Source organism: Lachnoanaerobaculum sp. Marseille-Q4761 (assembly GCF_017565785.1).
In the GTDB taxonomy this organism is placed as follows: Bacteria; Bacillota; Clostridia; order Lachnospirales; family Lachnospiraceae; genus Lachnoanaerobaculum.
This window is the reverse complement of sequence record NZ_JAGEKB010000001.1, coordinates 1,378,180-1,435,850: the sequence shown is the minus strand read 5'-3', so window position 1 is coordinate 1,435,850 and position 57,671 is coordinate 1,378,180. Positions and strand designations below refer to the sequence as shown.

At 37.0% G+C, this 57,671-nt stretch carries 53 protein-coding genes (2 of these 53 only partly in view); 13 read left to right on the top strand and 40 right to left on the bottom strand.

Annotated features, from left to right (window positions below):
• Together J4O15_RS16150 and J4O15_RS06605 are read right to left on the bottom strand one after the other, a co-directional pair.
• A protein-coding gene (locus J4O15_RS16150) for an InlB B-repeat-containing protein (protein WP_208100133.1) crosses the window boundary here: on the bottom strand, positions 1-1,162 show its 5' portion. Its footprint begins 5,120 nt before the window's first position; the window shows 1,162 of its 6,282 coding nt (coding positions 1-1,162); it begins with the start codon at positions 1,160-1,162; its stop codon lies off the left edge, out of view.
• Positions 1,163-1,182: 20 nt separating this feature from the next.
• Entirely contained in the window at positions 1,183-2,838 is a 1,656-nt protein-coding gene (locus tag J4O15_RS06605; RefSeq protein ID WP_208100132.1) for a cell surface protein, read from the bottom strand.
• A 500-nt stretch (positions 2,839-3,338) separates the two neighbouring features.
• On the opposite strand from J4O15_RS06605, the gene J4O15_RS06600 reads away from it, so the two are divergent.
• A complete protein-coding gene (locus tag J4O15_RS06600; RefSeq protein ID WP_208099440.1) occupies positions 3,339-4,655 on the top strand; it encodes an IS110 family transposase in 1,317 nt (438 codons plus the stop codon).
• A 399-nt stretch (positions 4,656-5,054) separates the two neighbouring features.
• On the opposite strand, the gene J4O15_RS06595 is transcribed toward J4O15_RS06600, so the two are convergent.
• From J4O15_RS06595 to rpsF, 8 genes are all read right to left on the bottom strand, one after another.
• Positions 5,055-6,731 (bottom strand): IS66 family transposase, encoded by a 1,677-nt coding sequence (locus J4O15_RS06595; protein WP_208099434.1) that lies wholly within the window; start codon positions 6,729-6,731, stop codon positions 5,055-5,057.
• On the bottom strand, positions 6,731-6,913 hold the full coding sequence (locus tag J4O15_RS06590; RefSeq protein WP_208099433.1) for a hypothetical protein: 183 nt from the start codon (positions 6,911-6,913) through the stop codon (positions 6,731-6,733). Before J4O15_RS06590 ends, J4O15_RS06595 begins: the two co-directional genes overlap by 1 nt.
• 607 nt (positions 6,914-7,520) lie before the next feature.
• Positions 7,521-8,138 (bottom strand): rhomboid family intramembrane serine protease, encoded by a 618-nt coding sequence (locus tag J4O15_RS06585; protein WP_208100131.1) that lies wholly within the window; start codon positions 8,136-8,138, stop codon positions 7,521-7,523.
• On the bottom strand, positions 8,138-8,548 hold the full coding sequence (locus J4O15_RS06580; RefSeq protein ID WP_208100130.1) for an HIT family protein: 411 nt from the start codon (positions 8,546-8,548) through the stop codon (positions 8,138-8,140). Before J4O15_RS06580 ends, J4O15_RS06585 begins: the two co-directional genes overlap by 1 nt.
• Before the next feature lie 12 nt (positions 8,549-8,560).
• Positions 8,561-9,904: an N-acetylmuramoyl-L-alanine amidase family protein gene (locus J4O15_RS06575; RefSeq protein WP_208100129.1), complete on the bottom strand. Its 1,344-nt coding sequence runs from the start codon at positions 9,902-9,904 to the stop codon at positions 8,561-8,563.
• 202 nt (positions 9,905-10,106) lie between these two features.
• Entirely contained in the window at positions 10,107-10,376 is a 270-nt protein-coding gene (rpsR, locus tag J4O15_RS06570; RefSeq protein ID WP_009220068.1) for a 30S ribosomal protein S18, read from the bottom strand.
• Between the two features lie 26 nt (positions 10,377-10,402).
• The gene (locus J4O15_RS06565) at positions 10,403-10,852 is read right to left on the bottom strand and encodes a single-stranded DNA-binding protein (RefSeq protein ID WP_009220067.1); all 450 of its coding nucleotides are present in this window, start codon (positions 10,850-10,852) and stop codon (positions 10,403-10,405) included.
• A 23-nt stretch (positions 10,853-10,875) separates the two neighbouring features.
• Entirely contained in the window at positions 10,876-11,163 is a 288-nt protein-coding gene (gene rpsF, locus J4O15_RS06560; RefSeq protein ID WP_009220066.1) for a 30S ribosomal protein S6, read from the bottom strand.
• 394 nt (positions 11,164-11,557) lie between these two features.
• On the opposite strand from rpsF, the gene J4O15_RS06555 reads away from it, so the two are divergent.
• The 3 genes from J4O15_RS06555 to J4O15_RS06545 all read left to right on the top strand — a co-directional run bounded on the left by J4O15_RS06555 (position 11,558) and on the right by J4O15_RS06545 (position 14,038).
• Complete coding sequence (locus J4O15_RS06555; protein WP_208100128.1) at positions 11,558-12,742, top strand: AAA family ATPase; 1,185 nt, start codon at positions 11,558-11,560, stop codon at positions 12,740-12,742.
• Complete coding sequence (locus tag J4O15_RS06550) at positions 12,743-13,408, top strand: RloB family protein (RefSeq protein WP_208100127.1); 666 nt, start codon at positions 12,743-12,745, stop codon at positions 13,406-13,408.
• Positions 13,409-13,495: 87 nt separating this feature from the next.
• Complete coding sequence (locus J4O15_RS06545; protein WP_208100126.1) at positions 13,496-14,038, top strand: hypothetical protein; 543 nt, start codon at positions 13,496-13,498, stop codon at positions 14,036-14,038.
• Positions 14,039-14,077: 39 nt separating this feature from the next.
• Here the strand turns inward: J4O15_RS06545 and prfB are convergent.
• A protein-coding gene (gene prfB / locus J4O15_RS06540; RefSeq protein ID WP_208100125.1) for a peptide chain release factor 2 occupies positions 14,078-15,212 on the bottom strand; the annotation gives its coding sequence in 2 pieces (ribosomal slippage) (positions 14,078-15,136 and positions 15,138-15,212; 1,134 coding nt in all).
• Between the two features lie 266 nt (positions 15,213-15,478).
• On the opposite strand from prfB, the gene J4O15_RS06535 reads away from it, so the two are divergent.
• Complete coding sequence (locus J4O15_RS06535) at positions 15,479-15,694, top strand: BrnA antitoxin family protein (protein ID WP_208100124.1); 216 nt, start codon at positions 15,479-15,481, stop codon at positions 15,692-15,694.
• Between the two features lie 96 nt (positions 15,695-15,790).
• Here the strand turns inward: J4O15_RS06535 and J4O15_RS06530 are convergent, their stop codons facing one another.
• The 6 genes from J4O15_RS06530 to J4O15_RS06505 form a co-directional block, all read right to left on the bottom strand.
• Positions 15,791-17,527 carry an ABC transporter ATP-binding protein gene (locus J4O15_RS06530; RefSeq protein ID WP_208100123.1) on the bottom strand — a complete coding sequence of 579 codons (1,737 nt, stop codon included), beginning with the start codon at positions 17,525-17,527 and terminating at the stop codon, positions 15,791-15,793.
• A gap of 9 nt (positions 17,528-17,536) precedes the next feature.
• The gene (locus J4O15_RS06525; protein WP_208100122.1) at positions 17,537-19,273 is read right to left on the bottom strand and encodes an ABC transporter ATP-binding protein; all 1,737 of its coding nucleotides are present in this window, start codon (positions 19,271-19,273) and stop codon (positions 17,537-17,539) included.
• Between the two features lie 2 nt (positions 19,274-19,275).
• Positions 19,276-19,905, bottom strand: a complete 630-nt coding sequence (locus J4O15_RS06520) for a TetR/AcrR family transcriptional regulator (protein WP_009220058.1) — start codon at positions 19,903-19,905, stop codon at positions 19,276-19,278.
• 233 nt (positions 19,906-20,138) lie between these two features.
• The gene (ftsH, locus tag J4O15_RS06515) at positions 20,139-21,950 is read right to left on the bottom strand and encodes an ATP-dependent zinc metalloprotease FtsH (protein ID WP_208100121.1); all 1,812 of its coding nucleotides are present in this window, start codon (positions 21,948-21,950) and stop codon (positions 20,139-20,141) included.
• A gap of 149 nt (positions 21,951-22,099) precedes the next feature.
• Complete coding sequence (locus J4O15_RS06510) at positions 22,100-24,394, bottom strand: sensor histidine kinase (protein WP_208100279.1); 2,295 nt, start codon at positions 24,392-24,394, stop codon at positions 22,100-22,102.
• A gap of 1 nt (position 24,395) precedes the next feature.
• On the bottom strand, positions 24,396-25,091 hold the full coding sequence (locus J4O15_RS06505; RefSeq protein WP_009220055.1) for a response regulator transcription factor: 696 nt from the start codon (positions 25,089-25,091) through the stop codon (positions 24,396-24,398).
• A gap of 173 nt (positions 25,092-25,264) precedes the next feature.
• Between J4O15_RS06505 and tadA the strand changes: the two genes are divergently transcribed.
• Positions 25,265-25,732, top strand: coding sequence for a tRNA adenosine(34) deaminase TadA (gene tadA, locus J4O15_RS06500; RefSeq protein ID WP_208100120.1), 468 nt, complete (start codon positions 25,265-25,267; stop codon positions 25,730-25,732).
• A 68-nt stretch (positions 25,733-25,800) separates the two neighbouring features.
• Here tadA and J4O15_RS06495 read toward each other — a convergent pair whose 3' ends face one another.
• Entirely contained in the window at positions 25,801-26,322 is a 522-nt protein-coding gene (locus J4O15_RS06495) for a hypothetical protein (protein ID WP_208100119.1), read from the bottom strand.
• A gap of 305 nt (positions 26,323-26,627) precedes the next feature.
• Here J4O15_RS06495 and J4O15_RS06490 point away from each other — a divergent pair, with 305 nt between their 5' ends.
• The 6 genes from J4O15_RS06490 to J4O15_RS06465 all read left to right on the top strand — a co-directional run bounded on the left by J4O15_RS06490 (position 26,628) and on the right by J4O15_RS06465 (position 33,633).
• Complete coding sequence (locus J4O15_RS06490; protein WP_208100118.1) at positions 26,628-27,290, top strand: helix-turn-helix transcriptional regulator; 663 nt, start codon at positions 26,628-26,630, stop codon at positions 27,288-27,290.
• Positions 27,291-27,327: 37 nt separating this feature from the next.
• Positions 27,328-28,521, top strand: coding sequence for a diaminopropionate ammonia-lyase (gene dpaL, locus J4O15_RS06485; RefSeq protein WP_208100117.1), 1,194 nt, complete (start codon positions 27,328-27,330; stop codon positions 28,519-28,521).
• Between the two features lie 35 nt (positions 28,522-28,556).
• The gene (locus tag J4O15_RS06480) at positions 28,557-29,885 is read left to right on the top strand and encodes a YgeY family selenium metabolism-linked hydrolase (RefSeq protein ID WP_208100116.1); all 1,329 of its coding nucleotides are present in this window, start codon (positions 28,557-28,559) and stop codon (positions 29,883-29,885) included.
• Between the two features lie 122 nt (positions 29,886-30,007).
• Entirely contained in the window at positions 30,008-31,207 is a 1,200-nt protein-coding gene (ygeW, locus tag J4O15_RS06475) for a knotted carbamoyltransferase YgeW (RefSeq protein ID WP_208100115.1), read from the top strand.
• Between the two features lie 121 nt (positions 31,208-31,328).
• A complete protein-coding gene (gene arcC / locus J4O15_RS06470) occupies positions 31,329-32,270 on the top strand; it encodes a carbamate kinase (RefSeq protein WP_208100114.1) in 942 nt (313 codons plus the stop codon).
• A 19-nt stretch (positions 32,271-32,289) separates the two neighbouring features.
• On the top strand, positions 32,290-33,633 hold the full coding sequence (locus J4O15_RS06465; RefSeq protein ID WP_009220047.1) for a uracil-xanthine permease family protein: 1,344 nt from the start codon (positions 32,290-32,292) through the stop codon (positions 33,631-33,633).
• Positions 33,634-33,747: 114 nt separating this feature from the next.
• Here J4O15_RS06465 and J4O15_RS06460 read toward each other — a convergent pair whose 3' ends face one another.
• From J4O15_RS06460 to J4O15_RS06440, 5 genes are all read right to left on the bottom strand, one after another.
• Positions 33,748-34,854 carry a Gfo/Idh/MocA family protein gene (locus J4O15_RS06460; protein ID WP_208100113.1) on the bottom strand — a complete coding sequence of 369 codons (1,107 nt, stop codon included), beginning with the start codon at positions 34,852-34,854 and terminating at the stop codon, positions 33,748-33,750.
• A gap of 16 nt (positions 34,855-34,870) precedes the next feature.
• On the bottom strand, positions 34,871-35,704 hold the full coding sequence (locus J4O15_RS06455; protein WP_009220045.1) for a carbohydrate ABC transporter permease: 834 nt from the start codon (positions 35,702-35,704) through the stop codon (positions 34,871-34,873).
• Positions 35,705-35,706: 2 nt separating this feature from the next.
• Complete coding sequence (locus tag J4O15_RS06450; RefSeq protein ID WP_009220044.1) at positions 35,707-36,594, bottom strand: carbohydrate ABC transporter permease; 888 nt, start codon at positions 36,592-36,594, stop codon at positions 35,707-35,709.
• A 55-nt stretch (positions 36,595-36,649) separates the two neighbouring features.
• The gene (locus J4O15_RS06445) at positions 36,650-37,999 is read right to left on the bottom strand and encodes an ABC transporter substrate-binding protein (protein WP_208100112.1); all 1,350 of its coding nucleotides are present in this window, start codon (positions 37,997-37,999) and stop codon (positions 36,650-36,652) included.
• 298 nt (positions 38,000-38,297) lie between these two features.
• Complete coding sequence (locus tag J4O15_RS06440) at positions 38,298-39,155, bottom strand: AraC family transcriptional regulator (protein WP_009220042.1); 858 nt, start codon at positions 39,153-39,155, stop codon at positions 38,298-38,300.
• Between the two features lie 275 nt (positions 39,156-39,430).
• On the opposite strand from J4O15_RS06440, the gene J4O15_RS06435 reads away from it, so the two are divergent.
• Positions 39,431-40,795, top strand: a complete 1,365-nt coding sequence (locus tag J4O15_RS06435; protein ID WP_208100111.1) for a TrpB-like pyridoxal phosphate-dependent enzyme — start codon at positions 39,431-39,433, stop codon at positions 40,793-40,795.
• Positions 40,796-40,916: 121 nt separating this feature from the next.
• Here J4O15_RS06435 and J4O15_RS06430 read toward each other — a convergent pair whose 3' ends face one another.
• From J4O15_RS06430 to J4O15_RS06355, 17 genes are all read right to left on the bottom strand, one after another.
• Positions 40,917-41,867: an ROK family protein gene (locus J4O15_RS06430; RefSeq protein ID WP_208100110.1), complete on the bottom strand. Its 951-nt coding sequence runs from the start codon at positions 41,865-41,867 to the stop codon at positions 40,917-40,919.
• A complete protein-coding gene (locus J4O15_RS06425) occupies positions 41,864-42,778 on the bottom strand; it encodes a dihydrodipicolinate synthase family protein (protein WP_208100109.1) in 915 nt (304 codons plus the stop codon). The genes J4O15_RS06430 and J4O15_RS06425 overlap by 4 nt, the downstream gene beginning before the upstream one ends.
• Positions 42,779-42,981: 203 nt before the next feature.
• Positions 42,982-45,207, bottom strand: coding sequence for a glycoside hydrolase family 3 protein (locus J4O15_RS06420; protein WP_208100108.1), 2,226 nt, complete (start codon positions 45,205-45,207; stop codon positions 42,982-42,984).
• The gene (locus tag J4O15_RS06415; RefSeq protein ID WP_208100107.1) at positions 45,198-45,548 is read right to left on the bottom strand and encodes an arsenate reductase family protein; all 351 of its coding nucleotides are present in this window, start codon (positions 45,546-45,548) and stop codon (positions 45,198-45,200) included. Before J4O15_RS06415 ends, J4O15_RS06420 begins: the two co-directional genes overlap by 10 nt.
• A 134-nt stretch (positions 45,549-45,682) precedes the next feature.
• Positions 45,683-46,060 carry a protein-export chaperone SecB gene (locus J4O15_RS06410; protein ID WP_208100106.1) on the bottom strand — a complete coding sequence of 126 codons (378 nt, stop codon included), beginning with the start codon at positions 46,058-46,060 and terminating at the stop codon, positions 45,683-45,685.
• 10 nt (positions 46,061-46,070) lie between these two features.
• Entirely contained in the window at positions 46,071-46,325 is a 255-nt protein-coding gene (locus tag J4O15_RS06405; protein WP_330638646.1) for a hypothetical protein, read from the bottom strand.
• 1 nt (position 46,326) lies between these two features.
• Entirely contained in the window at positions 46,327-46,587 is a 261-nt protein-coding gene (locus tag J4O15_RS15900; RefSeq protein ID WP_243761971.1) for a hypothetical protein, read from the bottom strand.
• A gap of 29 nt (positions 46,588-46,616) precedes the next feature.
• On the bottom strand, positions 46,617-46,745 hold the full coding sequence (locus J4O15_RS16145) for a hypothetical protein (protein ID WP_279545552.1): 129 nt from the start codon (positions 46,743-46,745) through the stop codon (positions 46,617-46,619).
• 100 nt (positions 46,746-46,845) lie between these two features.
• Entirely contained in the window at positions 46,846-49,245 is a 2,400-nt protein-coding gene (locus J4O15_RS06395) for a glycoside hydrolase family 31 protein (RefSeq protein WP_208100105.1), read from the bottom strand.
• A gap of 106 nt (positions 49,246-49,351) precedes the next feature.
• Entirely contained in the window at positions 49,352-49,996 is a 645-nt protein-coding gene (gene pgmB / locus J4O15_RS06390; RefSeq protein ID WP_208100104.1) for a beta-phosphoglucomutase, read from the bottom strand.
• A gap of 22 nt (positions 49,997-50,018) precedes the next feature.
• Positions 50,019-52,307 (bottom strand): glycoside hydrolase family 65 protein, encoded by a 2,289-nt coding sequence (locus J4O15_RS06385; RefSeq protein WP_208100103.1) that lies wholly within the window; start codon positions 52,305-52,307, stop codon positions 50,019-50,021.
• Between the two features lie 11 nt (positions 52,308-52,318).
• Positions 52,319-53,158, bottom strand: coding sequence for a carbohydrate ABC transporter permease (locus tag J4O15_RS06380; protein ID WP_208100102.1), 840 nt, complete (start codon positions 53,156-53,158; stop codon positions 52,319-52,321).
• 11 nt (positions 53,159-53,169) lie between these two features.
• Positions 53,170-54,069 carry a carbohydrate ABC transporter permease gene (locus J4O15_RS06375; RefSeq protein WP_208100101.1) on the bottom strand — a complete coding sequence of 300 codons (900 nt, stop codon included), beginning with the start codon at positions 54,067-54,069 and terminating at the stop codon, positions 53,170-53,172.
• A gap of 124 nt (positions 54,070-54,193) precedes the next feature.
• Positions 54,194-55,591: an ABC transporter substrate-binding protein gene (locus J4O15_RS06370; RefSeq protein ID WP_208100100.1), complete on the bottom strand. Its 1,398-nt coding sequence runs from the start codon at positions 55,589-55,591 to the stop codon at positions 54,194-54,196.
• A gap of 24 nt (positions 55,592-55,615) precedes the next feature.
• Positions 55,616-56,617, bottom strand: coding sequence for a LacI family DNA-binding transcriptional regulator (locus J4O15_RS06365; protein ID WP_208100099.1), 1,002 nt, complete (start codon positions 56,615-56,617; stop codon positions 55,616-55,618).
• Positions 56,618-56,887: 270 nt separating this feature from the next.
• Positions 56,888-57,520: a hypothetical protein gene (locus J4O15_RS06360; protein WP_208100098.1), complete on the bottom strand. Its 633-nt coding sequence runs from the start codon at positions 57,518-57,520 to the stop codon at positions 56,888-56,890.
• Positions 57,507-57,671: the final stretch of an AAA family ATPase gene (locus J4O15_RS06355; protein WP_243761970.1), read on the bottom strand. The gene runs 1,155 nt beyond the window's last position; the window shows 165 of its 1,320 coding nt (coding positions 1,156-1,320); its start codon lies off the right edge, out of view; the stop codon is at positions 57,507-57,509. The genes J4O15_RS06360 and J4O15_RS06355 overlap by 14 nt, the downstream gene beginning before the upstream one ends.

Below are 57,671 nucleotides of genomic sequence, written 5' to 3'. Positions count from 1 at the left end.
CAATTGTAGCCGATACCGGATCATAATCCTGTACAAATATTGTAGCAACCCTACCGTTTGCCTTTGTAAATGCCGCCTCAATCGTCTTTAAAGGCTGATTGTAAATACCGCTGTTACCGTCATTTCCATGTGCCGATGACACATAGATTGCCGCCTCTGAATAAGTGTAGGCAACTCTTCTATGTACAGTCTCATATGGACGAAGCATAATATCCCATGAGAATACAGTGGAGTAGTCCGAGTTGCTAAGGTTACGTCCTACCAAATCGTTAATATTTGTAGCGGAATAATCACTGTCAACACCATTTCTGAATGATGAAGGAATTCTGCTTCCAAAGTTTCCAATCCACTTTGTACTTGCCTGATTTGTTCCTATAGAAGGATCACCGAGGATAACATTTATTGTAGATAACTGACCTGTTTTTCTTAAATAAAATCCTCTGTCTGTAATTACAACATCCTTTTGTAATGAACCGTTTACCTGGAAGTCATATGCCATTGAGATAAGAAATCTTTGACCTCCTGCCGGAATATTTTCTCTTCCGTAAAAGTAATAGTCTGCATATATATACTTCTCATCCGCAGTGGTTGTAACCATGGTCTCAATGGTTCTTTCATCAGGACTTGAACCGAACTTTGTGGTTTCCACGGAACCATTCCAAGTAGTTCCAGATAATGAAACCGCCTGATTGCTTCCGTTTACTGCATTACCACTGCCAAGTTCCGCCTGCCTTTGTCCCATCTTCGCCATATAATAGCGGCTGCTCATAAGTGCTTCCGGATTATAAACGGTACTGTTTGGAGGAATAAGAAAGCTTCCATCTTGGGCACCGTTATCACTGTTATTTTTAGGCATAACAATATATAAAGGCACACCGTACTGACCGTATGTTACATCACCTGTACTACCGTCTCCGTTCTTGGACTCAAAATTGTATCTGTAGGAAACAGCTCCATTTTCTCCCCAGTCACCTGAAGTCTTCCAAGAATATTTCATATTGTCATTTTCACCGTTTGACGGAATATTAGGATTTTGTAACTCGGTCGCCGCATAAGTTTTTATGGGCAATGCTCCTGAAAAGAGTGTGGTTACCATGGCTGTTGACAGCAACCATGCCGCACCCTTTTTCAGAGTCTTTTTTAATAAACCTTCATTTTTCATATTTACACTCCCGACTAACATTAAAAGTTCAGCCTTGCATCATCCGGAAGATCTGAAAATTCCGGATTTTCTACCGCTTTACCGGCTAAACCACGTGCATATTTATCGGACTCTTTTTTATCATAATGATAGAATCCGGTTCCCTCTGTTCCTGTTCTGTATACAGGCTTATACTCATCCTCGGTATATCCCACAACACAGTTATTAAGAAGCATATAGTAACCGCCTTCGGAGTCCCTTACTACCTTTTTATTGCCTTTTATTACCTTTCCTGATGCATTTACCAGTTTATAACGATGCTCTCCTGATGGAAGAGTCACTTTTACAACACCATATCCGAGATCTTCGGGTGCATCAAGCCTTAGACCGTTTATATAATATGAGTCGTTCCAAAGTTTCATTTTATTCCTTCCGCCTATAGCCTTACCGTTGCTGCCAAAGCCGAAAGCGAATGTACCGTCTTCGATATTTATATATATCTCATGTCCGGTTTTCATTCTTCCATCATTAAGTTCGTCATTTGAAAAGAAGTATAAATCGGATCTCTCCACTCCATAGATATTTCCCTCTATAAAGTCTTCCTTCTTCCATGCGTCCACATCATACTGAGCAACAAACTCATGTCTTCCGTCAAAAAGTACAAATCCCGACTGCATTCTTCCAAGACCGTCAAAGGCATAGTACTCATCATTTACCCTTCTTATGGAATTGGTAACAACTCTTCCGGTATCATCTGTTCTCCACCAGCTTGCCTCAATACTTTGTGCGTCCTCAATACTCATTTCATCTGAAGGATACATCCAAAGCCACTCATTCTTTGAAAGAGAACCGTTGGTACTTCCGTTAAAGTACTTTGTACCTTCTCTTTTACCATCCTTATTAAGTGTCGTAGGATTACTTCTGTTAGCATTGCTGACAGTGGCTATATTTCCCCACCATGGATTTAAAACACCGTTTTCATCAAACTGATAGGTGCCTCCATTGATATCCCTTTGCTTCGGGTTATCAGTGGTCGACTTGAGTTTTTTGCTCTTCGCATCAAAATAGAACCACATACTGTCATAATCTTTGTAGTTTCTTTGTGTCAACAAGCTGTCTGCATTTGAGCCACCGGCATTGTTCTCGTAGTAGTCAAGCCATGCGTCTGTAAGCATTGCACCGTCATCATAGCTGAAATACATACCCTCCTTAAACGGATCTTCATCTGAAACAGGATTTCCTGTCGCATCGATCCATCCGGTAAGCATCACACCGTTCTCATCGAATATGTATCTCTTACCGTCAATATTGTGGACAACAATACCGTTTTTCCTTCTGTAGGCACTTCCGTCATTACCGAAATACCTCCAACCGGGTTCCTCACCCTCAGAAATAAATGCCCACTCATCCTTCGCCATCTTTCCATCCTCTTTTACATAGTAGTCATCCCCCTTCCATGTAAAAAAGGCGTCCTTAAGGATTTTCCCGGACTCGTCAAGATAATACATGTAGCCCTTGGACTCTCTCCACACATCTGTAAGAGGAGTTCCGTCATCTGCTAGGTACATCCACTCTTCACCGGATCTGGTCCATCCGGGCACTGCCGCAGAACTGCTTATCGTTCCGACAGTCCCCATGCTGAGGATGAGTGCAAGCACTCCGACAGAAGCCAAAAGTGTCTTATCTTTTTTCTTCATATTCACCCTTTCTTTAATTTATTTTGTATTAACAGGATTTATTTTTTTGTTAACACAATGAAAAATATAAGTTTTTTTATATTATAAGCATCTCAAATATAGTTGCAAAAACTTACATTCTTATTAACATTATATTATCTCCTAGTATAATAATGATGTAGTCAATCAAGACTACTTGGTTAATAAGTTTCTATAAATCAGATAACAAAAGAAGGGATTCTTCCTTCATCAGATGTTATCCATAATAATTATCATGTCTGACGGTTCCTGATAGACACCAGATAAAACATAAGGTATTATCTCTTAGGATAGGACAAAGAATGTTTACCTCCTTGGAAGGTCACTTCTGTGACTTATACCTGCAAGAAAGTCAATTAGTCCATTCGACAGGGTTTTATGTTTTAGCTGGTTGGGAACCTGAAGGCCATACCCGAATAACACGCTAGGTTGTGTACCTGCCGGATTGGAAATGGATTCCTATCAGAAAGGGGCTATTGCTCATGTCAAACAAAGTTATTTTTAATCTTGATGAACTATTCATCTCTGTTGGTATTGATGTCGGTGCTGACTTCTCTTGGATGTCTATAGCACTTCCAAACCAACAATTCGTAGGAAAACCTTACAAAATCCTACATAACAGTATTGATTCCCTTACAACCGCTGTTTCTAAAATAAAAGAAGCAGAAGAGTTGTATTCTTTGGAAAGTCGCATTTTCCTCGAATCCACGGGAATTTATCATTACCCACTCTTCTGCTATCTTCGTGATAAGGGTTTTAACTGCTCGGTTATTAATCCTATCATCACTAAGAATAGCACAAACATCAACATACGAAAAGTACATAATGATCGTTTTGATTCTAAAAAAGCTGCTTTAGTTGGCTTGAAATCTGATTTAAAGGTTTCACTTATGCCATCAGACCTTGCTCTAAACTGCCGTAATCTGTGCCGTGAATACTACGATTTAATGGATAATCGCAGTGCCTATGTGAATAAACTTCAAGGTGAATTACGCATGGCGTTTCCTCAGTATCTTGGCATCTTTTCCAAGGTTACTATCAACACTTCTCTTACATTGTTGGAAACTTATACATCTCCATCAGCTTTTCTTGAAGCAGACAAGCAAGAGATTATTGATATCATCAAATCAACAGCTCGATTTGGGCTTACATATGCTCAAAATAAGTATAATGCCATAATTCAGGCGGCAACTGATGCAAATCAGTTTGGATACATTATAGACAGCAACATCAAGCGTATTCGCCTTTATATCAGCTTCATACGTAAATATGATGAAGAAATCAACAGCATTCTTGAATCACTCCACGAGCTTGTTGATGCTAATGAAGATGCTGACTTTGTCAAGCAGATTCATTTGATTGAAACATTCAAAGGTGCTGGTTTCTTGTCTGCTGTATCCATCATGGGTGAAATTGGTGACTTTTCAGCATTTTCAAAACCAAAACAACTTTTCGCTTATTTCGGTCTTGATCCGGCAGTAAAACAATCCGGAAAATTTGAAGGTACCAAGGTTCAAATGTCTAAGCGTGGTTCTGCCATAGCTAGACGTGTTATTCACATGTTAACCTTACAAAGCATCAGTATCTTCCGTAATGGAGAAGCTAAAAATCCAGTTCTTCGTGAATACTACCTCAAGAAATGTGACTCAAAACCAAAGCTCGTAGCAATGGGGGCTGTTTCACATAAAGTATGCAACATGATATTTGCAATACTCAGAGACAACAAACCATTTAAAATCATTGCTCCTCAGGAGCATATCAAACAATACAATGCTGCTAAATGCGACATAGCTGCATAAAATACTATGACCCCAATGAATCAATATCTTTCAAAAAACGATATTTTCACCAAGGGGAAAGTCCGCCCTTTTTTAGTCAGAAAACAAAATAAATTTTATCTCATTTAACTATTGACATTTATTAGCTGGACTTTCTTTAATTTATTTTGTGTTAACAGGATTTATTTTTTTGTTAATACAATAAAAAATATAAGTTTTTTATATTAAAAGCATCTCAAATATAGTTGCAAAAACTTATATTCTTATTAACATTATATTATCTAAAGAAAGAAAAAGCAAATCATTTAATTTTAATAGACAATAACTTATTAATATTTAGTTACTGTACACGGGTAAGCTTGTCTTCTACATCTTAATCTATTAAACTTATGGAGTCTAACACGCCGTTCAGGCTCCATATTATCTATTAAAGATTTCCTTGACAGCAGTGTAAAGGTTTGGATTATTTTTCCGTACTCCAAGCAGCACACCCTTGCTCTGACATAATTCTTCGATGCTTTCAAAGCTTCGAAATGTCATTGCAAAAGTCTGCTTCCTCTTATAATCTCTTAAACAGCGTTCTGCTGTATTGTTTGTAGTTGGCACCCTCATATCATGCAGGAAGAGTAGATGTTGCGCTTTATATTTCTGCATCCGGCGATACAGATTGTATCCATCACGATAATAAGGACTTGGCTCATGAAGTATGTACTCTTCCCCAGCTTTTTCAAGGATTTCTTGGTACTTTCCTTCAAAGTCAGATACGATCTTGGGATCTAAATGTGCATCATCTGCATGCTCATTTCTGTAATGTACCATTTCCCGGATTAGTTCTCTCATCTTGCGGTGCCAGGTCAAAGATGGCTCATTTTCCATGCTGTCTTTCAGATACCGTTGTACATGTGCGAGACATTCCTGATGGGCATTGCCATACTTATAAAAGGTGATTTCGTGGTCGTGTACCAAAATACCTTGGAAATCCTCTGTTACAGTTCCCTTTACACCTTCATGCCCCTTTTTCTCACGGGCGAAGTAAAGAACATTCTGTTCATCCGGTGTTGCACATACATATACATATGCACTTTCTCCGTTTACCCTAGCATTTGTACAGTCTGTATGCATAACCGCAGAAGACAGCAGGTCTGCAAAGATCTTTTTTTGCTCTATTTTTGTTTTTTTTGAGAACTCATGGCAGAGTTTATTTATCATGCCTCCTGATATTTTCAGTTTTCCACCGGTAAGATCTGACAGAAAACGACTGCTTTTGTCAATAGAAACAGCACAGTCTGTGTTTAACAAAAACAAAAGTGCCTTGATGCTGCCATCATAGTTCACATCGTCAACAACACCACTTGGAAAAGCCGCATGGATTCGCTCTCCGGTCGTGGAATTGTAGTATACATCCGCTTGATATTCTGTTACATTCATAATCAACTCAACAGAAACGAGCTGCTTGATAATAGTCTTATTTGTCTTCTTAAAACCCGGATCTTTTGCCACCTCTTTTGGTGCCGGAAGGCAAATGACCTGAGTTGGTATCTGTTTCTTTCTTCCATGGTGGGCATGGCCCGGCTGTGCCCCGGGTTTTCTTCCGGTACACTCACGATTATTTGGAATTTTACTGCGGTTTCTTGATTGTGATGACGGAATGGAGGAATTCTCATAGTCACGGTTTAGCTGTGCTAAAAGTTTTTTATTTCGTCCTTTCTCATCATCAAGCTGAGTTTTTAATTCGCTGTTTTCACGGCAAAGGTCAGTAATCTTAGACAACGCCTGTTCCCTGTCACGTTCTGATAACAACCACTTCTTTTCTTTCTCTTTTAACCCACGTTTCAACTCTTTCATTGATGCATGTAGTTCTTTAAGTGCGTCCTCGTATGCTTCTTCACACCATTTCCATGCATTTTTTACATCCCTATGAAGACCTTCAATAACAAGGTTTAGTTGCTTTATCTGCCTACGATACTCATCGATCAACTTTTGATGTTCCCTTTGAATCTGCTTAAAGCGCTCACCTGATTTAAAATCGGCAACTTCCTTTTTTAGTATTTTGTTTTCCTGTTGTAAAGCACCAATATATTCAAAGGGAATTCTCATTATGATTTCTCCAGTTCCTTGATTATTTTATTCTGATTATTAACAATTCGCTCCAAAAGATATATTTGCTCTTTCTGAGCTTCGATTGTTTCCAAAAGTACCTTGTTTTCCTTTTCGTATTCCTTACATAATGTTTTTTGTAAGGCTAAAAGCTGTTCTATCTTACCGGAAATATGATTCATATACTCACCTCATTTCATGGTAAGATTATATCAGAAATGTTGTATTTATGCGAATTTGACGACAAAGTCCCTTCGTTATTTTGCCATGTTCATAACTCTTAAAAAAAACCATGTTCAAACACAGATTGTGTAGAACTATCCACAAATGATAGTGAAATCATTCTGTATAGGATAGATATAGATAAAATCTGTTGATAACTTAAATACAAAAAATTCGGTTGGCAGAGTTACCAACAAAAACTCTACTAACCGAATCACTCATAATAAAATAAGAAAATAATTTTCGGCATTTTTCACAATGGGAATATACTACCCGTGTACAGTAACAATATTTAGTTCTTATCTTAATTTATTATTATCTTCTATTATTTTTATATTTTTAATAATATTTTTATACTATTTTATTTATCTAAAATCAACAATTGTTGCTTAAATAAGTCTTATATATTTTCATAAGTTATTTTTAACTATAACTTCACTAAATATATCATGTTAAAATTACATTGAATTTTGTTTTTTCCATCAAAAAAGGAAACACCCGTCAAGCAGATATTTCCTTTTTTACATTCTTTTATATCTTTATCAAACATCAACTTACAGTATATATTTACAAAAACTCTATATCTTCATAGCTCTTATCAATTTGTGGACGATACAATAGAAGGCAAAGCAAAAATCCGCTGAGTGCCCCTGCAACATGTGCCACATTGTCCACCCCTGTGGACTTAAATCCTGCATATAACATAAGCACAAGTGAGGCGGCTATCTGATAGAGACTCAAATCCTTTATTCTGCCTCTGTTTATTATCAATGCATAAAGCAATGCTCCGACCACTCCGAAAATTGCTCCGGAAGCTCCTGCGCTGACCGCATAATCACCGCTGTTTGTCTGAAACCAGTCAGATGCTATATTAGCCAGGACTCCTGAAATCATATAAATTATAAAAAATCTTATATGACCGGCTATATCCTCCAGCTTACATCCAAGAATCGCCAAAATAAGCATATTATTGGCTATATGCTCTATTCCGAAATGCATAAACATGGATGTTACAAGTCGGTAATACTCTCCCCCCTGTATATTTACAGGGAATGATGCACCATACTTTAACATTACCATGGTGGATGTGGAGCCTCCATGTGTTTCAAGAAATATAAAATATATAATATTTACTACAATAATACTGATAGCTATATAGTTTTTTTTACCGATTCCAAACTCCATTATCTAAAACACTCTGAAATTTTCTTTGCAGTCTCTTTTTGCACTTCCTTATCAGACTCTCTTGGAGTCCAGCTGACAATACTTGAAGCATCATCATATCTTGGTATAACATGAATATGACAGTGGAACACCGTCTGTCCGGCGCTCTCTCCCGTATTCGCTAACGTATTAAACCCTGTAGCACCCAAAGCACTCATGGATGCCTTTCCAAGTTTTGCCGCCAGTACAAGCGCCTTACCTGCTATATCCTCTTGAAGTTCCGTAATATTTCTGGCATGCGACTTCGGCAAAATAAGCATATGCCCTTTGCTTGCCGGAGATAAATCAAGTATTACTCTAAAATTTTTATCTTCATAAACCGTATCTGACGGAATCTCTCCATTAGCTATTTTACAAAAAATACAATCCATATTTCCCTCACTTTAATCATTATTTGTCCACTCAGGCTCTTGCGGAACCTCAAAAGTTCCCTTTATATTTGTATCTCCGTCTATTGCAACCAATACTCCGGAAGAATTTGTCTTATATTCCACCCTATCCGCATCCTTGACTCTGGCATTTGATGCAATTTTCCCCGAAGGAGCTACCACATAATTTGTGCTTCCTGTTCCGTTTTCATTCGGAACACTGAAAACCTGATACTTTAAAGAAGGATTTGCTTTTACAATTCTACCCTTATAATAAAGTTTTGAATCCTTTGTTCCCGTCCAACCCTTGCCTGTTGAGGTCTGGAAATAATACTCTTCAAGTTGACCTGAACTCTCCTTTATATTCTGCTTTCCTTTTATCAAATAGCATTGAGAGCTTGTACCGAAATAATATGCCGAATAGCTGTTTCCCTGATAAACCTTTTGAATACCGTATACGGGATTTCCGTTTTTATTAAATAAATACTGTTTATCATTTATTTTCAGCAAATCACCTGCATTAAGATTATCGGTCTTTGAGGCATACGGTTCTCCTGTGGTTGAAAAATAAAACCACTCAACAAGATTATTATATCCCCCTGCCAGCTCCTCCGGAGGCTCTATGGAATACCATCCTTTTCTTACGGTTCCGTCCTCATTTATATATTTAAAATTTCTTATAGACGGATTGGAGCCACCCGATATTTGAACCCAGCCGGTTACAAGTTCACCGTTTTCATTAAATGCATATCTTGAACCGTCTATTTTTTTCTCACCGTATTTAATCCCGTTTGTCAGTACAGGTTTAAACTTCTTTCCATTACTTGCAAAGTAAAACCACTTCTCACCCGATGTCTGATTCGGTCCCGGCTTTGACTCCTCACTGTATGGCGGCACAAGCTTATACCATCCGGTCACCATGGTTCCGTCACTTTTTGTATAGTAATCATCATCCAATATCCAGCCGGTAAGCATCTTTCCTTCATCATCAAAATAATAATGCTTATCACCTATATTCTTCCAACTCTCTTTTACAGCCTTGCCTCCGCTTTGGAAATATGCCCAATGATACTCATTTCCAAACTTCAGCTTTTTCCAGCCTTCTACTATAAGTCCCTGATCATCAACATAATAATTACTGTCATCTACCCAACTCTCCGTTGCCATTACACCTTTTTCATTCAGGTAGCGCCACTTATCATCAGCACCCTTTCTCCACTCATTTGTTATCTTATTATTGTTATTATCTAAGTATATCCAGTCGGATCCCGACTTTGACCACCCCTCCGCATAGACTGTTCTCGGTGATACAAAAAGTAAACCAACAGCAAAAAGCGATAAAAATATTTTTTTTCTCATATTTCACTCCATTATGTTTTATATTTAGTTCAAAGTTTTAAAGTTACTGCTATATAATTACTTCTAATATACATTATACACTATGAGTGTGGTTTTTTCCTTACGATTACCTTAACTAATGTAAAAAACCGCCTCTGCCTAAGACAAAAGCGGTTATTTATATTACGGTCATTTGACCTTATTATTTTTATATAAGTATATCTTATTCTACAACATAAGGAAGAAGAGCTATATGTCTAGCCTTCTTGATAGCTACTGTGATTTCTCTCTGATGCTTAGCACAGCTTCCTGAAATTCTTCTTGGAAGTATTTTCCCTCTTTCTGAAATATATTTTCTAAGAGTTGCTACATCTTTATAATCAATAGCCTTTTCCTTATCACCACAGAATGTACAAACTTTCTTTCTCCTGCGTAATCCGTTAGCAGGTCTTCTTCTAGAGCCATCAGCTCTATCAGCCTTGTTAAATGCCATGATAAAGTCCCCTTTCTTATTTTAACCTAGTTAAATGGTAGACCCTCGTCATCAACTCCGTCCGGTATATTCATAAACCCGTCCGTACTTGCCGATGCCGGTGACGGTCTTGTGGAAGTCTGATAGCTACCTGCGCCATCACTTGCTCCCTTACTGTCTGCAAATTCCTGAGTCTCTATAATAACCTCAGTTGTATAAACTTTCTGACCTTCCTTGTTTGTATAGCTTCCTGTCTGAATACGACCTGAAATCAATACTCTCATTCCCTGTCTAAAATATCTCTCTGCAAATTCGCCGGCTTTATCAAATGCAACACATGGTATAAAGTCTGCGGTCTGTTCCGATGAATCTCCTCCACGCTTAAAACCTCTGTCTACTGCAAGAGTATATCTCGCAATTGCCATGGATCTCTCACCACTTGAATATCTTACTTCCGGGTCTCTTGTTAGCCTGCCCATCAATATGGCTTTGTTCATACAATCTCTCCTTTATATTAAGCTTACTGCTTAACGACTAGGTATCTCACAACTGATTCCATGATACGAACATTTGCCTCTAACTCATTAGGGCAGTTATTGTTCTCTGACTGGAACTTAATGAAATAGTAGAATCCCTCTTTTTGCTTGTTAATGTCATAGGCAAATCTTTTCTTGCCCCAATCATCGACATTTACAACGCTTCCACCAAATCTTGTGATGTAGTTTTGAACTTTCTCCAGAGCTTCCGCTCTTGCATCATCTTCAAGCTTACCATTAAGCACTAATGCTAATTCATATGTACTTGTCATTTCTTACCTCCTCTTGGTCTCTGGCCTTTGATATAATCAAAAGCAAGGATTATGTGTCACAGTACTTAATAATATCATGTTTCTTTTTTCATTGCAACTGTATTTTTTTCTTATATTTTATTGTTCACTTTATCTCCATAAGACTTAAAGCGGTTATAGCCGCTACAGATATTGCAATCACTTGCTTTTTCATAAATTTGTTCCTCCAAATATCTAAAACTTATAGAGCGATTATAGCTTTCGATAAAAATAAAAGAAACCTAATAATAGGTCGATATATCCAAAATTCTGAACTTCTTATCCACGGATGGTTCTTTGGGAATTTTTCTGCATTGTTTTATCAGCTGTTTTTCATTATAATAATTTATACGAATAAAGTTTTAGGAGCATTGCTATGTTAATACAGTTTAGTGTCACCAATTTTCGCTCTATAAAGGATAAAGTTACATTATCCATGCTTGCAGGTAATGTAAAAGAGCATCCTGAACATTTAATCTCATATGCAAATGAAAAATATTTGAAATCCGCTGTTATATATGGTGCTAATGCTTCAGGTAAGTCCAATATAATCAGAGCTTTTTCTTTTATGGTTGATTTTGTATTAAATTCTCATAATTTACAACTACATAAAAAGATACCCCGCTATCCGTTTCAGTTTGATAAAGATACCCAATATTTTCCCAGTAAATTCGAAGTTATTTTTATATCAAACGGCATCAGCTATGCCTACGGTTTTTCCATAAACGATGATGAGGTTATAGATGAATATCTTTATCATTATCCAAAAGGAAGACAGGCTATAATATTCGAACGCAGTAATACAAAAGATTTCCGTTTTGTCAAAGATGTATCCAAACAAAATTCCTTTAAAGAACGTACATCTGCAAATAAATTATATCTTTCTGTTGCTGCAAATTGGAATTATTCTGAAGTTATTCCTGCTTTTGAATGGTTTGCGTCATGTCAGTTTTTTACAAAAGATATTAGGACAACTTCTTCAAAATTTGAAAATAATGATTTCAAAAATAGCATTTTATCAATGCTGAAAGTTGCGGATTTTGGAATAAATGATCTACTTTTAAAAGACTCCGGTGATTTAAATGTCATTGATTCCATATTTCCTACAGATAATTTAAAAACTGTGCATATTGTATATAATACTGACGGACAACCATCTTATTATGATTTAAATATTGGGGAAGAATCTGACGGAACAAGGGCATATCTGGAAGTGATTTGTTTTGCCAAAAAGGCTCTGGATGAAGGAACAGTATTTATTGCTGATGAAATAGATGCACATCTGCATCCGTTACTGACAAAGCATCTTATTTCTCTTTTTAACAGTAAAGAGTTTAATACAAAAAATGCACAGTTGATTTTTACTTCCCATAGCACCATATTATTAGATTCCGATATCCTAAGAAGGGATCAAATTTGGTTTACAGAAAAAGAAGAAGAAACTGCCGTTACCAATCTTTTTTCGCTATACGATTTTCCTATAAAAAAGGGAACCGAAATAGAAAAAGGCTATCTGTTAGGCAGATATGGTGCCATTCCATTTATAAAAAGAGGTGAATAAATGCCAAGAATAAAACCTGAAAAAAGAGGGCAAAAGAAGCGAAAAATAAAGCCGGTTATATTGATTATAACAGAGGGTTCAAAAACCGAACCGATGTATTTTGATAACTATCGTACACGGCAAACTAATATAGATGTTCGAATAGTAAGTAATAAAGCTGACGGAGCAAAAACCGATTATACGCATCTTCTGGATAAAGCTATTTCATACAAAAAAGAAGAGCAAATTTCTATTGAATATGGTGATAGTACCTGGATAGTTGCTGACGGTGATGTTGATTATAAGACACAAAATGCATTAAACACAAAAAATCAAAAGCTGTTAGATGCAAGAAAAAGAGCCCATGCTAAGAATATTGAAATCATAATTTCAAACCCCTGCTTTGAGTTTTGGTATTTATTACACTTTATGTATAGTACCAAACATTTTAACGACTATAGGTCAGTCCAAGCGGAGTTAAATAAATATATACCAAACTATGAAAAGTCCAAAGATATATATTCTCAGTTATCATCTTATACCGGTAAAGCAACCGAACATGCAAAGCAAATAGAGAGGAGCCATATTAATAATGGTTATAGTCTTCCATTTGGATTAGATGTATCCCCATACACGGATGTATATAAGCTTATAGAAAAGCTCCCTAATATCTATCCAACAACTTAAATACAATAAAAGTGGTATAATTCATTACTGAATGATTAAATAGTAATGTTGTTAGAAGCAATTTGTGGATTAGTACAGGAGAACTTTATGAATCAATACATTTGTAATTATCGGACTATCGGAGATATATCTACTACAGACAGCAGTTTTTTGCCGTCGGTTTATAACTTTTATAAAAATGATATTATTATGCCAAAAAAATCACCTGATGGTATGATTTTACTGCTTGGAAAAGAATATGGACTGCATAAAGTATTGTATAGTGAGCTTGACAGGATGACAGCAGAATCCGCCATCTCACTGATTAATTATAATAAACCCGAAAATACCCTAAAATTTCCCACTAATGATATTTGGCAACTCCCACAAAATTTGGCGACTTCCCGCTTTTATAAAGATTTTTATGAGAGATTTGTAAAAATCGGAGATTCTCCTAAGATTATATTGGCTTATATACCGGATAAAGATTATCTTATGTCCAATTCATCCTTTTTTGAAACCGCAATTTATGTTTATAGAGGAATAAATGAGGATGATTTTAATAAAAAAGGACCTGAGTATAAACATTATCTCAACAATATGTTTTTATTAAGTGAGGTTCTAAAAGATAAAACACAAAACCGCCTGTGAAAACAAACTCTTTCCACAGACGGTTTCTTTATTTCTTAATTATTCATCCCCTGCATTTCTTGCAGGGCATCCAAGACTTTGCCAGGTAAGGTATGCAATAATGAACTTGTCAATATCTCCATCCATTACCGCAGTTACATTTCCGCTTTCCGCTCCGGTTCTGTGATCCTTTACCATTGTATAGGGCTGCATTACATAGGAACGAATTTGATTTCCCCAGCCTATGTCCTTCACATCACCTCTGATATCCGAAAGCTTCTCAACATTTGCCTGCTGCTTTAAAAGAAAAAGCTTTGCTTTAAGCATCTGCATAGCCTTATCCTTGTTTTGGAACTGACTTCTTTCGTTCTGACATTGTACCACCACACCTGTAGGGATATGTGTGATTCTTATTGCTGAAGAAGTCTTATTGATATGCTGACCTCCGGCACCTGATGAACGATAAGTGTCTATCCTTAAATCATCCGGATTGATATCCACATCAAGGTCTTCTTCAATATCCGGCATAATATCACAGGAAACAAATGAGGTCTGACGCTTTCCTGCCGCATTAAAAGGTGAAATACGCACAAGTCTGTGCACACCATGCTCACTTCTAAGATAGCCATAGGCATTCAAGCCGTTTATCTGCAATGTGACTGATTTTATACCTGCCTCATCACCGTCAAGTATATCAAGCACATCCACAGTGTAGCCTTCTTTTGCCGCCCATCTTGTATACATTCTGTATAACATTGAGCACCAGTCGCAGGATTCCGTACCTCCGGCACCTGCATTTAATTTCATAATAGCATTTGAAGAGTCATATTCCCCTGTAAGAAGAGTCGCTATTTTTAAAGCATCTATTTCCTTTGTAAACTCCTCAAGCATAGCCTCTATTTCAGGTATAAGGCTCTCATCATTTTCCTCATAGCCCATTTCTATAAGGACTCCTATATCTTCGTATTCAGACTTTAACTTATTGTATTTTTCGACAGTATCCTTGAGCTGCTTTGCCTCTCTCACTATTTTGGTACTCTCCTTGGGATCATCCCAAAATGAAGGCTCTTCCATTGCACGGTCAAGCTCAATTATCTTTTTTTCCTTACTGTCTAAGTCAAAGTGAATCCCTCACTTCCAGCAATATTTTTTCGTAGGATTGTAATGTGGTTTTAAAACCATCTAATTCTACCATTTGCTCACCCACTTTCATATTATTCTAAATATCCAAATGAATATCAACGACATTATATTAAAGTTTGTGGATTATGTAAACAGGGTGAGTGTAACCAAACCGCTTTATAATAGATTTTAATATGCACTTATTCGTTAAATAAAAATAATAAGATACTGTTCACTCTTATATATTGACATATAATTATTAAATAATTATAATACAATTATAGAAAGGCGACAAAATCAGAATCAAAAATTTATGAAGAAGGAATTTAGGAGGTTAAGATGAGAGAAGAATATGATATTAAAAACTTAAATCCAAGAAAAAATCCATATACAAAACTTGTCAAAAAACAGGTAACTATAAATCTTGATGAAAATATAATTGTATACTTTAAAGAAAAAGCCGAAAGCACAGGCATACCCTACCAGACATTAATCAATCTTTATTTAAAAGATTGTGTTACCAATAATCGAAACCTTGAAATATCATGGAACTGATATAGCTTGTCCATATTTTTTTTACCGGAATTAGACAAGCAGTCAAAAACATATCAATATAGGCGGACAGTACACTGCCCGCCTATATAATATCCCCTACGCTATCTTCCAGCTTACCGCCAATTCTCTGGCATTTATAAATGTTTTGTAGATTCCTTCCTGCTTTATCAGCTCTTCATGCTTTCCTTCCTGTACTATTTTACCCTCATCTATAACCACTATCTTATCCGCATTTCTGACGGTTTTTAATCTGTGGGCTATCATAATTACCGTCTTTTTTCTTGTCAGTTCCTCTATAGCCTGCACAAGCTCCTTCTCATTCTCCGGATCCACATTTGCGGTGGCTTCATCAAGTATTATAATAGGTGCCGATTTCATCATAGCTCTGGCTATTGAAATTCTTTGCTTCTCTCCACCTGAAAGAGAAGCTCCTCCCTCTCCTATCACAGTATCATAACCCTTGTCAAGCTTCATTATAAAATCATGGCAACATGCTTTCTTTGCCACTTTTATTACCTCATCCATACTTGCATCCGGATTTCCAAATCTTATATTATTTGCAACAGTGTCCTCAAACAGATAAACGCTTTGAAAAACAAAGCTGAAGTTTTTCATCAGAGAGTCCATACTGTAATCACGCACATCCTTGCCTCCAAGCTTTATACTTCCGCTGTTGACATCCCAAAATCTTGCCATTAGCCTGCATAATGTGGTCTTTCCGCTTCCGCTAGGTCCTACTATCGCAGTAGTGGTTCCCTCCTCTATATGTAAAGATATATTATTTATAATCTTTCTTTTATCGTATGAAAAATCAACATCTTCCAAATCTATATTATAGTTTTCAGGAACTATATCATCTCCGTTTATATCCATAGGATCTATTTTCAATATGGAATTAGCCTTTTCTATAGCTATATTTACACTTCTTATAAGAGCCGAAAAACTTCCGGCACTGTCAAGTGCCGAATACATCATAAAGGCACATATAAGCATCATAATACAGTCTTCAAGACTCATGCTGTTATTTATATAAAAATATATGGAAACCGCCAACAGACATACACCGGTAGCCTTTGTAATAATTGTCTGCAATGCCATAAACGGAAGCAGTCTTTTTTCCATTTGAAAGTTTACATTTGAGGCATTTTCTATAGCCTCTGTCAATTTTTTATTTTCTCCTCCATACAGTGAATATGATTTTATCTCAGACATACCCTGCACATACTCCAACACTGAGGAAACCATAGTTCTGTCCGCATTGTCCTTGCTTTCAGATACACTGAGTGCTCTGTACTGCAGATATTTGTTTGTGGCTAAAAATATAAGTAAACCGGTAACGGCTATAAGAGCAAGACGATAATCAAAGGTAAACATCATACATATTATAAGTAAAGTTGTAAGAAGTCCCTGAGTGGTCATCATAACTACCTTTGTCGCAACATCCGCCAAAGCCTCCATGGTATTTGTAGTAACCGAGGTAATATATCCCAAACTGTTTTCATTAAAATATCCCATAGGAATATATCTCATATGTTCCGCAATCTCTATACGCTTATTTGCGCAGGTACCATATCCGGCCTCTGTCTGCAACATTGTGGTTTTTGCTTTTACTATTATGGTAAAAACTATACTTATAAGTAAAATCCCCAAACTTATATAGCCGGTATTTGTATTTACACTTCCCCTTACTATTGCCTTTATCACCACATAGGTTGCAGGTATACGCAAAGCTTCAAGGAAAGCCATCATTACTCCCAGCACTATAGATATATAAAATTTCTTTTTATTTACACTTCCGCAAAAATCAAAAAACTTTTTTAATACTTCTATCATACTCTTCTCCTATGCCCTGTCTTTTACTTCTATATGTGCTTCCCACATATCTTTGTAAAGTTTACTGCTCTTTAATAATTCATCATGAGTATTTGCAGCTTCCACTTTTCCGTCATTTATCACATATATTTTATCCACATCCTTTATAGTACTTAATCTGTGAGCTATCACAATCATTGTTTTATTCTTTGACAGCTTTGCTACAGCTGATTGTATCAATGCCTCATTTTCAGGATCGGTATATGCGGTAGCTTCATCCAGGATTATAAGCTTTGCATCCTTTAACATTGCCCTTGCTATAGAAATTCTTTGCCTTTCACCACCTGATAGATGTCCGCCGGCACCTCCTACAACAGTCTCATATCCGTCACTCAGATTCATTATAAAATCATGACATCCGCTTTTTTTAGCAATCTCTTCCACCTCTTTATCACTTGCTTTCGGATTTCCAAGCCTTATATTCTCTCTTATACTCAAATCAAATAAATAATTGTCCTGTGATACATAGGCTATAAATTTATTTTGCACATCTAAGGGTATTTCCTTTGTATTTACTCCACCTATTAAAATATTTCCCTCAAGGGTATCCCACAGACCTGCTATAAGCTTTGCTATTGTAGACTTTCCGCTTCCGCTTGGACCTACAAGTGCCACAACATTTCCGTCATCTATTTTCATATCGATACCATGCAAAACTTCTTTTTTATGATAGCCGAAGCGAACAGCCCTAAGCTCTACATTAGCATTCACTAACTTGCGTTCGGAATTTTTAGGCCTTTCCATATCTTTTTCTTCCATCACACTGCTGATTTCAGACATAATAGTGCCTACCTTGGCAAGATCCTCTGCAAAAGCCGAACATGTAATAAGCGGTGCTACGATTCCAAAGGACAGTATAATAATAAGTACAAATACAGGACCTAAAAGACTTCCCTTATTATAAAGATATACTCCTATCGGCAAAATTCCTACCAAGGTTGCAGGCAGCAAAGACATTGCCGTAGCCGAATACCGGATACACTCCCTCATCCATTCTATAAAGCAATCAGCTCCCTCCTTGGCAGCCAGCACAAATTTATCGTAGGAACTCTGCGCTTTTCCAAATACCTTTATTACCTCAATACCATTGATATATTCCACGGCGGTATCATTTAGCACCTTTGTTTTTACTATAGTATTATTATATCTTTCATCCATATTTTTAAACATTCCCATATAGGCAATTATGCCCACGGGAACAGTTATAAGGGATGCCAATGCCATTCTCCAATCCAGGAAAAACAAATAAATCACTATACATACAGGTCCTAAAATATTGGCTGTAAGCTCAGGTATCATATGTGCAAGAGTGATTTCCATGCTGTCAACTCTTTCAACTATGATATTTTTTAGTGAGCCTGACGGAATATCCTTTACATAGCCCAATGGAAGTTTATAAAGTTTTTCACAGAGATTTTTTCTTATATCGGCAAGCATTGCAAAAGTTATTTTATGCGAAATAAATGTTGATATATTATGAAATAATATTCTAAAAATCCAGACAATCATTATAACCAGGCATAAATTAAGATATATCGAATAATCCCTTACTCCCTCCAAGAGATTGACCATTATATTACCTATTATAAAATAAGGTGCCATCGCAAAAAATACTCCAAGTATTGCCGCACTTACAGATATAATATACCATCCCCTCTTTTGTTTAATGATATTTTTTAACCATGTAAAATCATATCTTTTCTTCATACTCAATTCTCCTCATCATATTTTAATCCAAGTAATCTGTCCCAGCCGGCTGCATAAAAATCCTGCAGACTGTTTACATATTCTATGGCATCATTCTTGTCAAAATCATGTGCAACGGTCTCAAAGATTCCGTTTAATAAAGAGCTTGCCAGCATATGACACAAATCCACTCTTATATTCCGGACAATGTAGCCCTCTTCCCTAAGCACATCCATAAATTTAATGCTGCTCTCCACCTCCATATCTACAAGATTGTCTACATAATGCTCATAACTTGAACCGAATCCATAGCATACTATCAGCTTAAAGCTGTCAAAGTATTCATATATTATGTCCATTATTTCCTCCATTCCCTGCTCCGAAAAGCTGTGCATGGAGGATATCTGTTCTTTCGGGGATGATTTTCCGAACATATCAAGCTTATTCTTAAAACCGTACAGAAGTTTATCCGCCCCCTCTTTTACCAGAATACTGAAAATCTTATTCTTATCGGCAAATCTGCTATAAAGCATTCCCGTAGTACATCCTGATTTTTCAGCAATAACTCTCATGGAAGCATTCATATATCCTTGCTCCATAAACTCTTTTTTTGCAATTTCAAGTATTTTTAATTCAATATCCGTATCTTTCATAAGTCTCTCCATTTCTTATAACACCGTTATTATAACGCTGTTATGGAAAAATGTAAACTAAAAATAAGCTGCAATTTTAAAATTAATGTGGATTTTTATGATGTATTTTCTTTATAAAATCAAAAAAGAGATATGACTGTTGCCATACCTCTTTCTTATTCAAAAATAATAATTATATAATGCAAAGCAATCTTTTATAAAACCGTTTTCATTGCTTCCCATCTTAATTTATATTATCTGTTTAATATCTCCATAAACTCATCACCTGTGATAGTTTCCTTCTCATACAGGAAACGGGATATTTCCTCAAGCTTTTCTCTGTTCTCCATAAGTATCTGAGCAGCTTTCTCATGCTGTTCCTTTACTAATGCCACTACCTGCCTATCTATTATAGCCGCAGTTTCCGCCGAGGCTGCCAGTGAGGTATCTCCCCCAAGATACCTGTTTGTAACAGTCTCAAGTGCGACCATATCAAAGTCTTTACTCATTCCGTATCTTGTAATCATAGCTCTTGCAAGCTTGGTAGCCTGTTCAATATCATTTGATGCTCCCGTGGAAACATCACCGAATACTACTTCCTCCGCAGCTCTTCCACCTGTGAGTGTGGCTATTTTATTTTCAAGTTCCGATTTTGTCATCAGATAATGATTGCCCTCATCCACCTGCATAGTATATCCAAGTGCACCTGAGGTTCTTGGTATAATAGTTATCTTGGTAACCGGTGCGGAATTTGTCTGTTTTGCCGCAACCAGTGCATGCCCCACCTCATGATAGGATACTCTCCACTTTTCGGCATCAGTTAAAATAGAATTCTTCTTTTGATATCCTGCAATTACCACCTCTATACTCTCTTCCAAATCGGATTGAATAACAAACTTTCTGTTATCCCTGACCGCCCTCAGTGCCGCTTCATTTATAATATTTGCAAGTTCCGCACCTGAAGCACCCGATGCCATCCTTGCAATGATTTTAAAATCCACATCATCTGCCAGCTTTATTTTCTTTGCATGAACCTTGAGTATTTCTTCTCTTCCCTTTAAATCAGGAAGTTCCACAGGTACACGCCTGTCAAATCTTCCCGGTCTTGTAAGTGCGGGATCAAGTGCATCAGGTCTGTTTGTCGCCGCAAGTATTATAACTCCTGAATTTCCCTCAAAGCCGTCCATCTCAGTCAAAAGCTGATTTAGAGTCTGTTCTCTTTCATCATTTCCGCCTATATGACCGTCTCTTTTTTTACCTATAGCGTCTATCTCATCAATAAATACTATGCATGGGGCTTTCTCCTTTGCCTGCTTAAACAAATCTCTTACCTTGGAAGCTCCCATACCTACAAACATCTCAACAAACTCGGAACCCGACATTGAAAAGAATGGTACATTCGCCTCACCTGCAACCGCCTTTGCAAGCATGGTCTTACCTGTTCCCGGAGGGCCTACAAGAAGTATTCCCTTTGGCATTGAAGCTCCGATATCCTTATATTTATTGGGATTATGCAGATAATCCACTATTTCCGTAAGATTCTCCTTTGCCTCGTCTTCACCTGCCACATCATCAAATTTTATACCCTCTGATGATTTTACATAAACCTTTGCTCCCGATTTGCCCATATTTCCAAACATCAATGAGTTTGCACTGTTTTTATCAAACATTCTCTTTGAAATTCTGTTCCATAAAAAATAAAATATTCCAAGCGGGATAATCCAGCTTATAATTGCCGACATAAACGGAGTATCTTTTCTTACTATCTCGCTTGAAAACTCAACATCTGCATTATGCAGTCTGTCTGTAAGCCCGGGATCATCCATCAATCCTGTTTTATACACCACATTATCATTCTTTGATTTAAAAAGTATTTGATTACTCTGTATATCAACTTTTGATATCTCTTTATTCTCAGTCATGGACATAAATGTGTTATAGCCCACTTCCTTTACCTGACCTTCTCTTATAAACGGAAGTACCATAAAATTTATTGCCGTCATTATTATAAATACTACAATATAATAATAAATAAAGGGCTTTCTGTTTTTGGGATCTTCTACCATATTGCCTCCTTTTCCAATATATCTAAATTCATTTCTGAATATGTAGACAAATATCTTTTGCAACTGTTGTTAGCACTATACCATACCGAGTGCTAGCAGTCAAGCAAAATTATAAGGTTAAATTGTATGCAACTTAACCTTATAATCAACTATTCCACTTTTTCAAATTCTATTTGAACCTTAAAAAGATCACCATCAATAATTATATCAAACTTTCCACCCTGCAGCATGGTCAATGACTTTGCTATGGAAAGCCCCAATCCGCTGCCTTCTGTAGTTCTTGATACATCACCTCTTACAAATCTTTCGGTAAGTTCCTCCGGTCTCATATTCAAAGGATTTTCAGAAATATTTTTTATAATAAATGTGGCGATTTTCCCGTCAGCCAGTATATCAATATAGACTCTGGAATTTTTTGCCGCATATTTGAAAGCATTATTATATAAATTCTCCAACACTCTCCACAGATGTCTGCCGTCCGCCCTTATCTTCACTCCGTTTGAGGGGGCATTTGATATAATGCTCAAGCCCTTTTCACTAAATTTTTCTTCAAATTCTCCATTGGTCTGATTTATCATCTCCACCAAATCAATATCCCTTAAATCCACCGAGATATTGCCGCTTGAAACCTTACTTGCTTCCACCAGATCCTCAGTCAGATTTTTTAAATGCTGGGATTTTAAGGATAAGATATCCAAATACTCCTGTATCTTCGCATTTTCCGGTTTTTCCCTCTTTATAAGATCCACATAATTTATAATTGAGGTAAGAGGTGTTTTTATATCATGAGAAACATTTGTGATCAAATCGGCTTTCAGTCTTTCACTCTTTACCTGATCGTTTATAGCGCCCTGAAATCCCTTACTGATATTATTCAGATCCTTTACTACGCTTGCCTCTCTTCCGCTAAACTCATCCTCTTTCAATCTGTATCTTGTATCCCCGTTTGCTATCTCCTTTATCGCCTCGGCAATCTGATCAAATGCAATGGCGGTCTTATATACTCTGTTAAATACAATGAAATTGATAATCAAAAACAATATAAAACAGATAAATATAATCAATCTTCCCAAAAGGCTTTTCTCATTTATCGTTGTGAGCAGGAAAAACGCCATGGCTACGAAATCCACCAAAATCAGTATCAGGAAATTGGAACAGAGTTTTCTCTTAAAGCTCCTTCTAAACATATGAAGTGAAAAGCTTTCTTTAATAATCTTGGTATAAGAATTTTTCCACAGAAGTCCTGCCTTATATTCTCTTAATACAGAGAATGCTATGGGCAGTGATATCAGATATATGGATGCATAATTTAACATTTGGTCTGCAAAGTTCCAATGTTTTTTTTCTATATATATATGCACCACTCTTTGACCTATAAAATTATTGGCTGTAAAAGAAATAACCGTGGCAAAAATAAGCAGTAAAATTTTTACCTCAAAAGGTATTATATCAAAGAGATTATTAAGCTTTATATCACTTCTGCCGTCACTGTGTCCGCTGAAAATAACAAGATATGCAAGGCTTAGCGCCATCACTATCATGCCTATGGTTACGGATACCAGCCCTATAACATACAGTCTTCTTTGACTTAAATAGTTTAGATTTCCCACTGCATATATATCTGTGGCTGTATATACCGTATTTATTGCAATATATATTTTATATGGCTTTGAAAGCTTATCCGTAAGTTTTTCCGCATAATAAGACAACTCTTTCGGTACAGTTCTAAGATTTGTATCCACCACCATACCTTGAGAAGAGGTTATAACATATTTTCCATATTCATATACACTTTTTATATTCAAAGATCTGTCATTTGTATACACTTCCTCGCCATATTCCAGTCTATATCTGAAATTTGACGGTGCCAAAACAAATCTCTCATAGGCATTATAGTATATTGCAAGTAAACCCAGACTTTCAGTTATGGCAGTCTTCATACTTATATACCCGTCTCCGGGTTCTGCTATACCCGAGCTGTCCGCATATGTTCTGTAATTTACAAAATAGGATGTATCTTCTATCTGATCCACAAGCTGATCCACAAGCTTTTGATCCGTAATACTTAAGTGAAAATGTTCATCAATATAGTATCCATGTCTTTTGGCATATTCTATGATGGAGCCAATTGTAAAATCCACATCATTACTCGGTCCCATATTCAGTCCGAAGATGTCCTTATTTATATCAAATTTTCCATCCGTTTCAAAAATATTTTTTAAATTTGCATACGAAAAAAGCAATGAAATATCAGAATCCACTTGTGACATAAATAAAGGCGAATCATCATAATTCTCCGCATTCATCCACAAAAGTCCCTTATTGAAATTTTCATTGCAAAAGATAATTGAAATACCTGTGACAAAAAAAATAAATGCTATCAGATGCAATATGCTTGCCCATAGCTTCATTTTTTTCTTTGACAAAAACATATTTTTATCCATATCAGTTTTGTTTTTCAATCTTATATCCTACTCCCCAAACCACCTTTAAATATCTTGGTTCCTTAGGATTTATCTCTATCTTCTCTCTTATATGTCTTATATGTACCGCTACGGTATTATCAGCCCCAATAGCCTCCTCATTCCAAATCTGCTCATATATCTCATCAATAGAAAATACTTTTCCGGCATTTTTTGCGAGCAATAAAAGTATATTATACTCTATAGGTGTAAGTTTTATCATTTCTCCGGCTATAGTGACCTCTTTTGTCTCATCATCTATCTCCAAATCACCTACTACCACCTTTTGTGACTCCGGTATTGATATATTTCCAAGCTTTTTATATCTTCTAAGCTGACTCTTTACCCTTGCTACAAGCTCCAAAGGATTAAAAGGCTTTGTCAAATAGTCATCCGCACCTATATTAAGTCCCAGTATCTTATCTGCATCCTCTGATTTTGCGGAAAGCATTATAATAGGCACCGTACTGTTCTCTCTTATCTTCATTGTCGCTCTTATTCCGTCAAGTACAGGCATCATTATATCTATTATAAGCAGGTCCACCCTGTTTTTTGCCATCAATTTTATAGCTTCTTCTCCATCATAGGCTGTAAGAACTTCAAAGCCTTCCCCTGAAAGATAGATTTTTATTGCGTCCACTATCTCCCTGTCATCATCACATACCAATATTAATTCCATAGTTCCACCTTTTAATATCTTGACTTAATTTTTATTTTGATTTAGTTTTAAATATAACTCATTATATTATACCATTTGTTTTAATATAAAAAAATGAATATTTTCTAACAGTTTTGTAGTTTTATAATTATAAACCTAAAGTGTTAATTTTTTGTGTCTTATAAAGGAAATATATGAATAGAGATGAATTTTTTTTAAAAGAAGCCATAAAGCAGGCAAAAAAAGCCGGAGATATAGGCGATGTTCCTATAGGCTGTGTGATTGTTTTTGAAGATAAGATAATAGCAAGAGGATATAATAGAAGAAACAAGGACAAGAGTACACTCTCTCATGCTGAAATTATTGCAATAAAAAAAGCATGTAAAAAGCTTGGAGATTGGAGACTTGAGGATTGTACCATGTATATAACGCTCGAGCCCTGCCCTATGTGTGCCGGTGCCATAATCCAGTCAAGAATAAAAAAAGTCGTACTCGGCGCCATGAATTCAAAGGCGGGATGTGCAGGCTCAATAATAAATATCTTGCAAACCGACGGCTTTAATCATAAAACTGAGATAAGTCTTATAGATGAACCTCTTCACAGTGAATGTGTTTCTCTTTTAACTTCCTTTTTTAAGGCATTAAGGGAGAATAAAAAATAATATAAATAAAAAGGGCAGACAATTTTAATATCGGTTTTTCTACCATATTAAAATGTCCGCCCATAATTTTACTCATCTACCAATTTTGCATTTGCAATCCTTCCATAGGTATTAGGTCCTTCCTCATATGTCTCAAAGACTCCCTCTATGGTAACCATGGCATCCTCCTCCGGGCAGCCTTCATGCAGATTCATCTTCCCATCCTCCCAAAGAAGTTCCAATCCCTGCGCACAGCAGGCAGCCGCATCCTTTATCATACAAAAATGATAATATTCATTTTTATCCTTACTATATGACGAATAATAGTTTCCTCTTATTTTAAATCTTTTCCCCTCATAGGTGTGAGGATCAATCATCATCTGATAAATCGTTGCATAAACCATGTCGGCTCCCATAATACTGAGGTCAAAGTCAATCTCCCCGTCATCCTTTAGTGTTTCGCTTTCCGATTCATTAAATGTAGAGCTCTCCGCCACTATACTACTTTTATTACCTGCCTTTTCACCATTGGCATTAACTTCATCAACTTTATTGGTGCTATTACATCCAACCATAAAAAGACAGGATAATACCAATATAAATCTCTTCATAAGCATTTCCTCTATCTAATTTATTTCGGCTATTATTATATTTTTTTTATAACGATATGTACAGTTGAAATTTAGATATTCCATTTTTTTTAATATTTATCATCTATTTTTTTCTTTCTTTAAAGTCGTTTTTCATTTGTAAATTTTTAACTAAAATATATATTTTTTATTTGCACTTATAATATTTTTGTTTACCTAAATTTTTTTTAGATTACTATTGATTTACTCTACTAAAGGTGCTATATTATAGATACCTAAAAAAAATTTAGGCATTCTAATAATAAAGGAATGGCAATAGTGATTTTATGAATAGAGATGATTTGACTTTAGAATCTTTGGTAATGATTGCACATGGTATAGCCAGACATTTTGGCAGTGATTGTGAAGTCTGTATTCATGATTTACAAGCTGACGATCTAGAGCACACTATCTGCTATATCATTAATGGTCATGTATCGGGAAGAAAAATCGGTGACGGTGCTTCAAAGATAGTTCTTGGAACTTTGGAAGCCTTGAAAAAAGGTGAAAATGTAAGTGATCACCTTGGTTACAGAACACATACCACCGATGGAAGGATTCTAAAATCTTCTACCGTCTTTTTAAAGGATGAAACCGGAAAATACAGATTTATCCTCGGTATAAACCATGATATGACAAATTTCATAAACGCTCAATCAACACTCGCAAGTATAGTTGAAAATTTTGAAACTGCCGAGGAAGACGTTTATGGACAAATCCCACTTAGTGTAAATGATTTGCTTGAAAATCTGATCGAACAAAGCGTAAGGATTGTGGGAAAAACACCTGCCCTTATGACAAAGGATGAAAAGATTAAGGCAATAAAGTTTTTACAAGATGCCGGCGCTTTTCTTATAACTAAGTCAGGGGACAAGATTTCTCAATTTTTTGGAATTAGTAAATTCACACTGTACAGCTATATTGAACAGGCAAAAACAGTGGATGAATAATAGCATTTTGCTAAAAATTTAGGAGGTTTAAAATTTCATGTCACAACTAAAATGGGTCTTAAACAATATGCCCAAAACAGAGGATGCCAATCTTCCAATAATGTCTGTGGAAGAAGTAACAAAAGCGAAAGAATTCCATGAGAGCTTTCCACAGTATACTCAAACACCATTGGCAGATTTAAAGGAAATGGCTGAGTTCCTGGGACTTGGAACAGTAAAGGTAAAGGATGAGTCTTACAGATTCGGTTTGAATGCATTTAAGGTTCTTGGCGGTTCTTATGCTATCGCTAAGTACATAGCTGATGAGATGAATGTAGATGTATCGGAACTACCTTATTCAGTTCTTACATCCGATGAGTTTGCAAAGAAATTCAAACCTGCTACATTCTTCTCTGCTACAGATGGTAACCATGGTCGTGGAGTAGCTTGGGCAGCAAATAAATTACATCAAAAATCAGTAATTATCATGCCAAAGGGTTCTACAGAAACCAGATTAAACAATATCAAGGCTGAAGGTGCTGATGCTTGGATTTCTGATGTAAACTATGATGAATGTGTTCGTGAGGCTGCAAAGCTTGCTGCCGGAGTTGAGCATGGTGTTGTAGTTCAGGATACAGCTTGGGAAGGCTATGAGAAGATACCTGCATGGATAATGCAAGGTTATGGTACTATGGCTCTTGAGGCTGATGCTCAGTTTGCTGAGAGACCGACTCATGTATTTGTTCAAGCGGGTGTAGGTTCACTTGCAGGTGCAATGGTTGGTTACTTTGCCAACAAGTATAAGGACAACCCACCGGTTATGGTAGTTGTTGAGGCGGAGGCTGCTGCATGTCTTTACAAGGGTGCTGTTGCGGCAGACGGTCAGATAAGAATAGTAGATGGAGATATGGATACAATCATGGCAGGTCTTGCTTGCGGTGAGCCAAATATCACATCTTGGGATATATTAAAAAATCATGTGACATGCTTTATAGCTGCTGAAGATATTGTGGCTGCAAGAGGTATGCGTATGCTTAATGCTCCTTTAAAGGGAGATACTCAGGTACTTTCAGGTGAGTCAGGTGCTGCACCATTTGGTGCACTTGCTACTATCATGATGGATGATGAGTACAAGGAGCTTAGAGAGAAACTAAACTTAACTAAGGATTCTAAGGTATTACTTTTCTCAACTGAGGGCGACACCGATCCACAGCGTTGGAGAAATATTATCTGGGAAGCTAAAGAAAGATAAGATATAGTTATTTATATTTAAGGAGGAACAATACAATGGGTAAATTATCAAGTGAAGAGTTAGAGAAGATTAAATCTTTAGCTGAAGGCTACAAAGCTGATATGACAGCTTTCCTTCGTGCTATCGTTGCTAATCCGGGTGAGTCATCTGACGAGGCTGCTCACGTTGCTACTATCAAGGCTGAGATGGAGAAGGTAGGCTTTGATGAGGTTAAGGTTGATCCACAGGGAAATGTTATGGGATTCATGGGAACAGGAAAGACTCTCATCGCATTTGACGGACATATCGATACAGTAGGTATCGGAAACAGAGATAACTGGAACTTTGATCCGTATGAGGGATTTGAGGACGAGGAAGAAATCGGTGGTCGTGGTGTTTCCGATCAGCTTGGTGGAACAGTTTCTGCAGTATATGCTGCAAAGATCATGAAGGATCTTGGACTTCTTAATGATAAGTATCGCGTAATGGTGGTTGGTACAGTTCAGGAAGAGGACTGTGACGGTCTTTGCTGGGAGTACATCTATCATGAGGATAAGATCAGACCTGAGTTCGTAGTATCTTCAGAGCCTACAGACGGTGGTCTTTACAGAGGTCAAAGAGGACGTATGGAAATCAGAATCGATGTTAAGGGTGTTTCTTGCCACGGTTCAGCTCCTGACAGAGGTGACAATGCTATCTACAAGATGGCTGATATCTTAAGAGATGTTCGTGCTCTTAACAACAACGGTGATGCAGAGTCTACAGAGATCAGAGGACTTGTAAAGATGCTTAATCCAAAGTACAATGATCAGTGGAAAGAGGCTAGATTCCTTGGCAGAGGAACTGTTACAGCTTCACAGATCTTCTTCACATCACCTTCTCGTTGTGCAGTTGCCGACTCATGTGCAGTATCTCTTGACAGAAGAATGACTGTTGGTGAGACATGGGAGTCATGTCTTGAGGAAATCAGACAGCTTCCTGCAGTTAAGAAGTATGGTGATGATGTAGTTGTAAGTATGTACAACTATGACAGACCTTCATTTACAGGTGTTGTATATCCTATCGAGTGCTACTTCCCAACATGGGTATTACCAGAGGATCATAAGGTTTGTACAAGTGCTGTAGCAGCTTACAAGGATCTCTTTGGCGATAAGAGAATCGGTAATGCTAAGACTACACCTGAGCGTGAGGTAAGACCGCTTCTTGATAAGTGGACATTCTCTACAAACGGTGTTTCAATCATGGGTAGAAACGGTATCCCTGTAATAGGATTCGGACCGGGTGCCGAGGCACAGGCTCATGCTCCAAACGAGATCACATGGAAGAAAGACCTTGTAACTTGTGCAGCATTCTATGCGGCTCTTCCTGCTTACTACTGTGACTAATTTAAAATAATATTCATGTTTAACCACCGAGCTTTTGCCCGGATGGTTGAACATTTGCACAAGCTATAAAAAATATATTAAAATTTTAAGCGTGTAACGCTTTGTTAAATAAGGAGAAAAATATGTCAAACTTCAAAAATTTAGTTGAAAAGTTAAAAGGCCTCAAAACACAGGATATGTTCATGAACGACTTCTTCCTTACATGGGAAAAGACAGATGATGAGCTTAATGCTGTATGGACAGTTGCTGATGCACTTCGTGACCTCAGACAGAGAAATATCTCTACAAAGGTTTTCGATTCAGGACTTGGAATCTCACTCTTCCGTGATAACTCAACAAGAACAAGATTCTCATTCGCTTCAGCTTGTAACCTTTTAGGTCTTGAGGTTCAGGATCTTGACGAGGGTAAATCACAGATCGCTCATGGTGAGACAGTTCGTGAGACAGCTAACATGATCTCATTCATGGCTGATATCATCGGTATCAGAGATGATATGTACATCGGTAAGGGTAATGCATATATGCACGAAGTTGCAGACTCTGTTGAGGCAGGATACAAGGACGGCGTTCTTGAGCAGAGACCTACTCTTGTAAACCTTCAGTGTGATATCGATCACCCTACACAGTGTATGGCTGATGCATTACATGTAATCCATGAGCTTGGCGGTATCGAAAACCTTAAGGGTAAAAAACTTGCTATGACTTGGGCTTATTCACCGTCTTACGGTAAGCCGCTCTCAGTTCCACAGGGTGTTATCGGTCTTTTCACAAGACTCGGTATGGATGTTGTTTTAGCTCATCCGGAAGGTTATGAGGTTATGCCTGACGTTGTTAAGCAGGCTGAGAAGCAGTCAGCTGCATGTGGCGGTAAGTTCACAGTTACAAATGATATGAAGGAAGCATTCAAGGATGCTGATGTCGTTTATCCAAAGTCTTGGGCACCATTTGCTGCAATGGAGAAGAGAACAAATCTTTATGCAGAGGGTGATTCAGAAGGTATCAAGGCATTGGAGAAGGAGCTCTTAGCTCAGAACGCTAACCACAAGGATTGGGCATGTACAGAAGAAATGATGAAGCTTACAAAGGACGGTAAAGCTCTTTACCTTCACTGCTTACCTGCTGATATCACAGGCGTTTCTTGTAAGGAAGGCGAGGTTGATGCTTCAGTATTTGACAGATACAGAGATCCGCTTTACAAAGAGGCAAGCTTTAAGCCATATGTAATCGCAGCTATGATCTTACTTGAGAAGTTCAAGGATCCTGCTAAGGTTTTAGAGCAGCTTGAGGCACGTGGACAGGACAGAATCTTTTCAGAAAAATAATAAATAAGGCCTAAGAGTCTTAATGAATTTGGCAATATAATTTTATTGCCTATACAAAGGGGCAGGCTATACTGCCCCTTTATCTTTGTAAACTATATCCTAATAAAAAGGGGAGATTTATATGAAATTCAAAAGCAAGATTGTAATCGCTCTTGGTGGTAACGCCCTAGGTAATAATTTAAAAGAGCAGATGGTAGCTGTAAAAACTACTGCAAAGGCTATCGTAGATTTGATTGAAGATGGCCATGAGGTTCTTATCGTTCACGGAAACGGTCCACAGGTCGGTGTAATAAATAATGCCATGACAGAGTATGCGCATAATACCGACTCTGATTCAACTCCACTTTCAGTTTGTGTTGCAATGAGCCAGGCTTATATCGGATATGATATCCAGAATGCGCTTCATGAGGAGTTCTTAAACAGAAATCTTGAAGTTCCGCCTATCGCTACAGTTGTAACTCAGGTAAGAGTGGATGAAAATGATAAGGCATTTGAGAACCCTACAAAACCTATCGGAAAGTTCATGGGTAAGGATGAGGCTCTTGAAGCTGCCGGAAGCAGAGGTTGGATAGTAAAAGAAGATGCCGGAAGAGGCTACAGAAGAGTTGTTGCTTCTCCTGCACCAAAGGAAATCATTGAATTGTCAGCTATTAAGTCAATGGCGGACAACGGTCAGGTTGTAATCTGCTGCGGTGGCGGCGGAATCCCTGTAGTATCAAACGGTAAGCATCTTTCAGGTGCTCCTGCCGTAATAGATAAGGATGCTGCTGCTGCACTCCTTGCAAAAAATGTAGGCGCAGATACACTTATTATCCTTACTGCTGTAGAAAAAGTTGCCATCGGATATGGCACAGAAAATGAAAAATGGTTAGATAAGCTCAGCACAGCTGAAGCTTTAAAGTATGCTGATGACGGAGAGTTCGCTCCGGGATCAATGCTTCCAAAAGTACTTGCCGCAGTAGATTTTGCTGCTTCAGGTGAAAATAAAACTGCTATGATAACATTGCTTGAAAAAGCTAAAGATGCAATTAACGGCAAAACAGGTACAAGAATTGTAGATTGATCGGGGAGGTATTGATAATATGAGTAATTCAGCAAATGCAGGCCAGAAGCAGTATGCTTCTATATTTGAATCAGACGGATTTCCAAAGCTTTCAGAAGCTATTCCACTCGCACTTCAGCACGTGGTTGCAATGATTGTAGGTTGTATTACACCTGCTATTATCGTGGCAAACGTTGCCGGTGTTTCTGAAGCTGATAGAGTAATTATGATACAAGTTTCACTTGTAGTTTCAGCTCTTTCCACATTCCTACAGTTATTCGGTATAGGTACCAAAACCTTTAGGATCGGTGCAAAGCTTCCTATGATTATTGGTATAAGTTTTGCATATGTTCCGAGTATGACAGCTATTGCAGGTACTTCCGGTATTTCCGCAATACTTGGTGCACAGATAGTTGGCGGTATTATCGCCATTATAGTAGGACTTTTTGTTAAGAGTATTCAGAAGTTCTTCCCGCCTCTTGTAACAGGTACTGTAGTATTTACTATAGGTCTTTCACTTTACTCAGTTGCTGTAAATTATATGGCAGGCGGTATAGGTAAAGACAACTACGGTTCAATACAAAACTGGGCAATTGCTTTAATAACACTTATTATAGTTATAGCATTAAACAACTTCGGAAAGGGCCTTGTAAAACTTGCCTCAATCCTTATTGCAATGATTATAGGTTATATAATAGCTCTTTGTACAGGTATGATCAATTTCTCATCTGTTGCAAGTGCAGGTGTGTTCTCACTTCCACAGCCTTTACACTTCGGAATAACATTTGAGCCTGCTGCTTGTGTAGCAATCGGACTTTTGTTTGCTATCAACTCTATTCAGGCTATCGGTGACTTCACAGCTACAACAAGCGGTGCTATGGACAGACTGCCTACAGGTGACGAGCTTAGAAGCGGTATTATGGGTTACGGTATCACAAACATTATCGGTGCTCTTCTTGGCGGACTTCCTTCAGCTACATACTCACAAAATGTAGGTATTGTAACTACAACAAAGGTTATAAACAGAGTTGTACTCGGACTTGCAGGTGTTGTAATACTTATAGCGGGTCTTATACCTAAGTTCTCCGCACTGCTTACCACTATTCCGTTATGCGTACTTGGCGGTGCTACAATCTCTGTATTTGCTTCAATAGCAATGACAGGTGTGAAGCTTATCTTCACAGAGAAGATGGACTTTAGAAACACATCTATTGTCGGACTTGCAGTAGCTCTCGGTGTCGGTCTTTCACAGGCGCAGGATTCACTGTCTGCATTCCCGCCGGCATTCACAACCATCTTCGGTAAGAGCCCTGTAGTAGTTGCAACTATTGTTGCTATATTATTAAATATCCTTCTTCCAAAATCACAGGAAGGTAAGAAATAATAATTTATAATTTGAATCATAGCAAAGCTCCCACCCGATTTCGGGTGGGAGCTTTTTTAAGGAAATATAAAGTATTATATAAAATCCGTTTTAAATTAATTAAACGGTTTATATCTATCTTTTGATCTCTGATAAGCTTACCTTTCTGTCTTCATTAATTGATATTGTAAGCGCATCAGCTGTCGCAATAGCCGCTCTGGCAGCTTTTCCTGTAAGAAGAGGCATAAACTCATCACTGACTTTAGCCCCATGCATTACATCATTAAAGAATTTCATTTCATTCTTCATAATACTGTGCAGCCACATAGGAGGTTTCTTACCCGGCTTTCCATACATAATAGCACCGTCCATCTCTGTTCCGTGATAAATTCTTGTACGGTCATCATCCTCTTCCTTTGTCTCGTGTACAAGGAAATGCTCTTCTTTATCTCCTACTCTTAAAGTACCTCCACAATCATACATATCGATCTTTATGGCACCCTTTGTACCCTGTATAAGCACATAATGCTGTGGCCAACGAAATGCCGAGCCGTATTCAAGCACTGCAAACTTTTTACCGGGAAATTCAAGGCTTATAAAAAGCATATCATCCTCATCACCGAATTCCTCACCCTGATGTGCTACATTTCCGCCCATCATTGTTACTTTCTCAGGCTCACCCATTATAAACTGAATGCAGTCAAGCTCATGTATATGATGATATAAATGTCCTCCGGATTTTTCACGGATTTTTTTCCAGCTTATACTCTCCTGCGGCTCTTCCCATCCGTTTCTTGCGGAATGACAATAAAGCACATCTCCTATAACTCCGTCATTGATAAGCTTCTTTGCATGTCTTACACCCTTAAAGAAGTTCATAACATGACCTGCCATAAGTCTTACACCATGCTCCTCACAGGCTCTTACCATCTCATCACAATCATTGTAAGAAAGTGCTATAGGCTTTTCACAGAATACATGAACACCATGCTCTGCCGCCTTTATTACAGGCTCCTTATGTAAGTAATTGGGTGAGGCAACAATAACCGCATCAACATCTCCTCTACTGTATAATTTATCCAAATCCGTTTCAACATCACAGTTTAATTCTTTTGCTACTTCCTCGGCATTATTCGGATCAAGAACTGCAACTATTTTTGCATTCTCCTGCTCATTCATTATTCTGCCTAGCTCCGCACCGAAATATCCTGTTCCTACAAGTGCATATCCAATTCTGTCCATTTAAAAAACCTCCATTTTATTTTACTGAGCCTTCAGTCATACCGCCTGCAATATATCTTTGTATAAATGTAAAGAATACCACGGATGGAATAACAACTATTGTAGATGCAGCCATCATACTTCCCCAATCAAGGATTTCCGCACCCTGTAAAGACTTCAAAGCTACTGAAACCGTCATTAAATTTGTACTGTTTATAAGAATCAATGAGTATAAAAATTCATTCCACGCATTGATAAATGTATATATTGCAGTTGCCACTATACCGGGAGCTACAAGAGGTAATACTATTCTCACAAAAGTAACAAGCTTATTTGCCCCGTCCACTCTTGCAGCCTCTTCTATACCGATCGGCACTGTTTTAAAAAATCCCACCAGCATCCATACCGCATAAGGTACACTGAATGATAAATATACTATTATTAAACCGACTCTTGTATTTGTAAGTCCTATCTTTGCCATTACAAGGGAATACGGTATGGCAAGAAGTATAGGCGGAAACATATATGTCGTTACCAAAACTCTTGACATAATATTTCCAAACTTCGGGAAAAACCTTACTATGCCGTATGCCGCCATAGAGGATACCGTTATTGCAATAACTGTGGTAATCAAAGCGATTATCAAGCTGTTTCCGATATTAACCGCAAATCCCAGATTATCTATTACATTCTTATAATTAGCTAAAGTAAATTCCTTAGGTAAAAAAGAAGTCGGGTTGGAAGTCAACTCCCCTGATGCCTTTACCGAGGAAAGTATTACCCATACCAATGGGAAGAATGCAATAACTGATAAAATAATAAGATAAAAATGACAAACTATACTTCCGATTTTTTCTTTAATCTTTCCCATTATCACTTATTCTCCTTTTCCCATCTGTCTATGACCTTAAAATACAGCGTACAGATAATCATCAAGAACATAAGCAACAGCATTGTTACCGCTGATGATTTGCCAAGCAGCTTTGTACCCCAGCCCATGTTGTAGGCATATATAGGTACTGTTGTAGTTGCATTTGCAGGTCCGCCTCCTGTTATCAAATAAATCAAGTCAAAGTTATTAAAAACCCAAATTGTTCTTAAGACCACAAGCAGTCCTACAACCACCTTGATATGTGGCAATGTGATATGTTTAAACTGCTGCAATTTGCTTGCCCCGTCAATCTGAGCCGCCTCGTACTGGTCTGTAGGTATGGTTTGGAGTGCAGATAATACATTGACCATTATCATCGGTGCACCGAACCATATATTTATAAATATAAGTGTTCCGAATACAAGACCTCCGTCACTTAAAAACTGTGGCAGGCTTGAAGTAAATCCCAGATTCATAAGTAAATTTGGAATAAATCCTGATACACCGTTTAGAATCCATTTCCATGCAAGCGCTATTACTATTGACGGAAATGCCCAAGGTATAATCAGCAATATCCTGTAGACTCCTTTAAAACGCTTTACTCTGTGTAATGCCAATGCTGCACTAAATCCTATGGCGATTTGTCCAAGCAAGGAAAATACCGTCCACATTATAGAAATTAAAAATGCTTTATAAAAATTGGAGTCCGAAAGTATTGAAATATAATTTTTTAATCCTATAAATTTATAATTCGGCTTTGTCAAATGCTTAGTTGTCAAACTGAAATACGAACTTGAAAAAATAGGATAAATAAGTAAGGCTCCGACAATTATTAAGGCGGGCAGTACAAACAACCATCTTGAATAATTCGCTTTTATCTTATCTCGCATCAAGCTTCCTCCTTTCTAAAAAATGCCCCGATAGCAAACGGGGCATTAGGTTTCATTATTGTACTGATTCAAATATCTCATTTAGCTTATCTTCAGCAGTTTTGGCTGCGGTGTTTACATCTGTACCATTTGTTATGATATCCTGGAACATTCCTTCAATTATTCCCTGCGATGTTAAAAGACCTGCCTGTACACTTGGGCCATGTTCAAAACCGATTGCCGTACCCATTTGTACTGCCTTGGAAATTACTTCCTCTTCCTTAGCAAACTTCTGAACAGTTTCATTTGATTTGTATTTTTCCGAATCTGAGATACCGGTTATTGCCGGAAGCATTCCTACCGGAGTCGCAGCTAAAAAGTCTGTATATGTTTCAGTATCATACAATGTTTTCATAAATGCCTTGCATATTTCAGGATGCTCTGATTTTGCCCATACCACCATTGGAATATTGGATGTTTCAGCACCATAATCAGGATCATCAGCCTTTATCTTAGGTAGTAATGCACATGAGATTTGGCTCTCCAAATCCGGTGAGTTTGTCTTAACACCCGAAATCTGGAATCCGCTGTTAAAGTCAAATGCCGTCTTTCCCTGATAATATAAATTCGCCTGATCAAGTACTGCATAATTCACAGAATCCTGTGGTGAACAGTTTTTATAAATATCCAACCAGAAATTTATTCCGTCTATAGCTTCTTTGCTTGTGAGATTTGCCTTTAAATCCTCTGTTAAAAGGCTTCCGCCTGCACTGCGAACATAGAAGTTTAAAAATCTTGTTGCCATCAAATCATTTGAGCCGCATGGGAAAGAGCATCCGTATACTCCGTCCTTTGTAAGAGCCTTTGCAGCAACTGCAAACTCCTCCCATGTCTGCGGTACTTCAAGATTGGCTGCTTCAAGAAGATCCTTTCTGTACCACATAACCTGCGCATGTGAGTATAAAGGTATTGAATAGCAGGCTCCATCTTTTTCACCCTCTGAAAGCGCAGTTTTTGCAAATCTGTCTCTGCCGATATTATCAATAAGATCATCCAAAGGAACTACCGCTTCTGAATCCATCATCTCCACTACATGGCTTGGAAGTGCTGTACTCATATCAGGTACATTACCTGATGCAAGTCCTGTAGTCCACTTTGTATAAAAATCCCCCCATGAGAAAGTCTCTATATTTATCTTAACCTTCGGGTTCTCCTGCATAAAATTATCAGCCGCCTTTTGTATAACCTCAAGTCTTGGCCCCTGTGTAAATGAATGCCAGAATGTAATTTCACCCTCCAGCTCTTTAGCCTCCTCAGTCTGAGTATTCGCTTCATTTGTTTTAGTATTTTGACCGCCTCCACAGGCTGCAAGTGATGATGCCGCTAACACTGCTGCTAATAATCCGCTTAAAAATCTCTTCTTCATATTGCCTCCATTAAGTTTTATGTTCTTATCACAATAATAAATATTTATACGCTCATTTGTGATAAATGTTATTGATAGCGTTATTATATTATATTTTTTGTTGTTTTTCTATAAAGTATAGTCTCAATAGTAGCATAATACACTTATTAAATAATCTTATTTAGTTAAATTTTGAACATTCCATTATTTTCTTACATGAAAATAAAACAGGCATTTCTATGTAAATAAACAAGAAAACACCTGTTTTTTTATATTTTTTTTTGTGCTTAACACTTATAAATAGCACATAATGCTCAAATTATTCTTTTGCAGCTAAACGATACTGTCTTGGAGTATAGCCGAATGCTTCCTTAAATTCTCTGATAAAATAGTTGGGATCTTTATATCCTGTACTGTAGGCTATATCATTTATGGATGCATTACTTACAAGAAGTTTTCTTGCCGCTGTTGTCAGTTTCAGATCCTTTATATAAACCATTGGCGATTTACCCAGCTGTTCCTTAAACAATGAACTGAATCTTTGCTTACTTAAATCAGCCATATCCGCAAGTATTTGTGGTGTATATTCCTCAAACGGATGTAAAATCACATAATCCAGCACTGTCTGTATCCTGCTGTCTATTTTTGTTGTTGCCTTTTTTATTCTACTCACCAAATTCTCAGATGTATACTCCTCAGACCTTTTAATTTTCATAGCCTGTTCAGGATTCATCCTACTCACCTTTGATATTAAACTGCCTATCAAAAGTTCCATATAACCTCTTACAAAAAACATTCTTGCAGGATCTTCGTCCTTTATATAATGGTATATTTTCTCGAAAAAGACTTTTTCCTCCGCTCCGTCCATCACATTTGGAATGCCGTAATAATCCTTTAAAAAATCTCCCCCCTCAAAATATACCGAATTTGTAAATCTGATACTTGTAAATGAAAAAATATTTCCCGTCGTATAACATGATAGTTTACTCCCTTTCGGTATATAAACTATCTGGGATTTACCTACAATAAATTCTTCATTGTCTATAAAAAAAGTTCCGCTCCCCGACTCTATATATCTAAGCATATTGTATGGCACCGTGCTTTCCGGATACACCCAGTTTTTGCCGAAAGAGTATGTATCGATATACAAAAAATTAAATCTTATATTGTCAAACAATTGCAGTCACCCTTATTTCTTGATCTTTGTACATATATCTACTGAATATAATATTCACAGCTGTTATAATGCTTTAAATATACCATAATAAGGTGTTTTTTTCTATATTAACACTGTTTTTGTACAAAGTATAAATTTTACTTGTTCCTGCTGAAAGTGTTTTTCTTTGTATTTATTAAAGTTCACCAATTCTTCTCTGGACTTGATATACATATCAATGTATACTTTACTAAGTGATATTTGCCTAAAGGCAGATATGTATGAAAGGAGAGTGTATGGATATACCTTATAAGATTTATTTAGAAGAAAATGAGATGCCGAAATATTGGTATAATATGAGGGCTGATATGAAGAACAAACCGGCTCCGCTTTTAAATCCGGGCACACATAAGCCTGTGACATATGAAGAATTGGCAAATGTATTTTGTGATGAGCTTGTTAAGCAGGAGCTTGATGATACCACAGCTTATTTTGAGATACCTGAAGAGATTAGAGCATTTTACAGAATGTACAGACCGGCTCCGCTTGTCAGGGCATACTGTCTTGAGGAAAAACTCGGTACTCCTGCAAAGATTTATTATAAATTTGAGGGAAATAATACCAGCGGAAGTCATAAGCTGAATTCAGCTATAGCACAAGCCTACTATGCAAAGGAGCAGAGATTAAAAGGTGTTACTACCGAGACCGGTGCAGGACAATGGGGCACAGCTCTTTCTATGGCATGTGCATACTTCGGGCTTGATTGTAAGGTATATATGGTTAAGGTATCTTATGAGCAAAAGCCCTTTAGGCGTGAGGTTATGAGAACATATGGTGCCACTGTTACACCTTCACCGTCTATGGAAACAGAGGTGGGAAGAAGGATACTAAAAAAACATCCGGGCACTACAGGAAGTCTTGGATGTGCTATATCGGAGGCAGTGGAAAAAGCTACAACTACAGACGGTTACAGATATGTTCTGGGTAGCGTACTTAATCAGGTTTTATTGCATCAGTCCATCATAGGTCTTGAAACTAAGGCGGCACTTGATAAATATAATATCAAGCCTGATATTATAATAGGATGTGCAGGCGGAGGCTCAAATCTTGGCGGTCTTATATCTCCTTTTATGGGCGAAAAGCTAAGAGGTGAAAGCGATGTAAGAATAATTGCCATAGAGCCGGCATCATGCCCAAGCTTTACAAGAGGTACCTTTGCCTATGACTTCTGCGATACAGGTATGATGACTCCTCTTGCAAAGATGTATACTCTCGGCAGTGATTTTATTCCGTCTCCAAGCCATGCAGGCGGTCTTAGATATCATGGAATGAGCTCTACACTTTCACAGCTCTATCATGACGGTTATATGGAAGCAGCATGCGTAAATCAGACTGATGTATTTAAAGCCGCTGAATATTTTGCAAGAATCGAGGGTATTCTACCTGCTCCCGAGAGCTCACATGCTATATATGCGGCTATTGAAGAAGCTAAGAAATGTAAAGAGAGCGGTGAGGAAAAGACTATTGTATTCGGTCTTACAGGAACAGGATATTTTGATATGGTTGCTTATGAAAAATTCCATGACGGAAAAATGGATGATACTGTACCAAGTGATGAGGAACTTAAAAAATATGCCGATATGCTGCCGAAAGTAGATTAATATCTAATTTTGCATTAAAAAGAGGCTGTCGCTTTAATAATATAATGCCCAAACTATGGTAGAATATAAATTCAAACTACCGATATTGAACATTATTTATCTGTATTGCGACAGCCCCTTTTTATTTATTTTCTATTAAATAATATATTGCTCCTATAAGACCTGCGTCATTCCCCAGTTTTGCAGGCACTATTTCAAGACCTTCCAAAAATCTGGGCATTATCTTTTCATTCACCCTTTTACTTAAGGCTTCTATAAACTCTTTTCTGCCGCTTACTCCGCCGCCTATTATCACCAGTTCAGGATTAAATATATGCACAAGCGAAATGATTCCGAGTGAAATATCATCCACCCAATTATCTACGGCTTTCTCCAACAGGCTGTTTCCTTTCAGAGCGTCAAATATCTTTCTTCCATTGAGATTTTCTTCAAACTCTTTTGGAAAAGCTGACGGATTTTCCTTTTGCAAGGCGGAGACCTTTCTTACAAGTGCAGTTGTGGAAGCATACTTTTCAAGACAGCCCGTATTTCCGCAGGAACAACTCTCTCCACTTCCATGTATCACTATATGACCTATCTCTCCTGCCAAACCTTTTTTCCCAAGCAATATCCTGTCATCAACTATAATTCCGCCTCCTACTCCCGTGCCTATAGTGACAGCAACTATATCCTTATAGCCTTTTCCCGCTCCTATCCATTTTTCACCCAGAGCGGCACTGTTTGCATCATTTATAACAATGGTCTTTATAGAATATTTCTTTTCAAAACTTTCTTTTATCTTTGAACCTACCCAGTTTTTGATATGTCCGGCACTTCCGATAACCTCACCATTGACAGAATCTATCTGTCCTGTGGCTGATACTCCGATTCCTGATATATCTCTGAAACTAAGACCACCTGAGGCAACAAAATATTCTGTTTTTTCCAAAACGGTTTTCAGTATAGGTGTTTCATATCCGTCAAAGGATACCGAGAACTCATCCCTGTGAAGTATATTGCTATCCTCATCCACAAGTCCGAACTTTGCCGCAGTTCCGCCTATATCAATACCTAAATATACTTTATTCATCATAAAAATTTCTTTTTAGCGTCAACAATCATCTTTGCAGCTGCTTTTGCAATTTCTTTGTCCTCACTGTTAAGTGCGACCAAAGGTTTTCTTACGCTACCTATATCAAGCCCCTCATTGATTCTAAGTACTTCCTTTATCATAGCATACATATTTCCATGTCCTGATGTAAGCTTTGCAATGATATCATTTACACAGTACTGAATCTCATTTGCTCTCTTCATATCTCCCGACTCTATGCACTCATCCATAGCAAGGAAAAGCTCAGGCATTGCACCATATGTTCCACCGATACCTGCCTTGGCACCGATTACTCTGCCTGAAACAAACTGCTCATCCGGACCGTTAAATACAATATAATCCTCTCCTCCGTCTCTTACAAATCCCTGAATATCAAATACAGGCATGGAAGAGTTCTTTACACCTATAACATTTTTATTTTCACGCATCTTTGCATAAAGACCTCTGCTTAAAGCCACACCTGCAAGCTGTGGAATATTGTAAATAATAAAATCGGTACCGGGAGCAGCACTGCTGTAGTCATTCCAATACTCTGCGATAGCATACTCGGGAAGCTTAAAATATATAGGAGGAATAGCCGCAACAGCATCTACACCAAGCTCCTTTGCATGAGCCGCCAGTTCCATACCATCCTTTGTGTTATTACAAGCGATATGATTTATTATAGTAAGATTTCCCTTAACCTTCATCACATTCTCAAGCACGACTTTTCTGTCTTCCACACTCTGATATATACACTCACCTGAAGAACCGTTTACATATACACCCTTTACCTTTTTGTCAACGAAATATTCTGTCAGTGCTCTTACTCTTTCAGGGCTGATTTCTCCCTTATCATCATAACATGCATAAAATGCCGGAATGACTCCCTTGTACTTGTCTAAGTTTCTCATAGTTCCTCCTTATTATAGAGATAGTATCAAAGGGGACAAAAAACTTTGCCCCCAACATCATATAATTATGTGATAAGAATAACACTCAATGAATAGTTTTTCAATAAAAATAATCATTTTGAAATATTTTTCAAAACTTTCTATGCTTTATTAGTTTTATATAAAATGCCCCCATCTAAAATGTAAATAATGTATGAAAATTTTTAATACGGGAATTTCAGTCCAAAACCCGATTCATAGTAATTTCCTGCACTGTCTCTGTAGGCATAGGCTTTACCGTTCTCATCCTTCATATTATCAGGCATATATTTATCCTTATCATAACCCGGCACATCATTTGGACTTATACATACACCTGCTTTATTAACGGAAATGACAAAGTCTTCCTTTGGCAATGTAAGAGGAAGTCTTGCAGACGGAGTAAATTTACCGCATATTACATCAATGATTGCCTCATCATAGGTATCAAATCCTGCACAAAGTACATCTGTATACGGCTCAAATTCACCTAAAAGCCATGGCAGAGAAATATTTATATTTCCTATCAGTTTTCCTTTATTTTTATGTACTATAGCTGATACTTCCTTTATTCTGTTTGCATTTGCAACGGTGGTTTCTTCATGTGTTTCCTCCGTCGGCAATCCGTCTTCACTTACATTGCATACAATCTTTCCTTCACAGATATCCAGCTCCAAATATCCCTTTGTAGCATTAAAATACTCTCCCGAAGAAGGATTCACAAGCAGTATTGCAATATCGGCAGCCTCAGGATCATCCACTATATTAAGCTTATCACCTGCATATGCTTTTATTTTCTCAGTTCTTTGTTTTGCCTGCTCAAGATTTTTATTAAAACATTCTATATAAATCTTTTTATTTTTATCCACAGGCAGACTGTTATCATTTTTTAATAATACTACACTTTTTCTATGTGCAAGCTCTGAAATCTCTCTATCCTTTTTATCATTTATAATCTCTGCCGCCACCTTCGGATCTCTGTACGGATTGTCAAATATTCCAAGGGCAAACATCTCTGTTAAAGTTCTTATAATTGCTCTGTCAATTGCGGCTTTTGTCAATGTAATATCAGACTTTTTAAAACCTTTTGGCAGAGCATGACTTTCATAATAATCATTGTCTGCCCTGTCTATAGCCTCCATGGTTTCTTTTAAATCAAACAGACCGCTTATCAAATCCACCTCTCCATTGTTTATGGCAAAGGCTATTCTCTCGGCTGTATCAAGTTCTTCCACACCCCAGCACATATTGTGGACTATTCCCGTATCGGAATTTATATAGCCCTCAAAACCAAGCTGCTCCTTTAAAAGCTTTTTTATAAAATAATCATTATAAGCAAACCCGAGAGGCTTCATCTCTATATCATTGCCCTCCATATCCTTTTGAGCGGCACTCTTCATACTTGCAGGCTTCGCATAATAAGGCATTATTGATGAAACTTTTTTCTTTATAGCGGTTTCAAATGCAGGCAAATGATAATCTCTCAGACTGTTTTTGGTCGCATAAACATTCCACTGCCCTGCCTTATAATGAGGATCAAATCCGTTCTCTCTGGCACCTCCTCCGGGGAAATGCTTTACAGTCATAGCCACCCCATCAGTAGTCACACCGTCTTCACTACCCTGAATGAGCGGTACCAATCTTTCAAATATATCTCTTATAAGCTTTGGATCTTCTCCGAAAGTACCGTAAGATCTTTGCCATCTTGGATCCGTCAGTACATCCGCCATATACATATAACCCTTTTTTATACCGGTAGCATCCCATTCTTTTCTTATGATATTGCCAAAATCTTCTATAACTCCAAGTCCCTCTCCCTTTGCTATAGCCGCTATGCCAAGAGTCCCGGGCCATGTTGCAAATACACCTGTGGCATCATTCATACCGAATATTGTCTCACCATTTTCATTTCTGGAATTTGATATAATCTCCACAGGCACAAAATGCTCACATTCCTCCGCCTTTGCATTCAGCTGATTTATCCAATCCACCAAATCCTCAGGCTTTGGATTTTTTCGGAGTATCAGATGTCTTGCAAACCATTCCTTTATTGCTACGGATGTACTTGGAAGATTTTGTATACCGAATATGGTTTTGGCATTTATAAGTTCACCTTCATCAAGCACTCCCGACTCATCCAGCTTGCTTTTATCTTCCTGATCAAGTCCCATTCTCCAGTCGCTTGCAAATAAAAGCCCTATTTTTTCTTTTATGCTCAGCACTTTCACATAGCTTTTTGCTCTTTCCTGCGGAGTTTTTCTCCAATCATCAAAGTCCTTAAACTCTCCCGAGCCGTCTATATCTTTAAAATACAGCCCTTCAACTTCTAATATTTTTCTGTCACAACTTCCTATAATCGCACCATTATTATTTTTATAAAGCTTTACTCTATCCGATGCCTTTACTGCCATACATTTTGCCACTCGCTTTCTTTAAATCCCACCAAAGCAAATTTATCTCCCAAAACTATAGGCCTTTTTACAAGCATTCCGTTTTCTGAAAGCAGGGAAAGCTTTTCATCATCACTCATCTTATCCATTTTTTCTTTTATATTCATCTCCCTATAAAGCATACCGCTTGTATTAAACAGTTTCTTTATCGGTAGCCCCGAATACTCCAAAACCTTCTTTAACTCCTCCACACTTGGAGTCTCCTCCACTATATTTTTCTCCACAAAATCAATATTCCTATCTCTTAACCACTTCCTTGCCTTTACACATGTGGAACATTTGGGATAATGAAATACTAACATAAAACCTCCTTTAAAAACTTAATATTTAACTGTTATTATAATTCAAATTACAGGTAAAATAACAATCTAAAAATAGTCCAGCTTAAAATAAAGCTAAACTATTTTTAAATTCTCTGATTTTTAGGTATACCATATCACTTTAACTTCTTAGTATTAATTGCCGGCAATATAATCGGAATCATACCGGGCTGTGATGTCAATAACGTGACTTGACTTCTAATGAATGGAAACATTATTGCAACTGTATTTGTATTTATTATTGACTCTTCTCTCGAATAATCATCTGACTCATATAAAAACTGCGCTTCTGCTACCAATTCTATATTCATATCATCCTTTTCAATTGTAGTTGTCAATATAATATTATATTCATGGTCCCCTTTAGAGATAATATTCTTTTGCAGATCCACATTAAGCTCACCATCTTTAATAACCTTATCCCTTGCGAATGAAAATCTGCTAAAATAAAAGTCTTTCATTTGCAAGCTTGATCTCATATCCTTAATATCCATTCATACCTCACTAAGCAGCTAAGCTGATATCTGATTGTACATAACTCTCATCTGTATATACTGTATTCATATTCGCTACTATAGCCGACTCATTTTTATATATCAACCTCTCATCATAGGATACTGCCACATTTCCTGCTTGTGTAATAAAACTTGCTCCAAATAATGACTCAAATGTATCCGGAGCATCGGCTTCTATTAATGAAATATCATATCCAAACTGTTCTTTCGCATACTTTGTAAACTTGTCCATCAAACTATCCACACTACTTACCTCCTATTCGAATATTGCTAATTATGCCGGTATCTTTTACACAATATATTGTTTCCATTCCAAAAACCATATCCAATGAATTTGCAAACTCAATTGCATGTTCATATAGTGGCTGTGGGCGTTGTCTAAAATTGCCTATTACCAATTTACACTGTGTTTCTTTAGCATAAAATGAAATCAATGCAGACCTTAATCTTATCTTTCTCTCAGCATCATCAATCTCGGAAATAATAATTTTTTCCTTCTTAGGCAAGATTAAATTGACAAACTCTTCGAATTTCTCTAAATCTTTTTTACCCTCAAGTCAAATGTCTCATCTCCACTTAAAACAAAACCCTTGGTTTTAATATTTTCTGCAGATATCTTATCTGTCCCATGGCTTAAATTATAATAGCTTTCAGTATATCTCATTATTTCTCCATGTGACCAATATTTTCTAAGTAATGTATAATATATTTTAGCATTTTTCTATATCATTATCTACACAATTAAAAAATTATATCTTTAAGTTCTATTTTGCGGATAAAAGCTCTATTATAGCCCCCCTGACATATTCATTCTCACATACACTGTAGATTTCACCGATTACCTTGCCGGAGTTTGTAGAATCGTACTTTCGTACTGCCTCCATTACCTTTGTCTTTAAGTCATATTCTATTTGTGCATTGTTAAGAATATTAAATATCCTGCTCTGTATGCCGTCTGTAGCGGTAGCTGCATCTATTCTTATCTCAATCCCTGAATTTGAGTTTATTTCAGGCAGGTCTATCCGTAATGTCGCCATGTCTTCATCATATCTTATATCCTGAGGATTCAGAGACTCTTTATCCCGGGTAATATCAAGCTTGGTATAACTGCCTATACCGTGGAAATACAAATTATACTTCCTTTTTTGAGGTGCCGCTAAAGCATTTCCCTCCTGCGGGTGGATTTTAAATAAATAGCTTAAGTTCTTATCATTTGTATCCGATATTTTTACTTCACAGTTTTCATATCTTGTATATGCCCAGTCACTTTCAATAAAATCAGTAAATTCCTTTTCATCCTCTGCAAGAGTAAACTCTCCGGCTTTACCGGTAAAAATATGTAAATCAAGCTCTGAAGGAGCCTTAATATCATTTGTATAGGTATCTGTGGCAAGTGGCAATATACTTCCCTCTCTTGCAAATACCGCTATATCCTCCAAATCCCTGTATATTTCAAGTTCACGATTTCCGCTATACTTTACTCCGGTAAATATATCAAACCAGTTACCCTCAGGCAGCCAAATCTTTGTCTTTGACAATCCGCTCTTTTCATCAAGCTTTAGAGTTACGGGGCATACTATCAGGTCATTTCCAAAATAATATTCATTTTTATACTCATAGACCTTATCATTTACGGGCTCATAATAATAAAGAGGCAGTATAAGCGGCAGCTTATCCACATGAGCTCTCCTGTTCATCGTATAAAGATATGGTATAAATCTGTGGCGAAGTCTCAAATATCTTTTTACTATATTCTCAGCTATTGAATTATACTTCCAGGGTTCCTTTCCCGAAAATTCATTGCAGGTACTGTGCAATCTCATTATAGGTGAAAACACACCGAACTGCACCCATCTGACAAACATCTCATCATCCCTGATACCGTTCATATGTCCACCGATATCATGGCTCCACCATGCATAGCCTATATTGGATGCGGTAGCTGTAAAATACGGCTGAAAGTCAAGACTTTCCCATGTAATAATTGTATCTCCAGAAAATCCTATAGGATATTTATGACTTCCCACACCGGCATATCTTGACAGTATCAGACCTCTGCCTGACTCTCTTTTAGCAGAGTCCTTATAATGAAAATAATTTAAAAGCCACAAAGGATCCAGCCCCTTATGCCCTGAGTTTTTACCCTGCTGCCAGTCTATCCACCAATAGTCCACACCCTGTTTTTCCAGCGGATGATGCACATATTTAAAATATCCCTCTCTGAACTTTTCATCTGCTATATCAAAAAGTACCGGTTCTTCCTTTTTAGTATCTACACCCATAAACTTTGCCAATTCATCATAGCAATCTTCATATGCCCTTATACCGTCTGCCGGATGTACATTTAAAAGAACTCTATAGCCGCCCTTATGCAGCTCTTCCAAAAACTCTTCAGGACTTGGAAACAGCTCCTTATTCCATGTATATCCTGTCCATCCGGTACCGAATCTTTCTTCCACATCAGTAATATGCCAGTCCATATCTATTACCGCAACACTGAAAGGTATTTCTTCTCTCTTAAATCTTTCCATAAGTTCCAGATAGGACTTCTGTGTGTATTTATAATATCTGCTCCACCAGTTTCCAAGTGTAAATCTTGGCAGTAGCGGAAGTGCTCCGCTCAGAGTATAAAAATCTCTAATCGCCGTTAAAAAATCCATGCCATATCCAAAGAAATATAAATCAATAGACTCTCTATCCTCTCTTAGCTTAAAACCATCTTTTGTTATAAGCATGGAATTGCTGTCATCCACTACAGACCACATTTTTCTTGAAACAATTCCCTCGGAAAGCTCTGTCTCACCGTCAATATTATCAAGTGTTCTGGTAGTGCCTTTTAAGCTCTCATTCTTATCCCCATAATGCCATACACTTGAGGTGGTTCCATAGTTTCCGCTTACATTTATTCTTAAGCCTTCTCCCGAAAACTCTTTTTTATCATATATAATTCTCAAATAGTCTGTAACTATCACCAGCCTGTCTTCACTGTCTAAAACATCAAATTTTACTTCAGGGAAATTTCTGTTTGTTACAGCTGCAGTCTCTTCATCGACAAATACATTTTTTTTACTGTACTCAAGTCTTATAAGCCTGTCTGTAAGTATACTGATACGATAATTTTTTCCTTTAATTATTGAAGTTTCCGCCGTTTTTCTATCTGCCATACTAATTTTACTCCTTTTAAATGATGCATATATTGTAATATTTTTACTTAATTATAATCAGGCAAACAATCCGCCGTCCTACAGCTGCTAATAAAATATCACACTATCAGCAATACTTTTGTAAATCCTCAAAGCTTTCCAAATGAAAAGTCACATCACTGAGATTTTTTGCATCACCTATTCCTGCAACCTCCATTCCGGCTCTTTTGGCTCCCTCCACACCTGAGGCGGCATCCTCCACAACCAGACATTCATCACACAAAAGCCCAAGACCTATACCCGCCTTTTCAAACACTTCCTTATCGGGTTTTGAATATTTTATATCATTTCCGTCTACAATAATATCAAAAAAATCTATAAGATTTAATTTTGACAATATAAGTCTTGCATTTTTACTGGATGAGGCTATAGCCGTTTTATAGCCCCTTTCTTTTAAAATATCCAGAGTTTCCTTCACCTTTTTATCCAAATCATTTTCACTCATCTTATTTAAGAGCTCTTTATACATCTCATTTTTTTTATTTGCAAACTCTTCTTTTTCTTTATCGCTGTATGCCTTATCGGATCTTTCAAGTATGATTTCAAGGCTCTCCATACGGCTCACTCCCCTGAGTCTGTTATTTATTTGCTCATCGAAGTATATGCCTATACTGTCTGCCAGATTTTTCCATGCCATATAGTGATATTTATCCGTATGACAGATAACACCGTCCAAATCAAATATAATTCCCTTAAATCTTCTATTTTCCATTACTTTTATTCACACAGCCCACTTATTTGATGAGCTGTTTTTCTCCTTTTATATAAATCTCTACGCTTTTTCCGTCAAGTCTTCTTACACTTACCTGATTGTCCTTTTCTACTCTGACTCTTAATCTCGTACCCTGATATACCAGCGGGAATTCCAAGAAATCCCAGTTCACCGGCAGACATGGATTTATACTTAAGCCCTTATCGTCAATATTTGTACCGCCGAATCCGAATACAAATACAGCCCATATCCCACCTATTGAAGCACTGTGTATTCCCTCATCCGATGATTTCATATTTGCTCCCAAGTCAACGCTTATCGCACCCCTAAATAGCTTATATGACATTTCTTCAAAGTCAAATTCATTCGCCAAAATAGCATGTGTAGACTTGCTTAATGATGAATCATGTAAGGTCTTATCCTCATAGAAAACAAAATTCTTCTTTCTTGTTTCATGGTCAAATAAATCTCTGAACAAATACAAAAGCATAACCGTATCCGACTGTTTTGAAACCATGTACTCATTGAGCTGCTTTGTATTATAATCATTGTAGATACCAAGTACTTCATCAGAGTTTTTATATTTACTTATATCAAGCTTTTTAAGTCCGAGGAAGGTATCGGACTGTGGAATTATACCGTCTTCATTGGGTAGAGGCAGATAAAGTTTTGGCAATCTTTTTTCGATACACTCTTTTGTATATTTTAAATCAAGTTTGGAATCTAAAGCATCAAAAAGCGTCTTATTATTATTTTTTAAATATTCAAACTTCTTGGTTGCCAGTCTCATGGTATAAGCCGCCATATAATTGGTGTAGGCATTATTGTCCACATGTTCCTTATACTCATCAGGACCTATAACATTTCTTATCTCATATCTGTCTTTGTCTGCAATATATTCAAGTCTGCTTGCCCAAAAAAGTGCGGCTTCAAATATTATCTCATATCCGTACTTTTCCATATAGTCTATATCATTTGTTACCTTATAGTAATGGTCTATGGCATATACTATATCGGCTGTTATATGATGTTCTATGAGCCCTGTCCAAACCTTTGTTATTTCGCCTGTTACTATATCTGCGCCCATATAAAGAGGGGTTACCTCTCCATCATCCACCCATGCACACTCCCATGGATACATTGCCCCCTCATATCCATGCTCTTTTGCTTTCAGTCTTGCACCATAAAGATTATGATATCTGTATTCAAGAAGTGTTCTTGCAATTTCAGGATGTGTATATGTAAAATACGGAAGTATAAAAAGCTCGGTATCCCAGAAAGAATGCCCCTTATACCCTTCACCGCTCAGAGCCTTTGCACCTATGCCCACTCTGTTGTCATCAGTCTTTACCATTATTCTTAAATGATAGAGTGCAAAATTTATTGAAGTCTTTACATATATATCATCAGTGCCGATATCTATTTTGCTTTTTTCAAAGTAGTCTTGCCATTTTGCTTCACTTCTTTTAAAAAGTTCATTATAACTTTGCTCCTCAAGCTCTCTTATAAGCTTTGCAGACTCCCGTTTTATTTCATCAAGCCTGTTTTCATCCTGTAAATGTGCAAATTCCTTATCTCTTTCAGAAAAGAATATTGATTTTTTCTCAAATTCAAGCTTTTCATTTGCTTTGATTTTTATACTGTATCTGTTTGCAAGAGTTCTTCTTCCCATAACAGGTATTGCCGAGGCTTCTTTATTCAGGCTGCAAACAGCACCTTGAATAATCTTTACATTTGACTGAGTTGTTTTTGCGATATATTCCATATACCTGCCCTCATACACTCGTCTTTGTATATCCTCAAAATGCATCGCACCGCTATTTGTTACGGAACCGTCTATTCCGCTTTCTATAATAATATTTGCATTCTTATCACAGAGCAGTCCAACTTTTTGTACAAATATATGCTCATTATCAAGAGATACAAAACGCCTGAATATGAGATCAAGTTTTATACCTTTCGGGCTTTCCCATTTAATACTTCTTACGCTCTCTCCGGTAGTTAAATCAAGACTTCTCTCATAGAAACAAATTTTCCCCTCTGTCAGACTGAACTCTTCTCCGTCCACAATAATTTTAACGGCACTTGCATCCGCAATATTGGGAAGTTCCGTCACTTCCTCCTTTGATGCCTTATTAAATGTCCCGGTTATAAAAGTATCTCTTATTTCGCCTACATAATGCTCTTCAAGTGCATTTCTGATACCCAGATATCCGTTTCCCTGTGTAAATATTGCTTCAAACTTTTTTATGTTTTTCCTGTCAAAAAAACATTCTTTGATCACTGTGCCCTTATATTCCAACTGCTGCATAATAATCCTCTCTAACCCTTTATTCCTGAACTTGCTACAGAAGCCTGTACCTGCTCCTGTGCCAAAATATACAGTATTATTCCGGGCAGTATAACTACAGTCAATGCGGCAAAAAGCCTTGGGTAGTTATATGAGAATGCCTCTGTAAAAAACTGTAATGCAAGCGGTAAAGTCCTTGTAGTATCTGATGATGTAAGTATGGATGCATAAAAGTATTCATTCCAGTTTCCTAAAAACATCAAAATTCCCGCTGTTGCAAGTCCTCCCTTTGCAAGCGGTAAGTTGATCTCCCAAAATACTGTAAAAAAGTTTGCCCCCTCTATTACAGCCGCCTCATCAAGAGATTTCGGCACAGCCATAAATGCCGGCTTAAGTATAAATGTAGATATTGCAAGTCCCATGGAAACATATACTAATGCCACTCCCCATATATTGTCATAAAGTCCCAACTTCATAATAAGAGAAAATATAGGCTGTGCCTTTGACTGAGCCGGCACAAGTAAAGTGACCGTATACAGTATAAACACAAGATTTTTCCCCGGAAATTCATATTTTGCAAGTACATAGCTTCCCATAGCAAAAAATATCAATGCCACCAAAGTTGAACTTACAGATATCAAAAATGAATTTATAAAATATCTTCCAAAATCATATTTTGAAAAAATATATACAAAGGGTTCAAAACTTACCTGCTTCGGCAGTGCAAAAGGATCCGATAAAATCATGGCATTATCTTTGAATGCAGACATAATAACCCATATTATTGGAAAAATCGAAATTATAACCGTAAATGCAAGCAGTGTATAAGTGAATACCTTTGATAGATTTTTTCTTATATTCTTTAATTTCATAAAGTTCCTCCTTAATACACACTTTCATTCATCTTAAATAATCTGTTTACAAGCCATAGTATAAACAGCCCCAGAATAAACATCATTACTCCGTTTGCATTTGCATATCCGTATTTTAAATCCATTATAGACTTTACAAGTATTACAGGCAGATTCATTGTATCATCTCCCGGACCTCCGGCAGTCGTCAATGCTATCTGCTCATACATTGCCACTCTTGCCGTAATAGAAGCTATTATGGATGTTCCGATAGCATTCTTACAAAGAGGAAGCTGTATATATTTTATAAGTTGAAAATCGGAAGCTCCGTCAACACGTGCAGCCTCAAACAAATCACCGGGTATTGCAAATAAGTCATTTAACACTATCAAGGTTACAATTACCGCATAAAACAGCCATGTCAAAGTTACGGCTATAAAAGCAAATGGTGACTGATAAAACCATTGCACATGAAAATCGGAATTAAACTTTCTTATAATATTATTTATCATTCCCATATCATCATGAAACATAAACCTGTAAATCATTGCCCATGCAGCTGCACTTATTACATTGGGTATCATAAAAACAGCCCTTGTAAACTTCCATCCGAAAGGCTTTTTAAATATTGCAAAAGCCACAAGTACTCCAAACCCCACATGAAAAACAGCCGCTATAAATGACCATAAAAGCAGGTTTTTTAAAGAATATCTAAAAGCTGTATTTCCAAACATATTTATATAGTTTGTTAACCCGATAAATTTCGGCTTATTAAATCCGTCCCATTTTGTAAATGAAGTGTAAAAAACCGTAAATATCGGTTGTATATAAAATGTTACAAAGACAATGAAAGAAGGAAGTAAAAATAAGTAGATCCATTTATAGTTTTTACGTTCAAGTCTGCTTACCGCTGTTTTTCTATTTGAACTCATCAAAGTCCTCCTTTATTTTAAAATATGGGACTGCCGTAATAAAGAAAGATAATATTTTCTACAATAGTTTTATCCATTGTATTCTATATATTATATTCTTAAAACGACAGCCCCATACAAATATTTATTGCTTAGCTTCTTGTGCTTTCTTTGTCAGCTCGGCACAGAATTGTTCCGGTGTCAAAGAGTTGTCGATCAACTTAGGAAGAAGTTTTCCAAACTCTGTATCAGCTACAGAAGCCGGGAATATATCCCCCAGTGTAGCCACAAACTTTGTATTTTCATTCATGCTCTGATCCAACTGATATAATATATCATTTTCTTTAAGCTTATTTAAGAAATCGTCACTGTGCTTGATATTAGGAGCATTGCCTCCCTCTGCCAAAATAAATGCCTCTATCTCTTCTTTTGAACTTCTAAATGCCAGGAATGCCTTTGCCGCCTCCTTTTGCTCATCACTTGCCGCATTTGAAATCCAGAAATCTCCATAAGCCTTAGGATTTGCAAGTGCAATATTTCCCGGATATATGGTTGTTTTTACATCTTTTCCGTCAAAGCCGTTACTCCACTTATCCTTGGCATCCTCGTTAAACTCTGATGCCATCCATGAACCATTGCATATTAAAGCCGCATTATTACTCATAAAAGCATTTGCAGCATCTGCATAAGCCGCTCCTACGGTATTACTTGACGCATTGTTTTGCAAAAGCTTTTGCAACTTGCCTACAGCATTTACTATTACCGGTGTATTATAATCCCAAAGTTTCTCACTTGTATTATTATTTAATAAATCCACTCCTCCATCCTCATTGGCAATAAGTGCAGCCAGCATAAGTGATGAAGTCCATGCATTTTCAGAGGTCATAAATGCCAGTTTATTCTCTCCAAGCCCTGACATAAACTCATCCATACTCATATCTCTTATATCCTTTTCAGGTTTATAAAGAGATTCGTTATAATATAAGCCTATAGGTCTTAGTACTATAAGCGGATTACAAATCAGCTTTCCGTCCACGGTGCAAAAATCCTTTGAACCCTCTATCCATGAAGCTGCAACATCCGGATTTTCTTTCCCGAACTCTGTCAAATCATATGCCATATCATTATCAAGTATGACCTGCTTAAACCATTGAGTATCTATTCCTCCTGAACCCGGTGAATGTACCAATGTCGGAAGCTTGTTTTGACCTGCAAGCTGTTTGATTTTCTCTGCATAGGAATCCTGAACAACTTCCTCAACAACCACTTTATATTTACCCGCATATTTTTCATTAAATCTTTCTACCTGAGGCAGGAAAAATACCGCGCCCACATTTTCACCTGCAAGATAGGTAGGTATCTTAAGCTCTATCTCTTTCCCGTCTGTTTCAGCCTTCTTCTCCTGTGAAGATTCGGCATTTTCAGCCTTTGCCTGCTCGCTACCCGCATCCGTTCCCGCTCCTTTAGAACCTGATGAACAGGCTGCAAGTACAAAACAAAGCCCCAGAGCAAGTCCGCTCTTTAAAAGTTTTTTCAGTTTCATTACAAAACCCTCCTTAAATAAAATTTATTCACCTTTTATAAGTTTATGCTTTATATATATTGTCCTAGGCTCTTCCTCATTTTTAATAATTTTTATAAGTAAACGCATTCCTTCATAGCCTTTTTCTATCATATTTTGATCTATGGTAGCAATTCTCGGCTTAATATAGTTTAGAAGCTGTATACCGTCAAAGCCTGTAACCAAAAAGTCCTCGCCGAGCCTGTATCCAAGATCCTCTATAGCTCTTGCCGCCGCAACAGCCATAAGATCACTCATACATACAAAAGCTCTGCCTTTTCTTTTACCATGTTTTTCTATATAATTTTTTACATTTTTGTAGGCTAATTCTTCATCAAATTTGCAATTTAATATATCGGCATCCTTATCGAGAATACCATTGTCCTTTAATGCTTTTTTAAATCCTTCATATCTGTCAAGAGTAACTGCCGCCTCGTCCTTTCCCTTTACAAGTACAAGCTTACAAAAACCTTTTTTAACGGCATAATTTGTGATATCTCTAAAAGCCTCCACATCATTTGTAAGTATGGATGCACCCATCTTTCCTTCAAGCTTTATATCTATACCTACACAGGGTATATCGGTATACTTTATTTCTTCAAGATATGGATCCCCAAGCTTTAAACCTGCAAGTATCACTCCTGACAGACTGTACTGTCTGCAAAACTCTGAAAGTGTCTGCTTTGTCTGCATTTTTGAAGAAATTCCATACATTGCAATAACCATATTCTTTCCCTGAATGTATGAATTTAACCCCTTTAACATATTGCCCGTAAATTCATCCATAGGGCTGTTACTTCCAAGACCGGAAATAAGTATGGCTACATTCTCTTTTCTTTTTGATGAAAGATTCCTTGCGCTTTGACTTGGTCTGTAGCCAAGACTATTTGCAATATCCTGTATTTTTTTTCTTGTACTCTCTTTTACATCATCATAATCATTTAAGGCACGTGATACCGTACTTACGGAAACCCCGGCAGCCTTAGCAACATCTCTTATAGATACCAAAACAAAATACTCTCCAAAAAATATTTTCCAAAAACGTTTTTGGATATACTTAATGATACTACTTATCTACAAGTACGTCAATATAATATTGATTATGAAGTCTGTTTTCCGGTAAAAAATAAAGCAGTAAAACCCGATAGTGATTTCACTGCTTTATTTATATTTTGCTTTGATTTTTGTTTATTTATTGCCGGCAATACAATTGAAAACCTATCCGGCTGTCATATTAATGATATGGCTTAATCAAATCTAATGCCTTTTCTACTTACACTATTTAGTACAATTTTTAGAATAGTATTTTACAAATTCATCCACATTATATGTATGAACCGCTGATACACATATATCCTGCATTAATTCCAGGTCCCATAGAATAATTTCATCTTTTGCAAGCCTGAATAATGGCTTTACAAATCCTTCTATATATTCCCTACTAAGAGATTGGGACTTGTTTTGCTCTTCTTTTCTGTATTTATCTTTTTCTTGTTCAACATATTGTTTGTTTTTTTCGTAATTATATACCACAATGTATTCCAAATATTTGCGGCAGAACTTCAAGTCCACATCTACTATATTTGAAAAAACGAGAAGGGAATCTTTAAGTTTTGTCTTAACTTCTTTGACCTTACCGTTCTTAAATTCCACAAATATAAGCTTATTTTTGACTTCACTATAAAGCAGGGCATCTGCCGATTTAAAGACCTTATAAGATTTATGAAACTTTTTGCAAAAAGCAGTTTTCACATCATCAAAGTCAATTACAATATCTTTTGAAATATCTTCATCAATACCAACCATGTAAACCGGATTTTTTTCGTCTGAATCATCTTTAGACACTTCAAATAAAGGTTTTTTATTATCTATAAATATATCAGTCTCTACTTTATCCTTAATCTCCGTCATTATATGCCTCATTTTCAATTCTTTGCAGCGGATCAGATAATACTCTATAAATTTCTGATATATTAAAGGTAACATCCTTCATCTTTGCATTATTCCCTTCATTATATGACAGGTAGTACTTAACAGTATCTTCTGTATAATACTTTCCTGA

What these genes read in the sequence shown, in the direction of transcription:
- J4O15_RS06395 (WP_208100105.1), bottom strand. Translation starts at nt 49,245, where the DNA reads ATGGCAGATAGAAAAACGGCGGAAACTTCAATAATTAAAGGAAAAAAT.
- J4O15_RS06535 (WP_208100124.1), top strand. Translation starts at nt 15,479, where the DNA reads ATGAGAGAAGAATATGATATTAAAAACTTAAATCCAAGAAAAAATCCA.
- J4O15_RS06595 (WP_208099434.1), bottom strand. Translation starts at nt 6,731, where the DNA reads ATGAGAATTCCCTTTGAATATATTGGTGCTTTACAACAGGAAAACAAA.
- J4O15_RS06575 (WP_208100129.1), bottom strand. Translation starts at nt 9,904, where the DNA reads ATGAGAAAAAAAATATTTTTATCGCTTTTTGCTGTTGGTTTACTTTTT.
- J4O15_RS06410 (WP_208100106.1), bottom strand. Translation starts at nt 46,060, where the DNA reads ATGGATATTAAGGATATGAGATCAAGCTTGCAAATGAAAGACTTTTAT.
- rpsR (WP_009220068.1), bottom strand. Translation starts at nt 10,376, where the DNA reads ATGGCATTTAACAAGGCTGATAGAGCTGATGGCTCTAGAAGAAGACCT.
- J4O15_RS06510 (WP_208100279.1), bottom strand. Translation starts at nt 24,394, where the DNA reads ATGGATAAAAATATGTTTTTGTCAAAGAAAAAAATGAAGCTATGGGCA.
- J4O15_RS06425 (WP_208100109.1), bottom strand. Translation starts at nt 42,778, where the DNA reads ATGAGAAACTTAGACAAGTACAAGGGAGTCATTCCGGCATTTTATGCA.
- J4O15_RS06450 (WP_009220044.1), bottom strand. Translation starts at nt 36,594, where the DNA reads ATGCGAGATAAGATAAAAGCGAATTATTCAAGATGGTTGTTTGTACTG.
- J4O15_RS06380 (WP_208100102.1), bottom strand. Translation starts at nt 53,158, where the DNA reads ATGAAATTAAAGAATATAAGAAAAAATCTATCAAAGGTATTCACTTAT.
- J4O15_RS06385 (WP_208100103.1), bottom strand. Translation starts at nt 52,307, where the DNA reads ATGCAGCAGTTGGAATATAAGGGCACAGTGATCAAAGAATGTTTTTTT.
- J4O15_RS06605 (WP_208100132.1), bottom strand. Translation starts at nt 2,838, where the DNA reads ATGAAGAAAAAAGATAAGACACTTTTGGCTTCTGTCGGAGTGCTTGCA.
- J4O15_RS06530 (WP_208100123.1), bottom strand. Translation starts at nt 17,527, where the DNA reads ATGATAGAAGTATTAAAAAAGTTTTTTGATTTTTGCGGAAGTGTAAAT.
- J4O15_RS06480 (WP_208100116.1), top strand. Translation starts at nt 28,557, where the DNA reads ATGGGTAAATTATCAAGTGAAGAGTTAGAGAAGATTAAATCTTTAGCT.
- pgmB (WP_208100104.1), bottom strand. Translation starts at nt 49,996, where the DNA reads ATGGAAAATAGAAGATTTAAGGGAATTATATTTGATTTGGACGGTGTT.
- J4O15_RS06375 (WP_208100101.1), bottom strand. Translation starts at nt 54,069, where the DNA reads ATGAGTTCAAATAGAAAAACAGCGGTAAGCAGACTTGAACGTAAAAAC.
- J4O15_RS06580 (WP_208100130.1), bottom strand. Translation starts at nt 8,548, where the DNA reads ATGGATTGTATTTTTTGTAAAATAGCTAATGGAGAGATTCCGTCAGAT.
- J4O15_RS06465 (WP_009220047.1), top strand. Translation starts at nt 32,290, where the DNA reads ATGAGTAATTCAGCAAATGCAGGCCAGAAGCAGTATGCTTCTATATTT.
- J4O15_RS06360 (WP_208100098.1), bottom strand. Translation starts at nt 57,520, where the DNA reads ATGACGGAGATTAAGGATAAAGTAGAGACTGATATATTTATAGATAAT.
- J4O15_RS06415 (WP_208100107.1), bottom strand. Translation starts at nt 45,548, where the DNA reads ATGTTAGTATTTCATTATCCCAAATGTTCCACATGTGTAAAGGCAAGG.
- rpsF (WP_009220066.1), bottom strand. Translation starts at nt 11,163, where the DNA reads ATGACAAGTACATATGAATTAGCATTAGTGCTTAATGGTAAGCTTGAA.
- J4O15_RS06505 (WP_009220055.1), bottom strand. Translation starts at nt 25,091, where the DNA reads ATGGAATTAATATTGGTATGTGATGATGACAGGGAGATAGTGGACGCA.
- J4O15_RS06495 (WP_208100119.1), bottom strand. Translation starts at nt 26,322, where the DNA reads ATGAAGAGATTTATATTGGTATTATCCTGTCTTTTTATGGTTGGATGT.
- J4O15_RS06545 (WP_208100126.1), top strand. Translation starts at nt 13,496, where the DNA reads ATGAATCAATACATTTGTAATTATCGGACTATCGGAGATATATCTACT.
- dpaL (WP_208100117.1), top strand. Translation starts at nt 27,328, where the DNA reads ATGTCACAACTAAAATGGGTCTTAAACAATATGCCCAAAACAGAGGAT.
- J4O15_RS06600 (WP_208099440.1), top strand. Translation starts at nt 3,339, where the DNA reads ATGTCAAACAAAGTTATTTTTAATCTTGATGAACTATTCATCTCTGTT.
- ygeW (WP_208100115.1), top strand. Translation starts at nt 30,008, where the DNA reads ATGTCAAACTTCAAAAATTTAGTTGAAAAGTTAAAAGGCCTCAAAACA.
- ftsH (WP_208100121.1), bottom strand. Translation starts at nt 21,950, where the DNA reads ATGGTAGAAGATCCCAAAAACAGAAAGCCCTTTATTTATTATTATATT.
- J4O15_RS06445 (WP_208100112.1), bottom strand. Translation starts at nt 37,999, where the DNA reads ATGAAGAAGAGATTTTTAAGCGGATTATTAGCAGCAGTGTTAGCGGCA.
- J4O15_RS06370 (WP_208100100.1), bottom strand. Translation starts at nt 55,591, where the DNA reads ATGAAACTGAAAAAACTTTTAAAGAGCGGACTTGCTCTGGGGCTTTGT.
- J4O15_RS06555 (WP_208100128.1), top strand. Translation starts at nt 11,558, where the DNA reads ATGTTAATACAGTTTAGTGTCACCAATTTTCGCTCTATAAAGGATAAA.
- arcC (WP_208100114.1), top strand. Translation starts at nt 31,329, where the DNA reads ATGAAATTCAAAAGCAAGATTGTAATCGCTCTTGGTGGTAACGCCCTA.
- J4O15_RS06585 (WP_208100131.1), bottom strand. Translation starts at nt 8,138, where the DNA reads ATGGAGTTTGGAATCGGTAAAAAAAACTATATAGCTATCAGTATTATT.
- tadA (WP_208100120.1), top strand. Translation starts at nt 25,265, where the DNA reads ATGAATAGAGATGAATTTTTTTTAAAAGAAGCCATAAAGCAGGCAAAA.
- J4O15_RS06420 (WP_208100108.1), bottom strand. Translation starts at nt 45,207, where the DNA reads ATGGCAGTAAAGGCATCGGATAGAGTAAAGCTTTATAAAAATAATAAT.
- J4O15_RS06550 (WP_208100127.1), top strand. Translation starts at nt 12,743, where the DNA reads ATGCCAAGAATAAAACCTGAAAAAAGAGGGCAAAAGAAGCGAAAAATA.
- J4O15_RS06430 (WP_208100110.1), bottom strand. Translation starts at nt 41,867, where the DNA reads ATGATGAATAAAGTATATTTAGGTATTGATATAGGCGGAACTGCGGCA.
- J4O15_RS06520 (WP_009220058.1), bottom strand. Translation starts at nt 19,905, where the DNA reads ATGAAAGATACGGATATTGAATTAAAAATACTTGAAATTGCAAAAAAA.
- J4O15_RS06455 (WP_009220045.1), bottom strand. Translation starts at nt 35,704, where the DNA reads ATGGGAAAGATTAAAGAAAAAATCGGAAGTATAGTTTGTCATTTTTAT.
- J4O15_RS16145 (WP_279545552.1), bottom strand. Translation starts at nt 46,745, where the DNA reads ATGAGATATACTGAAAGCTATTATAATTTAAGCCATGGGACAGATAAG.
- J4O15_RS06435 (WP_208100111.1), top strand. Translation starts at nt 39,431, where the DNA reads ATGGATATACCTTATAAGATTTATTTAGAAGAAAATGAGATGCCGAAA.
- J4O15_RS06565 (WP_009220067.1), bottom strand. Translation starts at nt 10,852, where the DNA reads ATGAACAAAGCCATATTGATGGGCAGGCTAACAAGAGACCCGGAAGTA.
- J4O15_RS06460 (WP_208100113.1), bottom strand. Translation starts at nt 34,854, where the DNA reads ATGGACAGAATTGGATATGCACTTGTAGGAACAGGATATTTCGGTGCG.
- J4O15_RS06490 (WP_208100118.1), top strand. Translation starts at nt 26,628, where the DNA reads ATGAATAGAGATGATTTGACTTTAGAATCTTTGGTAATGATTGCACAT.
- J4O15_RS06590 (WP_208099433.1), bottom strand. Translation starts at nt 6,913, where the DNA reads ATGAATCATATTTCCGGTAAGATAGAACAGCTTTTAGCCTTACAAAAA.
- J4O15_RS06525 (WP_208100122.1), bottom strand. Translation starts at nt 19,273, where the DNA reads ATGAAGAAAAGATATGATTTTACATGGTTAAAAAATATCATTAAACAA.